51 protein-coding genes, 1 tRNA gene and 1 pseudogene are annotated in these 50,059 nt (G+C 58.3%); 26 read left to right on the top strand and 27 right to left on the bottom strand.

Annotation, left to right across the window (positions count from 1 at the left end):
- Positions 1-254 precede the first annotated feature (254 nt).
- From GRI65_RS15065 to ligK, 3 genes are read right to left on the bottom strand one after another with little or no spacing between them, the layout of a single operon-like run.
- The gene (locus GRI65_RS15065) at positions 255-1,142 is read right to left on the bottom strand and encodes an amidohydrolase family protein (protein WP_160757419.1); all 888 of its coding nucleotides are present in this window, start codon (positions 1,140-1,142) and stop codon (positions 255-257) included.
- The gene (locus GRI65_RS15060; protein WP_160757418.1) at positions 1,135-2,196 is read right to left on the bottom strand and encodes a 4-oxalomesaconate tautomerase; all 1,062 of its coding nucleotides are present in this window, start codon (positions 2,194-2,196) and stop codon (positions 1,135-1,137) included. The genes GRI65_RS15065 and GRI65_RS15060 overlap by 8 nt, the downstream gene beginning before the upstream one ends.
- The gene (ligK, locus tag GRI65_RS15055; RefSeq protein ID WP_160757417.1) at positions 2,196-2,867 is read right to left on the bottom strand and encodes a 4-carboxy-4-hydroxy-2-oxoadipate aldolase/oxaloacetate decarboxylase; all 672 of its coding nucleotides are present in this window, start codon (positions 2,865-2,867) and stop codon (positions 2,196-2,198) included. The genes GRI65_RS15060 and ligK overlap by 1 nt, the downstream gene beginning before the upstream one ends.
- A gap of 110 nt (positions 2,868-2,977) precedes the next feature.
- On the opposite strand from ligK, the gene GRI65_RS15050 reads away from it, so the two are divergent.
- The 10 genes from GRI65_RS15050 (at position 2,978) to GRI65_RS15005 (ending at position 11,051) form a co-directional block, all read left to right on the top strand.
- Positions 2,978-4,129 (top strand): LysR family transcriptional regulator, encoded by a 1,152-nt coding sequence (locus GRI65_RS15050; protein ID WP_160757416.1) that lies wholly within the window; start codon positions 2,978-2,980, stop codon positions 4,127-4,129.
- A 64-nt stretch (positions 4,130-4,193) separates the two neighbouring features.
- Positions 4,194-5,003: an NAD(P)-dependent oxidoreductase gene (locus GRI65_RS15045; RefSeq protein WP_160757415.1), complete on the top strand. Its 810-nt coding sequence runs from the start codon at positions 4,194-4,196 to the stop codon at positions 5,001-5,003.
- Positions 5,000-6,025, top strand: coding sequence for an amidohydrolase family protein (locus GRI65_RS15040; RefSeq protein WP_160757414.1), 1,026 nt, complete (start codon positions 5,000-5,002; stop codon positions 6,023-6,025). Before GRI65_RS15045 ends, GRI65_RS15040 begins: the two co-directional genes overlap by 4 nt.
- Positions 6,022-7,056, top strand: coding sequence for a Rieske 2Fe-2S domain-containing protein (locus GRI65_RS15035; protein WP_160757413.1), 1,035 nt, complete (start codon positions 6,022-6,024; stop codon positions 7,054-7,056). The genes GRI65_RS15040 and GRI65_RS15035 overlap by 4 nt, the downstream gene beginning before the upstream one ends.
- Complete coding sequence (locus GRI65_RS15030; RefSeq protein WP_160757412.1) at positions 7,053-7,211, top strand: hypothetical protein; 159 nt, start codon at positions 7,053-7,055, stop codon at positions 7,209-7,211. Before GRI65_RS15035 ends, GRI65_RS15030 begins: the two co-directional genes overlap by 4 nt.
- The gene (ligA, locus tag GRI65_RS15025) at positions 7,208-7,609 is read left to right on the top strand and encodes a protocatechuate 4,5-dioxygenase subunit alpha (RefSeq protein ID WP_160757411.1); all 402 of its coding nucleotides are present in this window, start codon (positions 7,208-7,210) and stop codon (positions 7,607-7,609) included. The genes GRI65_RS15030 and ligA overlap by 4 nt, the downstream gene beginning before the upstream one ends.
- Positions 7,609-8,514: a class III extradiol dioxygenase subunit beta gene (locus tag GRI65_RS15020; RefSeq protein ID WP_160757410.1), complete on the top strand. Its 906-nt coding sequence runs from the start codon at positions 7,609-7,611 to the stop codon at positions 8,512-8,514. The genes ligA and GRI65_RS15020 overlap by 1 nt, the downstream gene beginning before the upstream one ends.
- A gap of 19 nt (positions 8,515-8,533) precedes the next feature.
- Entirely contained in the window at positions 8,534-9,493 is a 960-nt protein-coding gene (locus GRI65_RS15015; RefSeq protein WP_160757425.1) for a Gfo/Idh/MocA family oxidoreductase, read from the top strand.
- The gene (locus GRI65_RS15010) at positions 9,493-10,476 is read left to right on the top strand and encodes an aldo/keto reductase (protein ID WP_160757409.1); all 984 of its coding nucleotides are present in this window, start codon (positions 9,493-9,495) and stop codon (positions 10,474-10,476) included. Before GRI65_RS15015 ends, GRI65_RS15010 begins: the two co-directional genes overlap by 1 nt.
- Before the next feature lie 23 nt (positions 10,477-10,499).
- Entirely contained in the window at positions 10,500-11,051 is a 552-nt protein-coding gene (locus GRI65_RS15005; RefSeq protein WP_160757408.1) for a PepSY-associated TM helix domain-containing protein, read from the top strand.
- 10 nt (positions 11,052-11,061) lie between these two features.
- Here the strand turns inward: GRI65_RS15005 and pobA are convergent, their stop codons facing one another.
- The 12 genes from pobA to GRI65_RS14945 are packed head-to-tail and all read right to left on the bottom strand — an operon-like array spanning position 11,062 to position 23,996.
- Positions 11,062-12,231 (bottom strand): 4-hydroxybenzoate 3-monooxygenase, encoded by a 1,170-nt coding sequence (gene pobA, locus GRI65_RS15000; RefSeq protein ID WP_160757407.1) that lies wholly within the window; start codon positions 12,229-12,231, stop codon positions 11,062-11,064.
- A complete protein-coding gene (locus GRI65_RS14995; protein ID WP_160757406.1) occupies positions 12,228-13,196 on the bottom strand; it encodes a fumarylacetoacetate hydrolase family protein in 969 nt (322 codons plus the stop codon). Before GRI65_RS14995 ends, pobA begins: the two co-directional genes overlap by 4 nt.
- Before the next feature lies 1 nt (position 13,197).
- Positions 13,198-13,767 carry a cupin domain-containing protein gene (locus GRI65_RS14990; protein WP_160757405.1) on the bottom strand — a complete coding sequence of 190 codons (570 nt, stop codon included), beginning with the start codon at positions 13,765-13,767 and terminating at the stop codon, positions 13,198-13,200.
- An 11-nt stretch (positions 13,768-13,778) separates the two neighbouring features.
- A complete protein-coding gene (locus GRI65_RS14985; protein WP_332872673.1) occupies positions 13,779-14,477 on the bottom strand; it encodes a glutathione S-transferase family protein in 699 nt (232 codons plus the stop codon).
- Complete coding sequence (locus tag GRI65_RS14980) at positions 14,474-15,667, bottom strand: cytochrome P450 (protein ID WP_160757403.1); 1,194 nt, start codon at positions 15,665-15,667, stop codon at positions 14,474-14,476. Before GRI65_RS14980 ends, GRI65_RS14985 begins: the two co-directional genes overlap by 4 nt.
- Positions 15,664-16,857 (bottom strand): MFS transporter, encoded by a 1,194-nt coding sequence (locus tag GRI65_RS14975; protein WP_160757402.1) that lies wholly within the window; start codon positions 16,855-16,857, stop codon positions 15,664-15,666. Before GRI65_RS14975 ends, GRI65_RS14980 begins: the two co-directional genes overlap by 4 nt.
- Positions 16,858-16,873: 16 nt before the next feature.
- On the bottom strand, positions 16,874-17,200 hold the full coding sequence (locus tag GRI65_RS14970) for a DUF2218 domain-containing protein (protein ID WP_160757401.1): 327 nt from the start codon (positions 17,198-17,200) through the stop codon (positions 16,874-16,876).
- Positions 17,197-18,354 carry an alpha/beta hydrolase family protein gene (locus GRI65_RS14965; RefSeq protein WP_160757400.1) on the bottom strand — a complete coding sequence of 386 codons (1,158 nt, stop codon included), beginning with the start codon at positions 18,352-18,354 and terminating at the stop codon, positions 17,197-17,199. Before GRI65_RS14965 ends, GRI65_RS14970 begins: the two co-directional genes overlap by 4 nt.
- Before the next feature lie 4 nt (positions 18,355-18,358).
- Positions 18,359-19,261, bottom strand: a complete 903-nt coding sequence (locus GRI65_RS14960; RefSeq protein WP_160757399.1) for a VOC family protein — start codon at positions 19,259-19,261, stop codon at positions 18,359-18,361.
- 22 nt (positions 19,262-19,283) lie between these two features.
- Entirely contained in the window at positions 19,284-20,399 is a 1,116-nt protein-coding gene (locus GRI65_RS14955) for an FAD-dependent oxidoreductase (protein ID WP_160757398.1), read from the bottom strand.
- Between the two features lie 2 nt (positions 20,400-20,401).
- A complete protein-coding gene (locus GRI65_RS14950; RefSeq protein ID WP_160757397.1) occupies positions 20,402-21,400 on the bottom strand; it encodes an MBL fold metallo-hydrolase in 999 nt (332 codons plus the stop codon).
- Between the two features lie 13 nt (positions 21,401-21,413).
- The gene (locus GRI65_RS14945) at positions 21,414-23,996 is read right to left on the bottom strand and encodes a TonB-dependent receptor (RefSeq protein WP_160757396.1); all 2,583 of its coding nucleotides are present in this window, start codon (positions 23,994-23,996) and stop codon (positions 21,414-21,416) included.
- A gap of 111 nt (positions 23,997-24,107) precedes the next feature.
- Between GRI65_RS14945 and GRI65_RS14940 the strand changes: the two genes are divergently transcribed.
- On the top strand, positions 24,108-25,007 hold the full coding sequence (locus GRI65_RS14940) for a LysR family transcriptional regulator (protein WP_160757395.1): 900 nt from the start codon (positions 24,108-24,110) through the stop codon (positions 25,005-25,007).
- A 367-nt stretch (positions 25,008-25,374) separates the two neighbouring features.
- Here the strand turns inward: GRI65_RS14940 and GRI65_RS14935 are convergent, their stop codons facing one another.
- Both GRI65_RS14935 and GRI65_RS14930 read right to left on the bottom strand, forming a co-directional pair.
- Positions 25,375-25,731, bottom strand: a complete 357-nt coding sequence (locus tag GRI65_RS14935; protein ID WP_160757394.1) for a DUF1428 domain-containing protein — start codon at positions 25,729-25,731, stop codon at positions 25,375-25,377.
- 29 nt (positions 25,732-25,760) lie between these two features.
- Complete coding sequence (locus GRI65_RS14930) at positions 25,761-26,174, bottom strand: VOC family protein (protein ID WP_160757393.1); 414 nt, start codon at positions 26,172-26,174, stop codon at positions 25,761-25,763.
- A gap of 75 nt (positions 26,175-26,249) precedes the next feature.
- Here GRI65_RS14930 and GRI65_RS14925 point away from each other — a divergent pair, with 75 nt between their 5' ends.
- Both GRI65_RS14925 and GRI65_RS14920 read left to right on the top strand, forming a co-directional pair.
- Positions 26,250-26,933: a winged helix-turn-helix transcriptional regulator gene (locus GRI65_RS14925; RefSeq protein WP_232844217.1), complete on the top strand. Its 684-nt coding sequence runs from the start codon at positions 26,250-26,252 to the stop codon at positions 26,931-26,933.
- Between the two features lie 526 nt (positions 26,934-27,459).
- A complete protein-coding gene (locus tag GRI65_RS14920; protein WP_332872672.1) occupies positions 27,460-28,884 on the top strand; it encodes a DUF1593 domain-containing protein in 1,425 nt (474 codons plus the stop codon).
- 546 nt (positions 28,885-29,430) lie between these two features.
- Here the strand turns inward: GRI65_RS14920 and GRI65_RS14915 are convergent.
- Positions 29,431-29,910, bottom strand: coding sequence for a rubrerythrin family protein (locus tag GRI65_RS14915; protein WP_232844216.1), 480 nt, complete (start codon positions 29,908-29,910; stop codon positions 29,431-29,433).
- Between the two features lie 200 nt (positions 29,911-30,110).
- On the opposite strand from GRI65_RS14915, the gene GRI65_RS14910 reads away from it, so the two are divergent.
- From GRI65_RS14910 to GRI65_RS14895, 4 genes are read left to right on the top strand one after another with little or no spacing between them, the layout of a single operon-like run.
- Positions 30,111-30,392 (top strand): PepSY domain-containing protein, encoded by a 282-nt coding sequence (locus GRI65_RS14910; protein WP_160757422.1) that lies wholly within the window; start codon positions 30,111-30,113, stop codon positions 30,390-30,392.
- A gap of 3 nt (positions 30,393-30,395) precedes the next feature.
- Positions 30,396-31,016, top strand: coding sequence for a cytochrome b/b6 domain-containing protein (locus tag GRI65_RS14905; protein WP_160757391.1), 621 nt, complete (start codon positions 30,396-30,398; stop codon positions 31,014-31,016).
- Positions 30,997-31,683 (top strand): response regulator, encoded by a 687-nt coding sequence (locus tag GRI65_RS14900; protein ID WP_160757390.1) that lies wholly within the window; start codon positions 30,997-30,999, stop codon positions 31,681-31,683. Before GRI65_RS14905 ends, GRI65_RS14900 begins: the two co-directional genes overlap by 20 nt.
- Positions 31,658-33,010: a HAMP domain-containing sensor histidine kinase gene (locus tag GRI65_RS14895; protein ID WP_232844215.1), complete on the top strand. Its 1,353-nt coding sequence runs from the start codon at positions 31,658-31,660 to the stop codon at positions 33,008-33,010. The genes GRI65_RS14900 and GRI65_RS14895 overlap by 26 nt, the downstream gene beginning before the upstream one ends.
- Before the next feature lie 250 nt (positions 33,011-33,260).
- Here the strand turns inward: GRI65_RS14895 and GRI65_RS14890 are convergent.
- Positions 33,261-33,350, bottom strand: a tRNA-Ser gene (locus tag GRI65_RS14890).
- A 115-nt stretch (positions 33,351-33,465) separates the two neighbouring features.
- Between GRI65_RS14890 and GRI65_RS14885 the strand changes: the two genes are divergently transcribed.
- The 3 genes from GRI65_RS14885 to GRI65_RS14875 are packed head-to-tail and all read left to right on the top strand — an operon-like array spanning position 33,466 to position 35,248.
- Complete coding sequence (locus GRI65_RS14885) at positions 33,466-33,870, top strand: metallopeptidase family protein (protein WP_160757389.1); 405 nt, start codon at positions 33,466-33,468, stop codon at positions 33,868-33,870.
- 38 nt (positions 33,871-33,908) lie between these two features.
- Positions 33,909-34,934, top strand: coding sequence for a peptidylprolyl isomerase (locus tag GRI65_RS14880; protein ID WP_160757388.1), 1,026 nt, complete (start codon positions 33,909-33,911; stop codon positions 34,932-34,934).
- A complete protein-coding gene (locus GRI65_RS14875) occupies positions 34,931-35,248 on the top strand; it encodes a DUF1905 domain-containing protein (protein WP_160757387.1) in 318 nt (105 codons plus the stop codon). Before GRI65_RS14880 ends, GRI65_RS14875 begins: the two co-directional genes overlap by 4 nt.
- Here the strand turns inward: GRI65_RS14875 and GRI65_RS14870 are convergent.
- The 5 genes from GRI65_RS14870 to hemF all read right to left on the bottom strand — a co-directional run bounded on the left by GRI65_RS14870 (position 35,245) and on the right by hemF (position 41,003).
- Positions 35,245-35,607 carry a VOC family protein gene (locus GRI65_RS14870; protein WP_160757386.1) on the bottom strand — a complete coding sequence of 121 codons (363 nt, stop codon included), beginning with the start codon at positions 35,605-35,607 and terminating at the stop codon, positions 35,245-35,247. The two genes, GRI65_RS14875 and GRI65_RS14870, sit on opposite strands and share 4 nt — an antisense overlap.
- 3 nt (positions 35,608-35,610) lie before the next feature.
- Positions 35,611-37,701 carry a RelA/SpoT family protein gene (locus GRI65_RS14865; RefSeq protein WP_160757385.1) on the bottom strand — a complete coding sequence of 697 codons (2,091 nt, stop codon included), beginning with the start codon at positions 37,699-37,701 and terminating at the stop codon, positions 35,611-35,613.
- Positions 37,702-37,807: 106 nt separating this feature from the next.
- Positions 37,808-39,709 (bottom strand): M1 family metallopeptidase, encoded by a 1,902-nt coding sequence (locus tag GRI65_RS14860; RefSeq protein ID WP_160757384.1) that lies wholly within the window; start codon positions 39,707-39,709, stop codon positions 37,808-37,810.
- 88 nt (positions 39,710-39,797) lie between these two features.
- Complete coding sequence (locus GRI65_RS14855; RefSeq protein WP_202391370.1) at positions 39,798-40,055, bottom strand: hypothetical protein; 258 nt, start codon at positions 40,053-40,055, stop codon at positions 39,798-39,800.
- 78 nt (positions 40,056-40,133) lie between these two features.
- A complete protein-coding gene (gene hemF, locus GRI65_RS14850) occupies positions 40,134-41,003 on the bottom strand; it encodes an oxygen-dependent coproporphyrinogen oxidase (RefSeq protein WP_160757383.1) in 870 nt (289 codons plus the stop codon).
- Positions 41,004-41,049: 46 nt separating this feature from the next.
- On the opposite strand from hemF, the gene pdeM reads away from it, so the two are divergent.
- The 5 genes from pdeM to GRI65_RS14825 all read left to right on the top strand — a co-directional run bounded on the left by pdeM (position 41,050) and on the right by GRI65_RS14825 (position 48,166).
- Positions 41,050-41,769 (top strand): ligase-associated DNA damage response endonuclease PdeM, encoded by a 720-nt coding sequence (gene pdeM, locus GRI65_RS14845; RefSeq protein WP_160757382.1) that lies wholly within the window; start codon positions 41,050-41,052, stop codon positions 41,767-41,769.
- Between the two features lie 135 nt (positions 41,770-41,904).
- Entirely contained in the window at positions 41,905-42,384 is a 480-nt protein-coding gene (infC, locus tag GRI65_RS14840) for a translation initiation factor IF-3 (RefSeq protein ID WP_232844214.1), read from the top strand.
- 158 nt (positions 42,385-42,542) lie between these two features.
- The gene (locus tag GRI65_RS14835; RefSeq protein WP_160757381.1) at positions 42,543-43,955 is read left to right on the top strand and encodes an SLC13 family permease; all 1,413 of its coding nucleotides are present in this window, start codon (positions 42,543-42,545) and stop codon (positions 43,953-43,955) included.
- A gap of 141 nt (positions 43,956-44,096) precedes the next feature.
- Positions 44,097-45,416, top strand: coding sequence for a cystathionine gamma-synthase family protein (locus GRI65_RS14830; RefSeq protein ID WP_160757380.1), 1,320 nt, complete (start codon positions 44,097-44,099; stop codon positions 45,414-45,416).
- A gap of 149 nt (positions 45,417-45,565) precedes the next feature.
- Positions 45,566-48,166 carry a TonB-dependent receptor plug domain-containing protein gene (locus GRI65_RS14825; RefSeq protein ID WP_160757379.1) on the top strand — a complete coding sequence of 867 codons (2,601 nt, stop codon included), beginning with the start codon at positions 45,566-45,568 and terminating at the stop codon, positions 48,164-48,166.
- Between the two features lie 98 nt (positions 48,167-48,264).
- On the opposite strand, the gene GRI65_RS14820 is transcribed toward GRI65_RS14825, so the two are convergent.
- On the bottom strand, positions 48,265-48,798 hold the full coding sequence (locus GRI65_RS14820; RefSeq protein ID WP_160757378.1) for a J domain-containing protein: 534 nt from the start codon (positions 48,796-48,798) through the stop codon (positions 48,265-48,267).
- Positions 48,799-48,966: 168 nt separating this feature from the next.
- Here GRI65_RS14820 and GRI65_RS14815 point away from each other — a divergent pair, with 168 nt between their 5' ends.
- Positions 48,967-49,134, top strand: a complete 168-nt coding sequence (locus tag GRI65_RS14815) for a hypothetical protein (protein WP_160757377.1) — start codon at positions 48,967-48,969, stop codon at positions 49,132-49,134.
- Here the strand turns inward: GRI65_RS14815 and pal are convergent, their stop codons facing one another.
- Both pal and GRI65_RS14805 read right to left on the bottom strand, forming a co-directional pair.
- Positions 49,135-49,653: a peptidoglycan-associated lipoprotein Pal gene (gene pal, locus GRI65_RS14810; protein WP_160757376.1), complete on the bottom strand. Its 519-nt coding sequence runs from the start codon at positions 49,651-49,653 to the stop codon at positions 49,135-49,137.
- 79 nt (positions 49,654-49,732) lie between these two features.
- Positions 49,733-50,059, bottom strand: a pseudogene (locus tag GRI65_RS14805) (PD40 domain-containing protein); the annotation flags it as partial.

Genomic DNA, 50,059 nt, shown 5'->3' with positions numbered 1-50,059 from the left:
GAGATCGAGTTCGACTATCTCGAGCGGCTTCTTCGCTTCGAAGGCAACGGCGGCGCGGGTCTTCATGGGGCAGGATTTCCTCTGTTAATGATAGAATCTTCGCTGTTTTCCGCAGTCACTTTGCGAGAGAGCCCGTCAGCTTCAAGCGTTGATCCACTTTGATAAGTTGGCGCTGCTTTCACAGAAAATTAATGGCCAAACGGCGCCCTACGACAGGCCAACTCGCGGAAGTTTTTCTCGAACTCGGCCTAATTCTACGAAACACTTTCGGATGCATCCGACCAGTACAAGCGATGCGGATTTTGGACCAACAGCTTGTGTTGCATCTCTGCGGTAGGAGCGATCCGCGGAATCATATCGACGAGATGGCCATCATCTGGAAGGATAGTTTGCTGGTTCGGATGTGGCCAGTCGGTGCCCCAAATGCAGCGATCGGGGTAGTCTGCTACCAGCGGAGAGACGGCATCCGCGAAGCGGTTCCAGGGATAGCCGCTGGCATCCAGCCTGTCCGGACAGGTCGGTTTGAAATAGATGTCCGGCCTACTGTCCAGCAACCCTCGGAAGGCCTTCATGTCAGATCCGTCCGGACCTTGTGTAACATTTGGTCTACCCATGTGATCCACAACGACTGTTACGGGGACCGCATCGATGAAACTGCGCATTTCGTCGAGAATATCTGATTCGTAATATATTACCACGTGCCAACCCAAAGGTAGTCGGCGGCTAACTTCGATAAATTTGTTCCGTGGAGCGTTGTCGACCAGCCGTTTAAGGAAATTAAACCTGATGCCGCGGATTCCGCCATCGTGGAGGTCAGCAAGTTCTGCCTCCGAGATATCTGGATCCACCACAGCAACGCCGCGAGCCCTGCCATCAGATTTCGCGATTGCATCAAGCGTCGCGGCATTATTTGTGCCGTGGCAACTCGCTTGCACAATAACATTCTTTGTAAAACCGAGGTGGTCGCGCAATGCGAAGAGTTTTTCCGGACCGGCATCCTCGGGCAGGTACTTTGCGTTTGGGCTGAACGGGAATTTCTCCATCGGACCAAATACATGACAATGCGCATCCACCGCGCCTTCTGGCGGTACAAACTCGGGCTTTGAAGGGGCAGCGTGCCAACTGATGATCCGGTCAGACATAAATGGTTCCATCCATCAGTTTGCGGGCCGTTCGAAGCACGGCGGCGCTAACAACACTGCCTTTTTCATCCACCTCAAGTACACAGCTCATTTCGCCAGTTGGATGCTCGATGCTGAGTGTTTTCTGATCGCCAACAGGTACAAAGGAGACTTCATTGGCTGGAGAACCTCTTATCAGGCAGGCCGTAGCCACGGTTACCGCCCCCAGCACCCCAATGCCAGCGTGGGCTCGGTGCGGAATGAACACCCGCACCGTGACTGCTCCGCCCTCTCTTGGCGGGGCTACCAGCGACATCTTCGGCACGCTTTTGTTGGTTACGTCGCCCAGGTTCATGCGCTCTCCTGCCGCCAGCCGGATCACCTCAATCTGCTTGCGGATCGGGGCGAAAGCATCGCTCTCCATTTCTTCACGGGTTTCATAACCCGTGGCGCCAACATCTTCTGCCTTGAAGACTATACAGGGCATGCCGTTGTCGATGAGCGTGCAGCGAACTCCTTCGATTACGTCCACCGCGTTGCCTGTAGGAAGAAGTGCGCCGCAACTCGAACCCGCAGTATCCCGAAACGCTATAGGGATAGCTGCATGTGTTCCGGGCACGCCATCAATGGTCGCATCCCCGGAGTAATTGACTACCCCACTAGGCGTTTCAATGTGAGCCACAGCCACCTGCCCGGTGTTTTCCATGTAAATACTAACCGGCGTCTTTTCGCCTTCCGGCTCTACCAACCCGCGTTCAATTGCGAAGGGGCCGACACCAGCTAGAATATTTCCGCAATTTTGCTGATCGGACACCAGCGCTTTATCGACGAAGACCTGCAAGAAAAGGTAATCAACATCGATACCTTCGCGCTCCGACTTGCGGACGACCGCCACCTTGCTGGTCAGCGGATCGCCTCCACCCATACCGTCAACCTGACGCTCATCCGGGCTGCCCATGATCCGTAGGAGGAAGGCATCGCGTTCCGAAGGATCGGCAGGTAGATCTTCAGCGAGAAAATAGCCGCCCTTGGACGTTCCGCCCCGCATCCACATCACTGGCGCGCTGTTTCGCATTAAATGTACTTCAATCCCTCAGCCTCAAGCCGCTCGCGCATGTTGTACATGTCGAGGCCAAGGATGCCCGAAGCTAGGGAATCGCGCTTTTTCTGCTCCATGGCCTCGCGGACCTGCGCGGCTTCCAGCACCAGATCGGCATCGGCCCGCTTCACCACGCAAACCCCATCATCGTCCGCTACGAGCACATCGCCCGCTTCAATATATGCGCCGCCGCACACTACCGGCACGTTGACACTGCCGAGCGTGTTCTTGACGGTGCCTTGAGCGAATACGGCCTTCGACCAGACCGGAAATTGCATTTCGGTAAGGTCGCGTACATCGCGAACACCGGCATCGATAATGAGTCCTCTGCATCCGCGGGCCTGGGCACTGGTGGCAAGGAGGTCACCGAAATAGCCATCCTCGCAAGGCGACGTGGGAGCAAGAAGGAGGACGTCTCCCTCGCGCAATTGCTCGATCGCAACATGGATCATCCAATTGTCACCTGGAGCGGCACTGATCGTCAACGCACTCCCGGCAATGCGAGCGCCGGGATAAATCGGGCGCATGTAGCTCGCTAACAAGCCGATACGCCCCTGCGCTTCGTGGACTGTTGCCACCCCGCATTTGGCCAAACCATCGATGACTGCCGCATCAGCACGCTCGATATTCTGAACGACGACTGGCATGCGGGGTCTCCTAGGTTAGTTGGATTGTTATGAACCGGTCATGCAGACGTCGCTTGAATTGCTCAAATCCGAAGCTTTGCCGAGCCATAAATAATTGCTAATCCATAATCATGGATGACCTTATTCCCAATATCCGCCATCTGGCCGCATTTGCTGCCACGGTGGAGCATGGTTCAGTCACGCGCGCGGCCGAGGCCGTCAATCTTACACAGCCGGCTCTGACACAAGCTATTGCGGGCCTCGAACGCGAGCTTGACTGCCAGCTGTTCGAGCGCGAGCCGACAGGGATGCGTCCAACACAGCCTGCCATTCTTCTCGTCCCGCGGGTAAAATCGGCAATCGAAAAGATTGGCTCGTCTCGCGCAACGGCGACACAGTTGCGCGCATTCCTGGCTTTGGCCCGCGCCGGATCCTATGCGTCCGCAGCGGAAACAACCGGCCTTAGCCCTGCATCACTACACCGCGCGGTAGCCGATCTTTCGTATGCAGTGGGAGAGCGACTGGTTGAGCGGCGCGGACGCCACCTGACATTAACCCGCAAGGGTGAAGCCCGTGCGCGCGGCCTCGGTCTCGCCATAGCAGATCTTCGTAGCGGCTTTGCCGAGGTTGCTGCGTGGCTCGGCAAGGCTGGCGGCAGGATCGTAATAGGGGCAATGCCTCTCTCTCGGGCGCGCTGGCTACCGCGCGCGATCTTAAGATTTAGAGCCCAATTTCCTTCGATTGACTTGGCAGTTGTGGAGGGAAGCCATGCAGAATTGGCACATCCGCTACGCAATGGAGAGATCGACTTCTTGCTTGGCGCACTTCGGTCTGAGGAAGAGCTCGACGATCTCGAACAAGAGCCAATTTTTGAAGATCGTCCGCAAATCATTATGCGCGCCGGCCACGCGCTTTCCCGGGGCACCACACTAACCGCGGCCCAACTTACGCAATACCAATGGATAATGCCTTCTTCGCTGACGCCGCTGCGCAGCTATTGGGAAGAAATGTTGGCCTACGCGGGTTGCTCGCCGCCAAGAGTGGCAATCGAATGCGGCTCTGTTTTGACCATCAGAGAAATCCTGCTCGAAACAGATATGCTTACTCTGCTCTCGCCAGATCAGCTTCGGGTGGAAATAGAGGCAGGCCTATTGACCGTACTTAAGCCCCCCGCCCCGGTTAAGCGTGTGATCGGTATCACTACCCGGCGGGACTGGCATCCGACAGCGCAGCAACGTGCAATATTGACCATCCTGCGCGAGACCGCTCCACAGATTTCGTAAAAAGTTATGGTATAGTCACGCTATTCATTTGAGCGCTCACCGTCCTTCCGCCAACTTCCCATCGATGGACAGACGTATAGCCTTGATCGGATTTGGGGAAGCCGCAGCGGCATTCGCAGTGGCCGGCCATTGGCTTGAGCTGGCATCGGCTTTCGATATCGACCCTCTACGAAAGCCAGCGATGGTGGAGGCCGGAGTAAAAGTTTCGGATCACGCCCAGGCTGCCCTTGCGGACGCCGAGTTGATCTTATCGCTTGTTACGGCTGATCAGGCCCTCGCTGCAGCGAAGGCATACGCCCCTCTACTCGAAAAAGGCGCGATTTGGTGCGATATGAATTCTGTCGCGCCAACAACGAAGCGTGACGCAGCTCATGCAATTGATGCGGCAGGCGGCCGATATGTCGATGTGGCCGTACTCGCACCGGTCTACCCATCCGGCATGAAAGTCCCTCTGCTGCTCTCTGGTGCGGCATCATTTGATGCGTGCACCGCGCTGGTGGATTGCGGCTTCGAGCATGTCAGGATGGTTGGCGACGATGTCGGAAAGGCGTCATCTATCAAGATGATCCGCTCTGTTATGGTGAAGGGTGTCGAAGCACTGACGGACGAAATGATCGCTGCCGCTGATGCAGCCGGGGTAAGAGACGAGGTACTCGGCTCACTTGATCGCAGCGATCCAAGCCAACTCTGGGCTGAACGTGCTGCATACAACATCGAGCGAATGAAAACTCACGGAACGCGCCGCGCCTCTGAGATGGAAGAATCTGTCAAGACGCTGGCCGCTCTTGGCGTTGATCCGATCATGACACGCGGAACTGTGGTGCGGCAGCGTGGCGCCGCCGAAAGCAGCAAAGAACCAAGAGATATAGCATGAGCATGATCATCGATTGCCACGGTCATTATACCGTCCTGCCGAAAGCGCATGACGCATGGCGCGAGGCCCAGATAGCAGCATTCGAGCATGGCGGGACGCCCCCACTCTATCCCGACATCAGCGATGAAGAAATACGTCAGACTATCGAGGACAACCAGCTCAAACTGATTAAAGAACGCGGGGCCGATCTGACGATCTTCAGCCCGCGTGCTTCGGCGATGGCTCACCACATCGGCGATCAAGCAGTCAGCGCCGAATGGGCGCGCCATTGCAACAATCTGATCTACCGGGTGACCAAACTTTATCCTGAGGTCTTTGTGGGCGTCTGCATGCTACCGCAAAGCCCCGAGGCGGACCTAACCGAGAGCATCGCCGAACTGCGTCGCTGTGCAGGCGAATTGGGCTTCATAGGCTGCAATCTCAATCCAGACCCAGGGGGAGGTCATTTTCAGCATCCCCCACTGACCGACGAGTTCTGGTTCCCACTTTATGAGGCAATGTGCGAACTAGACGTACCTGCCATGATCCACGTGTCGGGCAGCTGCAATCCGGCGATGCATGCAACCGGCGGATTTTACCTCGCAGCAGATACTGTCGCATTCATGCAATTGCTGCAGGGCGATCTGTTTGCCAAATTCCCAAGGTTGCGCTTCATCATCCCGCATGGCGGGGGTGCGGTTCCCTATCATTGGGGACGTTATCGGGGCTTGGCCGATATGCTCAAGCAGCCCGATATCGAAACGCACCTGATGAACAATGTGTTCTTCGACACTTGCGTCTATCACCAACCTGGTATCGATCTATTGGCCGATGTTATTGCCAATAAGAACATCCTGTTTGGGAGCGAGATGGTCGGCGCAGTGCGCGGCATAGATCCGGAGACCGGGCACTATTTTGACGACACCAAACGGTATGTCGACGCTCTCGATATCTCCGATGCCGACCGAAAAGCGATTTTTGAAAGCAATGCACGGCGGGTGTTTCCACGCCTCGATGCGCAGCTGAAGAAGCGCGGGCTATGAAAACCTGGGTCGAAAATGCCTGGTATGTCGCTGGCTGGGATGCAGAGATCGACGCCACTCCAATGGCGCGGACAATCTGCGGCGTACCGATGATGTTCTATCGCAAGCTGGACCGTACCGTGGTGGCGATGCGGGACGCCTGCCCTCATCGCATGTTGCCGTTGTCGATGGGGATCAAGGAAGGTGATTCCATCCGCTGCAAATACCACGGTCTGAAACTCGGGCCCGACGGCGTGGCGCAAGAAATGCCATTGAAGAGCGACAAGGTGAATACCCGTGTCTGTGCCGAAACCTTTGTCGTGTATGAACGCCACCGGTTCATCTGGGTATGGATCGGTGAGAAGGCAAAGGCCGACCCGACGCTTATTCCGGACCTTTGGCCGTGCTCGGAAGTTAGCTGGACGTTTGATGGCGGATATTATCACGTCGAATGCGATTACCGATTGATGATCGACAATCTTATGGACCTTACGCACGAGACCTATGTCCATTCAGGTTCGATCGGCCAACCCGAACTCATGGAAGCACCGCTTGAATGTGAGGTCGAAGGCGATACGGTTCGCCTGTGGCGCTGGATGCCGGGCATCGACGCGCCGCCATTCTGGCGGAGCGCCTTGAAAAAGGACGGACCAGTGGACCGCTGGCAGGTTTGCCAGTTCCTGCTGCCCTCCAGCGTGATGATCGATGTCGGCGTCGCCCCGGTCGATGCGGGAGCCACTCTTGAAGATCACGATCAGGGGGTGCGGGGAATGGTCATCGACTGCATGACACCGGAAGACGAACACAACCATCACTACTTTTGGGGCATGGCGCGCAATTTTGATATCGACGATCCCGGCTTCACGGCTCGCTTTAAGACACAGCAGGGCGGAGTGTTTGCGGAAGACAAGGTTATTTTAGAGGCTCAGCAGCAAGCGATAGCGGCCAATCCGGGGCTGAAGCTAAATGCGTATTCGATTGATCAGGGCGGCGTACGGGCGCGTCAGATCATCAACCGGAAGATGACGGCGCAAGGAGGAAATCCAGAATGACGGAAGCAGGCTTGAAATTTGCAAAGCAAACGAAGGCGTTCCAGGTCGGCTATGCCTTGATCTACGTGGAAACAGTAGATTCTTGCCCCAAAACCAAGGGAAAAGATCTGGTTACCCAACTCCGCGATCTGGTAAAGTGGGGTTCGACGGAATGAGCGACATCCACGACTATCTGGCCGAATTTGACGATATTCCCGGCACCCGCGTATTTACTGCGGCACGAGCGCGGCAGGGTTATCATCTGAATCAGTTCGCCATGGGCCTGATGAAAGCCGACAATCGCGAGCGGTTCCGCGCCGATGAAAAAGCCTATCTGGACGACTGGAAGCTCTCCGATCAAGCGAAGAGCGCTGTGCTCGCACGCGACTACAACGCGCTGCTGGATCTTGGCGGCAACATCTACTTCCTTTCGAAGATATTTTCCACTGACGGAATCAGCTTTGCCGAAGCCGTTTCGACGATGACCGACATGGATTTTCCTACCTATCGCGAGATGATGAACCAGGGTGGCCGCTCTCCCGAAGGTCAACGCTCGATCAAGGAGAAACGCTGATGGCGCGCATCACCGCCGGCATTGCGACCAGCCACGTACCCCTGCTCGGTGTAGCTGCCGACCAGAACAAATCGGGCGACGATTATTTTGCACCGATCTTTTCAGGGTACGAATGGTCGCGCAAGTGGCTGGCCGATACCCTGCCCGACGTGATTGTGCTGGTCTACAATGACCATGCTTCCGCCTTCGACATGAAGATTATCCCAACCTTCGCAATAGGGTGCGGCGAAAGCTACGCTCCTGCCGACGAGGGGTGGGGCCCGCGCGAAGTGCCAGACGTGGAGGGACACCCCGACCTTGCCTGGCATATTGCGCAAAGCCTGATCCTCGACGAGTTCGACATGACCATTATCAACGAAATGGATGTCGATCATGGACTGACGGTTCCGCTGACGATGCTGTTCGGTGCTCCAGACAAGTGGCCGTGCAAGGTTATCCCGCTGGCAGTCAACGTCGTCACGTACCCGCCACCATCCGGTAATCGGTGCTGGGCGCTTGGTGAGGCGATTGCACGGGCTGTGAATAGTTTTAATGACGATCTAGATGTCCAAGTTTGGGGCACGGGCGGGATGAGCCACCAGCTGCAGGGCCCGCGTGCAGGACTGATCAATCGCGAATGGGACAACATGTTTCTCGATGGGCTGGTCGGCACGACCGACAAGCTCCGCCACATCCCGCATATCGAATACCTTCGCGAGACAGGCAGCGAAGGCATTGAGATGGTCATGTGGCTGATCATGCGCGGCGCACTGGGTCGCGAAACCAAGGCGCTGCATCGCCACTACCACGTGCCATGCTCCAACACCGCAATCGGTCACATGGTGCTCGAACCGGTTGATGGGACGGTGCCACCGTCGCCGACCATCGAAGGAAAGAATGCGGCCGCACAGGCCATGATCGATTGATTTTCAGGAGAATTCCATGATCCGTATCGCCCTTGTGGGCGCTGGCGCTTTTGGTGAAAAGCATCTCGTCGGCCTCAAGAACATTTCTGATGCCGAAGTGGTCACGGTGGTGAGCGCTTCGGAAGAAGAGTCGCGAAAGCTTGCCGAATCTCACGGTGTTTCCGATGTCTCGGACAGCTATGAAGCGACCCTTCTACGTGACGATATCGATGCTGTTATCCTGTCGACGCCAACGCCCATGCATGCTGCACAGGCGATCCAGGCGATGGAGGCCGGAAAGCACGTCGAGGTCGAAATTCCGGTGGCGGACAGTTGGGCCGGTGCGCAAGCAGTTTACGCCAAGCAGCAAGAGACAGGCCTCACTTGCATGGTCGGGCATACCCGCCGCTTCAATCCAAGCCACCAGTGGGTGAAGAACCGGATCGATGCAGGCGAACTCACTATTCAGGCGATGGATGTCGAGACCTTTTTCTTCCGGCGCACGAACACCAATGCGAACGGCGAGCCGCGCAGCTGGACCGACCACCTCCTGTGGCACCATTCGGCTCACACGATCGACATCTTCCAGTATATGACGGGCGCCAACGTGGTGCAGGCAAACATTCTGCAAGGCCCAAGGCATCCCGAGCTTGGCATCGCCATGGACCAGTCGATCCAGATGAAGACCGATCAGGGCCAAATCCTCACGCTCGCGCTGTCATTCAACAACGATGGCCCGTTTGGCACGTTCTTCCGCTACATTGGTGACACCGGCACCTATATCGCGCGCTACGACGATCTGATGAACGGACGTGAAGAACCAATCGATGTGTCCAAGGTGGACGTTTGCATGAATGGCATCGAGTTGCAGGACCGCGAGTTCGTCTCCGCAATCAAGGAAGGCCGCGAGCCGAACTCCTCGATCGCATCCGTGCTCGATTGCTACCGCGTCATCGGACAATTAGCCGAGAGCCTTAAAACGCAGGACGGCTGGAGCTGATGCAGCGAGAGCTTTGCGGGAAATTGGTCCGGCCGATCGGCCTGGGCTGCATGAACCTGTCCTGGGCTTACGGCGATCCCCCGCCGCATGACGAAAAGGTACGCCTGCTCAACGAAGCGCTTGATCTTGGCTATAACCATCTCGACACCGCGAACATCTATGGCAATGGAGCGAATGAGGAGTTGCTGGGCGAAGCGGTGATGCACCGCCGCGACGAGTTCCTGCTGGCGAGCAAGACAGGCATCATCGTCGATGGGCCGAAACGCGGCATCGACAGCTCGCCAAGCGCAATCACGGCTTCGCTTGATGCGAGTCTGGAACGTCTCGGAACCGATCATATCGATTTGTTCTACATGCATCGCTTCGACCCAAAGGTGCCGATCGCGGACAGTGTCGGCGCGATGGTGCTTGCCATCGAAACGGGCAAAATCGGGGCTTATGGCGTGTCCGAATGGTCGTCAGAGCATATCCGCGAAGCCCATGCCGTTCAACCGATGGCGGCCGTGCAAACCGAGTTTTCGCTTTGGACCCGCAATGTCGAGCTGGGCGTATTGGACACAACGCGGGAGCTTGGCATCGCGCTCGTCGCTTTCTCCCCTGTCGCACGCGGGGCGCTCGGCGGCGTTTTGAAGGACATTGCTGCTTTGAGCGAGAAGGATTTACGACGCTCTCATCCACGTTTCAGTGAGGAAAACTGGCCGCGCAATCTGGAAATGATCGATCAGTTCGACGAACTGGCAAAGGAAAATGGCGTCGCACCGGCACAGCTCGCTCTGGCCTGGCTACTCGCACAGAGCGATCACGTTCATACAATCCCGGGAACAACCAGCATCGCGCACCTACACGAGAACATCGCTGCAGCCGATCTCGCAATTGCCAACGAAGTGCTCGACACCGCAGGACAGCTTATCAATCAGCTGACCGTGGCCGGTCATCGCTATCCCGAGGTAATGCGAGGCACGATCGACACCGAAGACTACTGATCCGTCCAAGTAGAGAAATTATCATGTTCCGCAAACTCCACCGTTGGTTCAGCCTGCCGCTGTGCCTTTTTGTCGTATTGGTCCTCTTGTCTGGCGTTGCCCTGCAGGTCGAGGAAACCATTGGAATCTTTGAGGGGGGAGAGGAGAGTTCGCCGGTTGCCTCTCAAACCGCTCCGCCTGTCGAACGCCTGACCGATGCTGAAATACGAACTATGGTTGGCGAAGCTCTTTCCAAGAGCAAGGAGCAACAACCAGATTTTCGTGCTACTCGCATTGAACTCGACATCACGCCGGGGCGAGAATTTACGCGTCTTGCAGTGCAACCACGTGGTGGCCCATACGTGACTGTAGATCGCGCATCTGGAGAAACGGACGCTAATATGAACCCGGCGGTCCCAATGCACGTCTGGTTTATCCGCCTCCATACCGGCACGCTGGCCGGTCCGCTCGGAATCTTGATCATGCTGGTCACCAGCCTCGCACTGATGTTTCTCGCGGTATCTGGACTGGTGCTGTACTATCAGATGTGGGCCAACCGTAAGAACCGTGGCCGTCGCAAGCTGTTCTGGCACTGATTTTGTGATTCTAGACGGGAAGCCCGACGTAATTCTCAGCGATGGCGGTTTGTGCGGCACGGCTGGTCGCAATGTAATCGAGTTCGGCCATCTGCATCGCCCGCTCGAAAGGGCCGTCATCGAGGAAACGGTGCATCAGGCGGGTAAGTGACCAGCTGAATCGTTCAGCCTTCCACACTCGTGCAAGCGCTCTGTCCGAATATCCGGCAATTGCGTCGGGCTCACTTTGGTTGAAGTAGCGGATCAATGCATCTGCCGCGTAATGTACGTCACTGGCTGCCAAGTTTAGCCCTTTCGCTCCTGTCGGCGGGACGATATGCGCTGCGTCCCCACAAAGCATAAGCGAGCCATGGCGCATTGGCGCGAACACGTAGGACCGCAGCGGGACAATGCTTTTTTCAAGCGATGGTCCTCGCGTGATATTTGCCGCTGCCTCCGGACCTAGGCGAAGAGACAGCTCATCCCAAACACGCTCATCGATCCAATCCTCGACCTTATCGTTAACCGGTACGTCGACATAGTAACGGCTGCGCGTATTCGAACGCATCGAGGCAAGCGCGAAGCCGCGCTCGTGATTGGCGTAAATAAGTTCATGATTACACGGCGGAACATCGGCTAGGATTCCGAGCCAGCCGAATGGGTATATGCGTTCATATTCCTTGCCGGCATCAGAGGGGATCGCTTTCCGGCTTGGCCCGTGGAATCCGTCGCATCCAACGATAATACGACAATCGATCCGGTGCTCGATCCCACCTTTTTTGTAGGTCACCGATGGCCTATCGCTTTCGATATCGTGGAGCGTGACATCGCCGACCTCGTACAAAACTTGTAGGGCGCGCTCTTCACACGCCTCCATCAGATCCCGTGTGACCTCGGTCTGGCCATAGACCATGACTTCTTGACCGGTCAGTTCCTTTATGTCGATCCGGATCAGCCGCTCGCCATCGGCAAGGTTGAAGCCATCATGCGGCAGGCCTTCGCCCTTCATCCGCGCATCTAGCCCGAGGCGCTCCAGCAAACCGACGGTGATATTTTCTAGGACGCCGGCGCGGATGCGTCCACGCACGTACTCGGGCGACTGCCGCTCAAGCACAACAGATTCGATGCCCTCAGCACTCAGCAGGTGCCCGAGAAACAATCCGGCGGGGCCTGCACCGATAATGCAGACCGGAACCCTCAAGCCTCGACGACCCGCTGTTCGATGACGCCGAACGGTGATCCGCCGTTCAGCCCGCGCCCTTCCATGCGGATGGTATCTCCGAATACCATAAACGGAGTGCTGGCGGGTCCCTTGTCGCGGATCATTTCGATCGCGCGAATCTCCGAGATACAGCTGGAGCCGACTTCGGCATAATTGGCGTTGGAGACGGTCCCAGAGCCGATCACCGTCCCGGCGACGAGGTCGCGTGTATAGGCTGCATGGGCCACGAGATCATGAAAACCGACGTCCATCTGCCGGCCATTGGCTGCGCCGAAGCGGTCGCCATTCCAGTCGATCTCCAGATCGAGACAGACACGTCCATTTTTCCATCCTTCGCCGAGCTCATCAGGCGTCACTGCAAAGGGCGCCATCGAACAGGCGGGTTTTGCCTGCACCCAACCAAAGCCCGTCTTCATTTCGACCGGAGCGATGGCACGCAGTGACCAGTCGTTGATCTGTACGATCAACTTGATGTGCTTCATGGCGTCTGCGGCGCTGGTGCCCATGGGAACATGATCGACAATCACGCCGAACTCGCCCTCAAAATCTATTCCGTGCTCCATGCTGGGCAAGGGCACATTGTCGGTCGGACCGTGGAAGCGATCCGACATCCCTTGATACATCAGTGGCTTCTCCGACTCGATCGGGTCGAGACCGAAAGCGATCTGCATCAATTCGCCATGTGTAGAAAAAGCGGACCCGTCGAGCCATTGCCAGCTACGCGGCAGCGGCGCGGCGCAATTCGATGCGTCAAACGGCTCTCCCTCGCCCTGATCGAGGCGATCCCCCAACTGAGCAAGAACCGACCCGATCGAGTCCCACCGCTCGATTGCCGCCAGCATATTGGGGGTGTCGTGGCCAATTGCCAAATAGCGTGAGCCGTCACGAGATACCGCCACCAACTGCCCGTCAGCTGAGCTCGATTTCAAAGTTGCCAGCCGCATATCAACCCTTCAATTCTTGGCTGAATTCACCGTCGATCAGAATGAACGCGATGCGGCAATTCTTATCCGTCCGGTTGGCCCAGCCGTGGTTGGTGCCTCGCTGGACGACGATGTCACCTGCTCGCACAGTCGTCTCCCCTTCATCCATGATCAGAACGATCTCGCCTTCTAGGACGATGCCGTAGTCAATGGTTTCAGTGCGATGCATATGAGCATGGCGGGATTCCTTGCCCTCGAAGGATGAAGCGTCTGCTGCTCCGATCTCGGCAAAGTGCGCCCGGGCTTCCTCCGGGGTCATTTCGGCCAAAGACGGATCATCGGGCGGGATGTCGAGAACGCGGATGCGTGTGCCGTTCTTCGGCGGGGCCAAAATTATGCCCTCTTCCGGCGGCTCCCCCGAAGCCGGATCGATAGGGGCAGGCGTCGCTCGGGTGTTCCAGACCTCGTAGAACAGCGGCCCTGTATCACCTCCGATGCGCTGGATACGCGGGACAATCCCGTCGTCCTGTATGATTGCTTTCCCTGACGAATCGTGACCAGTAACCACCCTGCGGATTGGATTTTTTGACATGGCTTCCTCTTTTAGTTCTCAGTTTTCAGGCGCGGTGGAGTAAATGACAGACCGCGCCGTACGAGTTCTGCCATCGCGCGTTTCTCATGCGCCAGCGCGGCTCTCGCCGAAGGCCGCTCGCCTGCGCGTTCGTAATGGGTTGCGATTGCCGGAAAAATGCCGTGATCGAAACCTGCGCCGGTGATGCGAAACCAAATCCAAGCCAGATAGCTGTCGAGGATCGACCAATTTCCCCCGAGTACCCACGGCTGAGCGTCCAGTTGCGCGTCAATCGGATGCAACTGCTGCAAAAGCAGTTCCTCGGCCTTTTCGCGCACCTGGGGCGCAGCATCGTTTGAACACAGCATCATGCCCGGGAGTACGAAGCGCGTGACGAGCGGATGCAGATCACTCGAAAAACGAAAAAGAGCAGAAACAATTGCCGATTCCTGCAATGGCTCGCCAGTCAGCGGAAGCAACCCGGCATCCGGCCTTGTCCGCGCAAGGTATAACAGGATTGACCCGTTCTGCGTGACCACCCCGCTGCCAGTGTCGAGAGCTGGGACCTTGCCCGAAGGGTTAACTGCGAGATAAGCGGGCCGGCGATGTTCACCCGCCATGAAGGCGATAAGTCGCGTTTCGAATGGCTCCCCAATCTCCTCAAGCGCTGTCAACGTCACTCGCGCGCAGGTGGATGGGGCAAAATAGAGTATTGGCGGTGACTGGGTCACGCGGCCTCAAGCTCAATTGGCAGTGATCCCAAAGCATGCAATGTGTTATTCAGCCTCCGCACCGGTTCCCCAGTCAGCCGAATTGATGCGACCTGATTGGCTAACGCTGTTCCAATCAACTCGCCTTCAAGGCGTGCGACCATTTGGCCGAGACATTGATGTATTCCAAAGCCGAAACCCACATGCCCGCTGACATTCCGATCAACTTGGAAATCGTCTGCATCGTCCCATTTCCGCGGATCGCGATTAGCCGACGCGAGGAATAACAGAACCTTGGATCCTTCCGGGATCGTGCCACCTTCGACCTCCACATCTCCGGTCGTCGTCCTGAAGAAGGTTTGCACCGTTGAATCCCAGCGCAGGCTTTCCTCAAAGGCGCGCGGGGCAAGTTTCGGATTCTCGCGTAGCTTGGCGAACTGCGCCGGATGCTTCGCAAGGGCCAGGACCATGTGGCCGATACCGTTCACCGTCGTGTCGACACCGGCTGAGAGAAAGGAGCGAACCATACGCGCCGCTTCGTCCGACGTGCATTCACCGCGATCGGCCGCTTCATAAAGCGCCATTCCCCAACCACCTGGCTTAAGGTTTTCCCGCTCGCAGGCCCAGGCCACCCATTCGATGGCAGCTTCTTTGCCAGCATTGCCCTCTTCAAACACCCGGTTGCGCGGGCCAAAGGCGTTGAACACGATGGTCGCATAGTCGATGAGATGCTCGCGCCCTTCGTCGGCCAGTCCGATCGTGTCTGGGAAGATTATCATCGGAAACGCCTCTGAAAGCTCAGGCACAGCGTCGAAGCTGCCTTTTTCGACAAGGCTTTCGATCAAGCGCTCCGCCTTCACCTGCCATTGCGGGCGCAACTGCTTGAGGGCTTTCAAAGAAACAATTTTGTTCATCAAGCCGCGCGTGCGGTCGTGCAGCGGAGGATCCGCTTCCAGCAACAGAGATGGCGGACGGAATGGTTCTTCCTTGGAAAAATCTGCCAGTCCAACACCGCGACCTGAGCAATACGTCCCATGATCACGAAGCGCGCTTTGAACCTCTTCAAAGCGCGCCATCCCGTAGGCGCCAATCGCGTCCAGCCAGACCACCGGCGCCGCGTCGCGCAGCGCGGCATGATGCGTATAGGGATCGCACAGGAATGCCTCGTCGAAGGGGTCGATATCGAGGACCGGAAATTGGTTCGATGTCATGCAGTGTGCCGCGTATGCGATTTTCGTGAAAAGAATGTCATCGTGGCGATCGCACCAACCCCGATGACTGCCGCATAGGCGAGCAGCGCATTCGCAAGGCCCGAGGTCGCTCCAATGACGGCGGCGGTAACCAGCGGTGCCAGAAACTGTCCGAGGAAAAATGCGCCGGTCCACATTCCTGTACCGCGCCCACGCATTTCTGAAGGCAGGCGGCGCATGACCCATGCAAGCATATTGGGAAGCATGACGCCGTTACCGACACAGGCCAGGCATGCGAACATGGCGATGGGAGCAAGGCCTGTCGAAAGTGCCATGCCTGCATAACCGATGGTTGCGATGAACAAACCAAGTGAGAGCAGTGGCCACCCCGCGTTCGATTTGAGGCGACTAAAGATGAGCGTTCCCAGGCCAACGCAAATATTCGCTGCGGCTCCGATCGCCCCGATCATCCCGGGCGAAACGGCCCCCGACAGCCCGAGGATAGGGCCGAGTTGCACGATCACGGTGTAAAACACGATTCCGACGCCAAGGGTAATGGCAACCAGAGGAAGGACCGCGCGATAAGGAAAAGCGGTGCTGCTATCAGTTTGCGCTTTGCTGACTTGCGGCTCGAACAAGACCGCCACTGCGACAAAAGCGACGGGGATAGCAAGCAGGTAAAGCAGGAATGGACCGCGCGATCCGAACGCCTCTCCAAGCCCTCCGCCAATGGCAATGAGGACGATGGCCGCGAGACTGACTATTGCGACCTGAAGGGCGATCCATTTCTCACGGCGTTCACCTTCGAAATAGTCCCCGATAAGTGTTGTCGCCACGGTCATAATGATTGCTTCGGTTGCCCCCAAGGCAACACGCGCGCCGATGATCTGAAACAGATCTTCGAGGAACCAAGGGATGATACCAAAAGCTGCATAGAAAATGAGCGCGGTGACCAATAAGACTTTGCGACCGATGCGGTCCGATAGCCACCCGGCGGCCGGGGAAAGCAATGCCACGCACAAGGCCGGAATCGTGAGCGCCATCGGCACCAGGAACTCGGCCCCGCCAACATCGCCAAACTCGCGCATCAACAGCGGCAGAACCGGAACAAGCGAAATGATCGCCATCATTGGCATGACCGAAACAAGGAGAAGCACAATCCCTTGCCTCGTGCCTGCTATTCGGCCTGTTTCAGCAGTACTTGCGGTCATCTGCGTCGTCCTGTTGTTAGTTAACGCTATCCTGCCACGCGTAATTCAACGCCCCTTCGCGAAACGCGAAACGGTCAACATGACGCTCAACAGCGCCTTTGAGGCCGTCTCGCTGTCCTTCGGCACTGGCTTCAATTCTGCAGCGCAATGCACCCTCCTGCGGTGCCAGCACGACAAGAGCATCGCCGGGCCAGTCAGCTCCGCGCGCGTTCTTTGGGAAGACGATATGGACGTCTTCGCCGTGCTCGCTGACTTTCAGATTGTGCGACCAGTGCTTTCCTAGCTGGGTGGCGTACTTTTGCGCGTTCTCTGTCTGGACAATGGCCTCGGCAGCATAAGTCATCCGGCGTGCCCTCCCAACGTTTCGGCAAACCAGTCCGACAGCAGATCAAGGCCATAGGCCATGTTGTCCGCCCCAACGTGTTCGACACCGCCTTCGCGGGGCGTAAACACGACCTTCTCACGGCGCGGCGAATTGATCAGCTGATCATAAAGATCGTCAGCGTAGCTCGGGCTGATCTGCCGATCGTTGGCACCGTGCGTGACCAAGAAAGGCACCTTGATCCGATCCATGTGCCCGTTGAGGTTCATGTCCTCTGACTTCTTGAGGAAGTCTTCTTGGTCCTCGGCCCCAAACGCCCAATGAACATGCGCCCAATAATGCGGAATCGGATTCTGCCCCTCGCGGGCCATCCGCTGATCCTGAACTTCGCGCCAATTGTGGTTTGCTCCCCAAACTGCACCACTTGCAAAACGCGGTTCATAGGCGACTGCTCGCGGAGCAAAATGACCGCCAAGCGAAATACCGGTCATGCCAATCTTGCTGGCATCGACATTCTCCTGAGTCTCCAACCAGTCGACTGCCTTGGAGGCCCAACTTTCGCTATGCGGGTCGACGGGCAGATTTTGCAGACGCAAGGCCTCTCCCGAGCCCGGCTGATCCACACACAGCGTCGAAATACCGCGCCGCGCCAGTTCTTCAGGCAGCCGCGTCCAATAGAGAAGCTCCTTATTGCTATCGAGGCCGTTGCAGAACACGACCGCCGGCTTGGGGCCATCGCCCGGTGCCTTGGTCCAGATTGCGGGCATGGTACCGTTGTCCAGCGGGATTTCCATTCTCTCGCGGTTAATTTGTCCGAGCTGCGTTGATCGATCAAAAGCGTCGCGGGCTTTTGCGAAAGTTTCCGTGCGCCCCGGATGGCCATGGCCCTGCATGCGCTCGCCAGTAAACATATAGAGCGAAGCACGCTCAAGCTTGTTCGAAGCGGAGAAATTCCGTCCCTTGGCCTCATCTTCAGCTGCCAGCTCGATCAGCTTGTCGGCCATAGCAACCCACTGCTTCATATATTGCGGAGTGCCGGCATCGGCGCCGTCATCAGCGGCATCCTTGATCGGCTGGCATATATCGATGATCTCACCGATCTTGCCGCCGCTTTCCATCGCGATCGCGACCGAGAGATTCCAGATATAGTTTGGAAAGAATTCAAATAGGGCCATGGTCTCAGACCTCCGCAGGCTGGAATAGGCAGGGATCGGGCGCAGGTTTTGGCATGGTCTGCGGACCGCCGGCGCCGACACCCCATTGGTCCATGACCTGCGGACCGGGTTCGTGCACTTTTGCCTCGTGAAAGTCGAAATCCACCTCGTCCAGTTCGGAAGTATATTCGACTGCAAAACCAGATGGCGTGCAGAAATAACTGAAAGTGTTGTTGCCCGCCGTATGGCGACCCGGACCCCAACGGATATCGCAATCGCGCTTCTTGAGGCGGCTCGCCCCGCGCATCATGTCATCCACTGTCAGCATATCGTAGGCAACGTGGTTCAGGCACGGCGGCCCCGGTAGCAGTGCAATTCGATGGTGCGCCTCGTTGCAGCGCAGGAAGCACATGAAGTCACCCAGCCAGTCGCTAACCTTGAAACCAAGCACATCGGTAAAGAACTTCACCGCCTCTTGGTGGTCCGGCGAATGCAGAACGATATGGCTGATCTTGAGTGGCATCCCTTCCCAGCGCTCCATCGCGCGATGATCGCCGCGCTCTACGTCCGAAGAAATTTCGAACGGCAGACCATCGGGCGAAAAAAAGCGGAAACCATATCCACCGCCCGGTGCATCAAGTTCGCGAGGCTCGTGGATGATCTTGCATCCTGCATCGCCAACCTTGGTTCGCAACGCTTCGACATCTTCGCGGCTTTCCGCCGCTAGCGCGATCACCTCGACACAGTTGCTGTCACGCTTGTGGAGGCGGACGACGTGGTGCTCATCGTGGCCGTGAGTCTTGAACCAGGCCATATCCTCTGTTGCGTCGACTTCGACCAGTCCCCAATCGTCAGCGTAAAACTTGCGCTCGGTATCGAAGTCTTCGACGCCGTATCCGACATAGCGAATTTCGGTCACTCGGTTCATTTGTAAATCCTTGAACTTGAATCTAAATAGGCATCGCGACGATCGCGAACATTTCATGGGTGGCGGCAGCATTGTCGACTGGAGGCCCCTTGCCGAGCTGACCGTTGCAAATCGCCAGCGACTTTTCGACGATATATTTGCAGCGCTCGAATCTGCGGTCGCGGTATGCTTCGAAGGCAGCCTCTGGCGTGTCGTGCTTCTTTATCTCGTCCGCGAGCACGAGGCTGTCCTCAATGGCCATGCCAGCGCCCTGACCCAGATGCGGGGTTGTGGCATGGACGGCGTCGCCCAGCAGGACTACCCTGCCCTTGTGCCAATCGCCGTAAAGCATCATCTGCTCGAGCGGGCGGTAGACGACACCATCGTCATCGGTGATTTCTTGCGCCAGTTTCTGGATTTGTGGAGGTGCCTTGGCCAGCTTCTTGCGCATGGCTTCGGCACATCCTTCTCTGGGATAGTGCGGTTTGTCTGGCTCCGGCGTCGTCACATACATGTACATCAGCTCTTCGCTGATAGGTACGAGGCCGATGCCGGTCGGGCCATTGTAGACGTGCAGGGCATTAAGGTCGGAAGGCCGCTTAAAATTGTAGCGCCAGACCGACTGCCCCGTGAATTCCGGTTGCTCTGCACCGGGCATGATCTTCTGCCGGGTATCCGAATAGACGCCGTCTGCGCCCACGACGAAGTCATATTCCTCGGCCTTCCCGTTCGAAAATTCGACGTGCACACTATCACCGTGATCATTAATCGTTTGCGCGGTTACACCCAGTCTGACCTCGGCGCCCGATGCGATCGTGCGGTCGCCCAGCACCTTGTGTAAGGCTGGCCGACCAATCCCGACATTGGCCGGGTAGTTTTCGGTCAGGCGAGGTGCGGGAATCTCTGCGACCTTTGTCCCATCGGGAGTGTGGATTGCAATATTGTCAAACGTCACACCCGCCGCGAGGTAATCGTCGAGTAAATCCAGTTCCGCCATTGCCCGTATGACATTGGATTGCTGGATGATGCCAACGCCGTAAACCGACCAGTCGGGATCTTTTTCGATGACGGTAACGTCATGACCGTGGCGACTCAGGGAAATCGCCGAGGTGAGTCCGCCAATACCGCCACCGATTATGAGGATGCGCTGCTTGTCCATGATCAGAATACATCCAAGTCGTCGGCGATAACCACCGGACCATCGTAATTCGTGGCGATCTCGCGCAAATACTCGAGGTGTGCCGGATCGCCGACTTCACGACCGGCGAAATGGGTCACGACAACCGCACCGACTTTTGCGCGAGCGGCCAGCTCGCCCACGTCTTTCGGGAGCAGATGGTGTTCGCGAAGATGACGTTCCATACCTGCCGCCACTTGTGGCGGCATATTCGGATTATTGCGCCGGACCATTGCGATGGTGTCGTCGACGTCCATCATTTCAGCCACGAGCAGGTCAGCGCCTTTGGCGAGATCTTCGACCGCTGCACTCGGCCCAGTGTCGCCAGTATAGACGATCGAGCGCCCCGGCAGATCGAACCGGAAAGAAAGCGATTCGAAACGTCTGGCAAGATCACTGTCTGCAGCAAAGCTGTAATGGGTATTGTTGCGAACCGTCACCGTCATGCCGGCGAGTTCCACGCTGGCATTATCGCGAAGTTCCACGACTTCTGTCATCTGCTGTATATCTGCGCGCGGAGCGCCGGGCACTCCATAACCGGCCGTGGCGCCCGGAACCATTGAGGCGAGCAATCCGGAAACCAATTCCGCCGTGCCGGGAGGGCCGTATATCTTCAGACGTGGCGGTGCATTAGTCTGTGCACGAAGTCCGAGGATTGCGGCCAATCCTCCGGTATGGTCCCAGTGCAAATGACTGATAAATACAGCATCGATGCCCGCAGTCTGTATTCCAAGATGCGCAAGCTGACCTGCAGTTCCGTCTCCCACGTCGACCAGAATGTTCTGGTCCCCGGCCACCAGCAGGTTTGCTGGCTGCGACCGGGTCGCGCTTGTCACCGGACCGGCGCGGGTACCCAAAGTTACCCAACGGCCCGCATCAAGGTGTTCAGCCTGCTGACTGGACGCTTCCTGGTGATGGTCTGCCTGGGCGGGCACGCTGGCCAGTGCCAAGGCACTCAGCAGGCCCAGTTGAAAAACACGCATTCTACCCCTCCAATCAGAAGTTGAACCGTGCACGAACACCATAGGTCCGCGGCGGCTGAAATGTCCCCCCGACAATATTACCTGAGCCCAGTTGTACGGTCGTGGGAACGGCTTCATCCGTGATATTACGGACGAAGGCAGTCAGCGACCATTTATCATCAAATTCGGCCAGAGTGAGTGAGGCATCAAGCGTCAGATCGCTCCCCACCCGACTCTGCGGGATATAATTGAATCCCACTTCGCGGCTACCGCGATAGCGGCCATCGAAGGTGCCTACTAGTTTCAGGTCTCCTAATTCGATCGTCTGCTCGATCCCCGCATTGGCCGACCATTTCGGAGAATTGAGGGCCTGCTTGCCGGAACAGTCAACGATATAGGATCCCTTGCCGGTCGCTGGATCAATTGGCTGCTGCGTCGTTTCGCAAGACGTGACTGGACGCAAGAAGTTGGGCGGATCACCAGGATCAGCGAGATCGACCTGATCAAACGAGTAATTGTCATATTTGGCATCAAGGAATTGCACGCCGCCACGAAGGCGGGTCGTTTCTGTGGCAAGGAACTGGAAGTCGATATCGACGCCCTTGATCGAGGATTTCCCGACGTTGCGGGTGTAAAACGCATTGTTGCCATCGATATCTACGCCAAGCGCAGCGAGCTGCTGTCCTTTGTATTTCCAGTAGAAAAGCTCCGCATTCAGCTCGAAGCGGTTGTCGAAGAACCGGTTTTTCGAGCCAATAGTGAAAGCATCGATGAATTCAGGTTCGTAGGTTTCCCGGCCGCGTGCCAGATTGAACCCGCCTGCGCGGAAGCCGTTTTCGAAACTGGCATAGAGCAAATTGTCGGGAGTGATATCAAACTCGACAGCCGCACGATAAGTGAGCTGGTTGTCGCTATCCGAACGCTGGATGGTGTTCGGCGTAATGATCAACAGAGCGCCCGGCCCGAATTGCGCCGGTGCGAAGAAGTTGATTGGCCCATATGGAAACACTTGGCCCACGCCATCCATTCCGTTGGGATTGAAGGCAGTTTGCGGGTTCCTGCCGGGCACCGGAAACAGGGCGGGATTTAGGCCGCCTAACACATCCTGAAGTGTGAGGCCGACCGGCAAGGTTGGCACCTGGGGGCAGAAAGGTGCCCGACCGACAGGATCTTCCAAGCAAACGCCGGCTGTCGCGGTAGCGAATGCATCAATCGACCGCTTTTCGTCAGTGTAACGTAGGCCGCCCACAAGGCGAAGGCTGTCCGAAATATTGAATGTCGCACGGCCAAAGAATGCCAGTGATTCCGACTTTGAATCGAATGCATTGTTAGAGACAGTACCGAATTGATTAAAGGCGTTCACCCCCTCGACGCGCTCGTCGAAATAATAAGTGCCCGCGATCCAGTCGATTGGCCCAGAAGATCCTGAAAGACGCGCCTCGATACTCCACTGTTCCGCTGTATCCTGATTGATTGCAGCTTTAAACGGAGGCCCGTTGAATACATTGTCTAATTCGGAACGACGATAGGCGGGGATTATGACTAGATCGATATCTCCGAGCTCTAGGTTAACTTCCGCGTTCACCCCGAGATATTCATCGTCGCGCGACGGATAGGCGAAGCCCTGGAATGGCGAAAACAAGGGTGCAGTCGAAATGGTGCCCAGATATGCCAGCGCTTCCGGTGTATGAAGTCCGGTAAAGGGTTCTGCCACTGCCGGAGGAGCCGGTTGAAATTCCCATCCAGGAACCGGGAGATCGTTCCGGCCAGGCACGAATGGGGGCACCAGTTGATAGGCACCGAAAACGTCCGTCCCGGGCCCGACACCCTTCTGGGTCGAGTAGTCGACGGAGAAACGGATATCGAACCCGTTGGTCGGCTCGGCGTAGAATTGCCCCCGAAATGCAAAATCCTTGGCGTCGAATGTTCCATCAAGATTGTAGCCATCGTGATCATTGATCGCTGCGGAGAGCCGGATCGCACCATCCTCGCCTACAGCCAGATTCAAGGCGCCTTCGACGCCGATAGCATCATAATTCCCATAGGAACCGGAGACAAAGCCGCTGGTCTCGCCTGGTACCGGTTTGGTCGGGATCACGTTGATGGCGCCGCCGGTTGCGTTCCGCCCGTACAAGGTTCCCTGCGGCCCCTTCAGCACCTCCACTACCGCAACGTCTAGAAACGATGCGATGGTTGACGACGGGCGGCCGATATATACCCCGTCAACATTGAAGGCCACTGCTGGGCTGGTATAGCCATTATTGGTGAAATTACCCACGCCGCGGACAAAATATCCGGCGTTGGCCCCGCCACCTGCTGTCACATAAAGTGCCGGCGCTATGGCGTTGAGAGTAGTTGCATCGGCTACGCCTGCACGAGCGAGATCTTCGCCGGTGGCAGCGTTTATAGGAATTGCTGCGTCCTGCAAGGATTCGGACTTGCGCTGAGCGGTAACGATGATTTCGTTCAGGCCGCCCGAGACGCCGGCGGTTTCGGTGAGCGCAGCATCGCGTTCGCTTTCCGTCCGCGTTTCACTATCCTGCGCCATCGCATGGCTGCTAGCGGTCATCGCTACAATCGCGCTTACGGCGCTTCCGATCAGAAAATTCTTACGCATCCCCAAATCTCCCAAAAAGGTTGTTCTTATCTTGGGAGGAAAATGCGCCTATCACATCCAGTAGTCCAATTTTTTGTTTTTCTGATTTACCACAAATGCTATCGATACATAATGCGGCTGGATAATTTCGACCTTAACCTGTTAGTTGCCTTCGAAGTTTTGCTCGAAGAGCGCAGTGTGACGCGCGCTGCCCAACGACTAAACGTTACGCAATCAGCGATGAGCGCTTCGCTCAAGCGATTACGTGGGAGCTTTCAGGACGAAATCCTGATCCTCCATGGCAAGAAGATGATCCCGACCCAGCACGCACTCACTCTGGCGCCCGAAGTCAGTATAACACTGATGCGGCTAAAGACTCTCATTGCCACTGGCACTGGGTTCGATCCGGCAACTTCCAAAAGGCGGTTCCAGATCAATGCCTCGGACTACATTACCACTGTTTTGCTAGTGCCGCTGATCGAGCATCTGCAGGTCGAGGCACCCGGGGTGCGGCTCAATCTGTCTCTACCAAGCAGCCAGAGCGCCGCAAGATTGGAGGCTGGGGAGACCGACCTGCTCTTAACTCCGGACGAATTTCTTGATTCTGATCACCCGACGGAATTGCTGTTCGAAGAGAAGCATGTCGTGGTGGGTTCGAAGGGAAACCCCGCCCTTAGCGGTCCGATGTCTATCGAAAGGTTCCTCAAATGTGGTCACGTTGCCGTGCGGATTTCAAATCAGGATACCTTCGTCGAAACTATTTTGAAAAAGCTAGCACCCGAACGGCGCATCGAAGTAGCAGCTCAATCGTTTATTCAGGTCCCATGGCTCCTTCGCGGAACAAACAGGCTGGCAGTGATGCATGAGCGCCTCGCCAAAGTCACCCAACCAATCTTCGATCTTGCGGTCGTTGAAGTTCCCTATGAACTGCCATTGATGCGTGAGATGATGCAGCACCACATTTCCAAGACGCGTGACACCGGACTTAGCTGGCTTCGAGAGAAGATTGTTCGCCTAGCGCAACAGAGTTGATTTCTAAGTTTCTGACTCCAGCAACTTGTCGAGTCAGTTATTGTGAGTGAGCATCTCAGAAGAAGTCAGTCCGCTCCCAGACCCAAAAGCGAAGTCCGTATGTGGATGATTTGACGCCCGCTTTGAACTCATATTGGTCATTCATTCATTCGCTAAACGTCCTGATCATCTAGACCTCCACCACGTCCGCCTTCCAGTCACCGGTATCGTAATTAGAGCCATGGTCGTTACCAACCGGATCAGCTTGATTGTCCAACTGAACAACAACCCTTCATGCCAAGCTGCACCAATACGCTGCTCAACCAGGTGCAGCCCGCCGGATGGTCCGCGACTCCGATCGAAACGAAGACGTTGGCGACCCCCAACGTCAGGCCCCCTTGTGAACTACGGGCTCGAAGCCGCCGTAGATCATTCGCTTGCCGTCGAACGGCATTTCGCCGAACTCCTCCCTGCGCGGATCTTCCATCATCTTCTTCTCGGCCGCCTCGGCAGTTTCCTTGTCGGGCCAAGTGACCCAGCTAAAGACGATCTTCTCGCCCTCCTGTGCTTTCGTTGCCCTACGGAAATCGGTGGTGTGGCCGTCCTTCACGTCGGCCTCCCAGCACTCCACCTGGCTGAGCGCGCCGAATTCGCTGGCTAGGGTCCAGAACTTCTCGGCAGTCTCGATGTAAGCCTGCTTGCTGTCTTCCGGCACAGCCAGAACAAATCCGTTTACATAGGTCATGGGTCTTCTCCTCTCTTTCAGCTGATCGATCATGTGTCCGTGGGCGGCGTCCAGTCCTGATCCATCCACATCGTTTCCCAAGTGTGACCGTCCGGGTCCTCGATCGCGCCGCCGTACATGAAGCCCTGGTCCTCGATCGCGCGCGGTTCGCTGCCGCCGGCGCTCTTCGCGGAAGCGTGGAAGGCATCGACCGCCGGTTTGTCGTCGAACGACAGGCAGTTGAGCACGGCGCTGGTAGCGCGGGTGTCGGCAATAGGCTTTTCGGTGAAGGTCGAATAAAACGCATGATCCAGCAGCATAACGCTGATGGCGTCGGACCAGACCATCGCGCTCGCCTGCTCGTTCGAAAAGGCATCGTTCTTCGCGAAGCCGAGCGCTTCGTAGAAAGCGGACGATTTGGCGACGTCGGCGACAGGCAGGTTCACGAAGATCGTTTTGGTCATGGCACTCTCCAATTCAGGGTCGATCCAACGAGTCGACCTTGCCAAGACTGACTTATCTAGTTACTTAATGCAACTATGAACTTTCTAAAGGTAACCAACCCGCCGCGTGCAACTCACGGCAGGTGGTATGGCGATGCCTGCGGAACCGCCTTCGCGATGGAATTGCTGGGCGAGCGTTGGGCGCTGCTAATTGTGCGCGAGCTTATCTTCGGGCCGCGCCGCTTTTCCGACCTGTTCGCCAGCCTGCCCGGCATTTCGGCGAAAGTGCTGACCGAGCGGCTGGCGGGCCTCGCCGAGGCGGGCGTGCTGGTGCGGCGTAAGTTGCCCCCGCCCGGCGCCGTGCAGGTCTACGAACTGACGCGGTGGGGCTACCGGACGGAGCCGCTGATCCAGGAACTAGGGCGCTGGGCCGCGATGTCGGAGGGGCACGATCCCAAGCTGCCGCTGTCGCCGGTGAGTTTCATGTTGTCGCTGCGAACCATGTTCGACCCTGCGAAGGCGGGCGACTGGCGCGCGCGCATCGGCGTCCGCTTTCCAGACACATTCTTCACCGGCACGGTGGCGGACGGGGCATTCAGCGTGACTCTGGGGGAATTGGAGGAATGCGACGCAACGTTCGGCGCGCCGCAAGCCTCACCGCTCGCCGCCATGGTCTATCTCAGCTTGCCCGCGGCGGACATGGGCGTGGAGGTGACGGGCGACCACGAGGTCGCTCGGCGGTTCACGACACTTTTCGATCTGCCAGAACGGATCGGCTAAAGACAGGCACGAAGCTGAGAAGCTGTGATGACTTGAATGTCAATAGAATGGCCGCATTCGTTTAGCAGGCGCAGGTTCGCTAATAGCGAGAGTTAGGGTTCGTTTGCGCCCGGCAGCTCCTTAGCTGGCAGCTGACCGGCAAGCTTTAGAGGAAGTTGGCGATAAGCTGCCTATAGGCCCGGCCGAGGGCAGCGCGACGGCTTCGGCCGACATAGCTGCCGTTCCCAGGCTAATTTGCCTCCTCTGAAAGCTGTCCTTCGTTCAGGTTTCGTTGAGGGCCCCAACCGGCAGCTTTTAGGGTTACACAAATCGGTTTTGCATGGCCGAAATGTAGTGGCTTTCTGCCGGTCCGCTTTTAGGTGCGGCTTTAGACGGCTGGAAAGGCAAGAACTAAGGTGGAACGCGGACATTCGTTGGCCGTCAACGACGATTGACCTCACCTTCCCAAATCGCGATACTGTTAGCGCTAACAGGAGGGACGGCGATGGGTTTTTGGCTTAGGCCAGCTTTAGTGGCCGCGTTGATAGTGAGCATCCCGGCAGCGGCAGCGGGTCAGGTTGCGGCACCTGTCTCCTCGGTCACGAAGCCAAGGCTCTTCATACTAACAGACATTGAGGCCGATCCGGACGACACACAGTCGCTGATCCGGCTCCTGCTATATGCAAACGAGATCGATCTTGAAGGTCTCGTCGCTACCACGTCTGTGCACCAGAAGAACAGGATCGCCCCAGAGTCTATCCGACGGGTGATCGCCGAATATGCGAAAGTGCGCGGCAATCTTGCGCGCCACGACACCGCCTTTCCTCAGGCTGCTGCGCTCTACCGGCTCGTCGGGTCCGGACAGCCGGTCTATGGCACGGCTGGCGTCGGCTCAGGTAAGTCCACGGATGGGTCGCGGCGGCTCATCGCAGCGCTGGAGCGGCCTGATCCTCGGCCCCTTTGGGTAGCTGGCTGGGGTGGTCCTAACACCCTTGCGCAAGCACTCCACGACATTCGCGCGACCCGCAGTCCGGAGGCAGCGAAGCGGCTGATCTCGAAGCTACGGGTCTATACCATCTCGGATCAGGACGACAGCGGACCGTGGATGCGTAAGGAGTTTCCGCAGCTTTTCTACGTCGTCAGTCCGGGCGGCTATGGTGCCGCGACTTGGACGGCAATCAACTCTGTGGTCGAGGGCATCGACAACACGGCAATCTCAAACGGATGGTTCGCTGAGCACATTCAGCAGGGACACGGCCCGCTCGGCGCTGCCTATCCAGACACCGCCTACGGTGTTGAAGGCGACACACCTTCTTTCCTTGGCCTTATTCCCAACGGCCTCAACGTGCCTGAGCGCCCAGACTGGGGCGGCTGGGGTGGACGCTATGAACTTCGCACGCCTGAACGCTCGACCACAAATCCCGATGGATTCAATGGCGGCGTTCCTGTTCCTGCGGAAACACGGCCAATCTGGACCAATGCGGTGGATAGCTTCAAGCCTTATGTCGCCAAGCCTTATGGACGCGCGATAGGGCAATTGGACCGCACATTCACCGGCTTCCGCGAGACACTTTGGCGCTGGCGCGACGAGTTCCAAAACGACTTTGCAGCCCGCATGGATTGGACGGTCAAGACCCCCGCCGACGCCAATCATCCGCCCGTCGTCCGACTTGCTCACCCTGACAGAGTAACCGTTCGATCCGGCGACACGGTTCCGCTCAGCGCTCTTGGCACTACCGATCCGGATGGGGACAGCCTTAGCTATCAATGGTTCCAGTATCCAGAGGCCGGAACCTACCCGAAGACCATCGAGATGTGGGGCGCAGAGAACCTCTATGCGCGGGGCTTCACCGCTCCAGTCGTTGACCGACCCTCCGAGGCTCACTTCATCCTCAAGGTGACGGATAAGGGTACCCCGGCCCTTACACGCTATCGGCGCGTGGTGGTGACAATCCTGCCTAAAGGCTCTTGAGGAAGATGATGTGGAGAGTAGGCTCCCAGCGCCTCTGAATGTCCGCGATGGGTCGTCTTCAGAACAGCAGGTTTTGTTCGAAAGTGGGGAATAGCTGCCGTCAGACCTGGTCGCTGGCACTATGACTACATCCGCCGACATAGCTGCCGTTTCGGAGGTCATTCTTTTTCCCTGAAAGCCGCCCTACGTTCAGGTTTCGTCTAGGGCCTCAAACCGGCAGCTTTTAGGGCTGCAAATGGACGATCGAAGGCAGGAGTGACGTGGATTGCTTCGAGCCCGCTTATGGAATGGAAAGTATAAATAGCTGACGGGCGCACATTCAGCATTGGGCGTATGTTGAGCGAAATCCCTTGTTGCGGAGATTTACAAAATGTGTGGCAGATCTTGGCACGGAATAAGGCTCGATGGGCCACAATCGTGATGCCTATTCTTCATGATTTGGCAGAGAATTTCAGCGTCTGTAAGACTGATAAGCTCAAAGCGCGACAGTCGCGCTTTATACCGGCCAGACGCAGGGGGAACACCTGGCCGGTACGGGCGCTGGTCCTATGACTTAATTTTTGAAAGCGCTGCCTTGTATGCGTCGTAGTGCACACCTTCATCCACTGCGATCTGACGGAACATAGCGGCGACTTTCGGGTCGCCCGCTGCTTCCGCCTGGTCCGCAAATTCAACGTAAATCTTGGTGTTTTCATAATGCTCGCCGGCCATTGCATCTTCGAGATTGGTCGCGTTTGAGCTTCCCAACCGAAGCGCTTCTGCTTCACGGTCGAAATGCTCATTTGCCTCAATATTCGCTGACTCTCGAAACAATTGCGCGAGTTCCTTTTTGCCCGCCGCATCGGCTTGCTCGGCGTAACGAAGATATTTGAGATTGGCGAAGGCCTCTCCATGCATGGCTGCTTCGAGATTTGCCTTTGTCTGAGGGGCCAGATCCTTGACTGGGCCGCCTTGAGCGGCAAGCGCAGCGGCACCTGCAATGGTTAGAGTAAAAACGGCGGCGCCAACTGTAAAAATCTTCTTCATGGGGTTTCTCCAAACTGGTTTTGCGCATCTCTGCTGCCCCACTCAGATCAGCCGAAAAACTGACGGCGGCCTGACGGGGTTCAAAAGTATAATTCATAGCACAACAGAATTCTGACGAGGGCGTCAGCAGTTCGTCAGCATTCTCCATCAGATCGCAGTGACCGGCCCGATCCCGTGGCCATGGAACTGGAGTGACGATTATGAAGAACAGACTATTGATTTCAGTTGCTGCCGCGATTGCCAAGATGACGTTCTCACCTGCTGCCTTTGCCAGCCCGGTTTGCACTGCGCAGCCGCAAAGCAAATGGATGTCCCCTGCAAAGATGAAAGCGAAAATCGCGAAGATGGGTTTTAAATCCATCAAGGTGTTTCAGACGTCTGGAAGCTGCTATGAAATCTACGCCATCAACAAAGATGGCCGGCGTGCTGAAGTCTACTTCAACCCTGTTACGGGCGCCGTCGTCCAAAACAACATCGATTGATCGATGGATCATCCGAAACATTCGAGCGGCGGACCTCAGGCCATTGAGTTCGGAACGGCCGACAAAGCGCACCAGCGGATCAAGGTATGGGATCCGTTGGTGCGCATCTTTCACTGGACGATTGCGCTTGGCACGATCGCCAACCTTACGGTGCTGCGTCATGTTGAGGATCCGCACATCTATCTGGGGTATGCCATGGTCGGCGCGCTGACCGTTCGCCTCATCTGGGGTTTCGTCGGCAAGGGACATGCGCGCTTTTCTGCGTTCGTTCCCGGTCCAAAGACCCTCGTTCAGTACGCATCTGCGCTCGTCCGCCGGCAAGAGCCGCGCTATGTCGGCCACAATCCGGCAGGTGCCGTGATGATGGTCATTCTGATGATCCTCATTGCTGGCTTGGGCATTACCGGCTGGATGATGGGGAGCGATCAGTTCTGGGGCGAACCCTGGGTCGAGGAGCTACACGAAACTCTGGCCAACATCATCATTGGCGCAGCTGTTCTCCATGTTCTGGCGGCCGTGGTCGAAAGTGTCCGCCACAAGGAAAACATGCCATGGTCCATGGTTACAGGCTATAAGCGGACTGCTTCTGGATCGGATGTTGATAATGCGCCTGCTACTCGTTGAAGATAATGCCCGGCTGGCATCCCTGATACGTGACGGCCTACAGCGGCAGGGCTTCGCGATTGACTGGTACGAGACAATTGAGGGCGCCCAGGACGCGGTCAAGATGAACCACTACGACTTGGTACTTCTCGATCTCGGTTTGCCTGACGGAGATGGTCTGGAACTGGTCGCCCAACTTAAACGTAAGAAGGACCACACGCCAATCCTGGTCATGACAGCCAGGGGCGGTTTAGACGACAGGGTTCTTGGGCTGGATGCTGGAGCCGATGATTATGTGGTCAAGCCGCTTGAAATTCCTGAGCTGGCAGCGCGGTGCAGGGCACTCTTACGCCGCCCCGGAAATGCGCTCGAAGCGGTGTTGCAGGCAGGCAATGTATCCTTGAACCTTGCCGAACGAACCGTGCATATAGCGGGTAATCCAACCGAAACCGCGCCGCGCGAAGTGGATTTGCTTGAGGTATTGCTACGCAGAACCGGCCATGTCGTGGCAAAACAGTCAATTGAAAATGCGATATATTCGATGGATGCCGAGATCACCCCCAATGCCATGGAGGCTTCAATCTCGCGACTCAGGAAGCGCTTGTTCTCTGCATCAGCCAATATCGAAATCAAGACGGTCCATGGGGTTGGCTATGCGCTCTATGAACCCAAATCTGTTGCAAAATGAAATGAGGCCTCTGGAAACGAGACAAAGTCCGACGCTTTTTCGCCAGATCGCTTCGCGCCTCGCTATTTTTACTTTGTTTTTTGCCCTGCTCGACATTGGGATTGTCATCTTCACCTACAGTCAGCAGCCGCAATCCCTCGCAGAGGAATTGCTGACGATGGAAGCGGAGAAGATCGAGAGCAGGCAAGTTGCTGAAGCAGAGCAATTTGCGGGTCCTCCGGGCGCTAGTCGATGGTTTGCAAGTTACGTCGATGGCGATGCGTCCAGTTCCGAGAACGGAACGTTGCGGCAACCATCGCCCAACGCGGGCACCTTGATGGACTGGACGCGGCGCGAGGAACTGGCGCAAGGGTTTCGTATCTCCGGCGTGCGATCGGTCGTGGTCGGAGGCGATCGCCGGTGGCTGTTCATGCAATTTGAAGGGAGAGGCATCCGGCCATATGTGCCGGTGATCGCGAATGAACTCCTGCAACACGTTGCATTGCCATTGGTACCGCTTTCGGTTTTGATGCTGCTCTTCAATATTCTTGCTGTCAGGCGCGTCCTCAATCCGCTCCGGCGAGCCGAGGCTGACGTTGACCGGCTTGACCCGGAAAACATGGCGCTGCGAATATCCGAGCCGACCGAACCCAGAGAGGTTGCCACCCTGGTGCGGGCCGTCAACCGCGCACTCGAGCGACTTGAAGAATCGATGGGCATCTTACGCTCGTTTACTGCCAATGCTGCCCATGAACTGCGGACGCCGTTATCAATCATGCAACTCGCGCTCGACGAACTGCCTAGCGGCCGGCAGCGCGAGGAGCTTCTGGCCGATAACCGACAGATGACGCGGCTGGTGAATCAGATGCTCGATCTGGCACAAGCCGATGCCAAGGCGTTTGAGACCGGTGCGAGGGTCGATCTTGCAGACGTAGGCCGCAAGGCAGTGGCGCAGCTAGCATCTGTTGCTTTTAATGCTGGCTCAGAGCTTTCTTTCGCAGATTTTGGCGAGGCAGTGACGAAGGGCCATGAAGAAGCAATTTTTCGCATCTATCGTAACCTGATCGATAACGCGCTGGTCCATGCTCCAGATGGAACGCTGGTTGAAGTCTCTGCAGGTCCAGGACCGCAATTATGTGTTCGGGATCATGGCCCAGGCATAGCAGCAGAAGACATTCCCCAAATATTCGATCGTTTCTGGCGCAAGAACCGGCAAGATTCTGTAGGAGCTGGATTAGGTCTCGGCATCGTCCAGCGACTCGCCCAGGCACATGGCGGCACTGTCATTGCGGAAAACGCTCCTGACGGCGGTGCCATTTTTACGGTGAGCTTTCCCCAATTTACCTGACGCGACTTAGCGAGTTCGTCAGGTTTCCGTCAGAAGTTGTCGCGACGGTATCCTCGAACTGGTGTCGCACGAATGCAATGAAGCATTCGGGCTTACCCAAGAAAACCCGGGGTGACGTTGTCATGCGCAATACCCCGATGTTGAGCTGGCTAGGTATGGTCACGGTTAGACACGGATCGAGACTTGGGACTTGAAAAGTCAATATTTCCCAGGGCTTGTGGACAGGTTTAATTAGGGTTGGACGGGTAGGTGGCGGAGACGGTGGGATTCGAACCCACGATAGAGTTACCCCTATACACACTTTCCAGGCGTGCGCCTTCGACCACTCGGCCACGTCTCCGCATGCGATGCTCGCTCGGAGCGTCCGCAAGAGGGGCGCCCTAGCTTTTGCGCGAGGGCTTGGCAAGCGGATGCGCTCCATTGTTTGCACCTGCTCCCGTTCCTAGATTGTCAACATGAACTGGCGAAACATTACCGGCGCGAGTGCCGCGGAAATCGAGGCGATTGCGCGCAGGACCCTAGACGGGTTGCCGCTCCATTTTGCGGAGCATCTGGGCGACATCCTGCTGCAGATCGAGGATTTTGCCGACGACGAGACTTTGGCAGCAGTCGACCTCGACCATCCGACCGAACTTTCGGGGATATACGAAGGCATTCCCCTGCATCTCAAGAGCATCGACCAATCGGGCACCATGCCCGACCGCATCCGGCTTTTTCGCGGGCCGATCCTGATGGAATGGCGCGAACGCGGCGATATTTCGCTGGAACGGCTAGTCGCCCATGTGACCATCCACGAGGTCGGTCATCATTTCGGTCTATCGGATGACGACATGCACGGGCTGGAAGACGCTGCGGAATAAGATTTGACGCTGGCCGCAGCGGTGGCAGGATAGCGGGCATGAACCGGACCCTGTTTGGCGCCCTCGCCGCGCTGTCGCTCATCACCCCCGTCTTCGCCCAGGAGGAACCGCAGGGAGCGCCCTCGCCCGGCGAGATCGTTGCGGAGGCTGCGGCCGGCGACTGGGTGCCGATCCCGTCTGAGAACGTGCTGGTAATGACTCTCGCCCCTGATGTCGATGGCGCCGCGCGGCAGGTGGTGATCCAACTGATGCCGCCGCCGTTTTCCCAAGGCTGGGTCGAGAACATCCGCACCTTCGCCCGCGCCGGGTGGTATGACAATATCAGCGTCAACCGGGTGCAGGACAATTACGTGGTCCAGTGGGGCGACCCCAATTACGACAATCCGGAAGCGAAGGGTAAGCCCAAGCCGCTTCCGCAAGGGCTGAAGGTTATGACGGAAGAGTGCTTTGCCGTCAGCCAAGTCCCCACCCAATGCAACCCCTCACGTTTCGACCCGATGGAGGGACTTTCTGCCGTCGCTGAAGATTTGGATGACGACGTAGCAAACGGGCGCGACCCTTATGCGGTGTGGACATTCCACTGGAGTGGCTGGCAGTTAGCCATGTCGCAGCGATCGAACGACCGAGAGTGGGAGGCTTGGCCCACCCACTGCTACGGCATGGTCGGCGTGGGGCGGAACTACTCTCCCGACACCGGCTCTGGCGCCGAACTCTACACCGTGATCGGCCATGCGCCGCGCCATCTGGACCGTAATATTGCGCTGGTCGGCCGGGTGATCGAGGGGATGGAGCATTTCTCCAGCTTACCGCGCGGCAAGGGTGAACTGGGCTTCTATGCGGCCGACGAAATTGACAAGCGCACCCCGATCCTGTCGGTCCGTGTCGCTACCGACCTGCCCGCCGCCCAGCAGCCGGGCTTTGAATATTTGTCTACCGAGAGCGAGACCTTCGCCGAATACGCGGACGCTCGCGCCAACCGCCGCGATCCGTTCTTCATCGTCCCGGCCGGCGGCGCGGATATCTGCAACATACCCGTGCCGGTGCGGCGCGCGGCGGCCGATTGAACGAGACGCTCACCTTCACCGCGCCGCTGACCCGCTGGCAGGGGGATCGCGGCACCTATCATCTGGTCGTAATCTCTGGCGAAGCGGCGAAGCAGATCGCGATGCATGCACGGCTTCACCGGCTTGAGTTCGGCAAGCGGCGCGGTTTCGGTTCGGTCAAGGTCACGGCGCGGATCGGCGGCACCAGTTGGAGCAGCTCGGTATTTCCGCAGCAGAAGCAGTCGGAATGGGTCCTGTTGATAGCCAAGAAAGTGATGCGGGCCGAGGACCTGTACGAAGGCGACCCAATAGCCGCAGAACTGGAGCTGCTCTAGACCCGCTGCATCAATTCGATCCGGTTTCCGAACGGATCGACGATATCGCCGCGCTTGTATCCGGCGAGCGGCTTGCCCGGCGTGATGTCGCAGCCATGCTTTGCCAGCCGCTCTGCGAAAGCGTCGAAGTCCTCCACCAGCAGGGCCGGATGCGCTTTGCTCGCTGGGCTGAAATCCTGTTCTGCCCCCAGATGGATATGTGCGTTCCCGCCGACGAACCAGCATCCCCCCCGCTGCGCTAGGTCGGCAGGCTTCGCGGTCTCTGCCAGCCCAAGCACCCCGTGATAGAACTCCCGCGCGGTATCCTCAGCCCCCACCGGCATTGCCAGTTGCACGTGATCGATCCCGAGAATGGTCATGTCTTAAATCCTGTCTACCTGCGCGACGGCGTCGCTGGCGCGCAGCGCGCTGATGATCCGCGTCAGGTGCGCAAGGTCCTGCACTTCCAGATCGACTTCATATGTGTGAAACGGAGTGTCGCGCTGCGTCTGTTCCAGCGTCACCACATTGGCGACATTCTTGGCGAACGTTCCCGCCATTTCCGCCAGAGTTCCGGGCCGGTCGTAAAGGATCGCCCGCAGACGCCCAACGGCCCCCTGCGAATGCTGGCCCCATGACAGGTCGAGCCAATCGGCATCGATCCCGCTCGCGAGCGTGAGGCAGGAAATAGAGTGCACCTCCACCCCCTCGCCCATCTTGCGCAGGCCGACAATCCGGTCGCCGGGAACCGGGTGGCAGCATTCGGCGAGCTGGAACGCGACCCCGGGGGTGAGGCCGCGTACGGAAATCGCCTTTTCCTGCCGCGGCCAGGATTCCTCGTCCGGCAGGGCGGAGGTGCTTCCGGGGACGAGCGCCTCCATCAGGTCGCGGTCGGTCAACTTGGCCGCACCGACGGCGTACATCAGCGCTTCCTCGTCCTCCAACTCAAGCCGCTTGACCGCCTCGCGGATGGCCTTCTTGCCGATCTTGGCAGGCAGGCGGGAGGCAACTTCCTCAAACATCTTGCGGCCGATCATCGCCACTTCGGAACGTTCCTTGAGCCGTACGGCGCGCCGTATCGCTGCCCGCGCCTTGCCGGTGACGACAAATCCGAGCCATGACAGCTGAGGTTCCGCCGTCTTGCCCTTGATCAGTTCGACCACGTCACCGTTTTCCAGCGGCGTACGCAGCGGCATGTGACGTCCGTTGATCTTGGCGCCGACGGTCTGCGCACCGAGATCCGTGTGAACCGCGAATGCAAAGTCCACCGGGGTCGAACCCTTGGGCAGCTGGTGCAGCGCGCCCTTGGGGGTGAAGGCGAAAATGCGGTCCTGATAAATCGCCAGCCTGGTATGTTCGAGCAATTCTTCCGGATCATGGCTGGCATCGACGATTTCGATCAGGTCGCGCAGCCAGCCAACTGCTCCGTCGGGCCGGTCGCCTTGCTTGTAGGCCCAATGCGCAGCGAGCCCGAATTCGTTGGTTCTGTGCATTTCGCGAGTGCGTATCTGCACCTCGACCCGCATCGAGTTCTCGTAAATCAGCGAGGTGTGCAGGGACCGGTAACCGTTGTTCTTGGGAGTGGAGATGTAATCCTTGAACTTGCCCGGGATGCATTGCCAGGTGGTGTGGAGGATCCCCATCGCCTGGTAACATTCCGCTTCGTTTTCCACGATCACGCGGAACGCCATGATGTCGGTCACCTGTTCGAAGCTGACATGGCGTTCGGCCATCTTCTTCCAGATCGAATAAGGGTGCTTTTCGCGGCCCCAGACTTTCACCGCAAGGCCCGCTTCGGCCAGCGCCTGCTTGATCCCCAAGGCGATCGCATCGACCTGCCCCCCGTCCTGTTTGCGGATCTGTTCCAGCCGCCCGGTGATTGTCTGATAAGCTTCAGGCTCGACCTGTTCAAAAGCCAGCAGCTGCATTTCGCGCATGTATTCGTACATGCCGACCCGCTCGGCGAGCGGGGCGTAGATATCCATGGTTTCGCGGGCGATCCGGGCCCGCTTTTCCGGAGATTTGATGAAATGCAGCGTGCGCATGTTGTGCAGCCGGTCGGCCAGTTTGACCAACAGGACGCGAATGTCTTCCGACATGGCGAGGAAGAACTTGCGGAGGTTTTCCGCCGCCCGCTCGTCCTCGGGCATGGCTTCGATCTTGCTGAGCTTGGTCACGCCGTCGACCAGCCGCGCCACTTCCGGCCCGAAATTCGCCTCGATATCCTCGATCGTAGCCAGCGTGTCTTCCACCGTATCGTGGAGCAGCGCGGTCATGATCGTTTCCTGATCGAGTTTCAGGTCGGTCATCAGCCCCGCCACTTCTACCGGATGGCTGAAGTAGGGGTCTCCGCTTGCACGCTTCTGGGTGCCATGTTTCTGTACAGTATAGACGTAGGCGCGGTTCAGCAGCGCCTCGTCGGCGTCCGGATCGTAGGCTTTGACCCGTTCCACAAGTTCATACTGGCGCAGCATAGGGATCAGATGTGCGGTGTGCGTCTGCGAAGGGCAAGCGGAAAGGACAGGCTGCCGGATTTTGCCCGTGAGATACGGGCGTGGTTCCACTCGGAGCCTGCTCCCGTCACTGCATTAGTTTGTCGACCGTCCCCTGCGTTATCGCATGATAGGTCGGCCGGGTTTTGGCGTATATCCTTCTCGCGATCGGCTGGCCCCAGTTGCCTTGCTCCATCAGCGCTTCGAACAGGGGCGAAACGAACTTGCGCCGACCCACTGTTGCGAGGAATTTCTCCGCTGCCGGGACCGCAGGATCGTAACGGTTCTCGAGCGCCAGTTCGAGCCACAGGAACAGCACTTCGTTGTTCCCGGTTCCGGACAGTCCAAGATCACGGTCGAGCGCGGCCAGCTGGGCATCGCTGAGTTCGCGAGGAAGTTTGCCAAGGAACCGCTGTCGTTCGGCGGCGGTCCATTTCTCCCAGGCTGCAGAATCGACCTTGCGGGCATCCGCATAGGTTTTCGCCGCTGCATCGACTTCGGCAAACGCGGCAGGATCGGGCCGCACCGCATTGCTTGGCAGACCCGGCTGATAGACCCATTCGTCCAGCATCAGCTTAGCTTCCAGTTCCGCATCGCCCCTGACCAGATTTTCGCGCATATCGGCAAGGAACATCGCCGAGGTCGCCGGTTCGAAGGCGTGCCGGTCGAACCAGCTTTCCAGCCAGGTGTCGAACTTCTCGCGCCCGGCGATGGTTTCGACTGTCCGCAGGAATACAGCGCCCTTGTCATAGATCACCCCGGTCGCGCCGCCATCCGGAACGGCCTCGGCATCGGCCAGATGCAGCGTGGTAATGGGCGCATCCATCCCGTTTTCAGCCAGCGCTTCCTCCATGTCGGCAAAGCTCAACGCAGCTTCCTGGTTCGCGCGGCGGGTGCCGTAAAGCTCCTCGATGATGCGGTTTTCGAAATAGCTGGTGGTGCCTTCGTTAAGCCAGCTGTCTGCCCAGTTGGCGTTGGTCACCAGATTGCCCGACCAGCTGTGCGCCAGTTCATGCGCGACGAGCCCCGTCAGGCTCTTGTCACCGGCAATGAAGGTCGGCGTCAGGAAGGTCATTACCGGGTTTTCCATCCCGCCGTAGGGAAAAGCGGGCGGCAGCACGATCATGTCGTACCGGCCCCAGCGATAAGGGCCGTAGAGCTTCTCTGCCGCGTCGATCATCTTTTCCGTGTCGGCGAGTTCCGCAGCGGCACGCTCGAGCATGACCGGTTCCGTCCACACGCCCGAACGGGGCCCCAATTCCTGGAACACGATATCCCCCGCCGCGATCGCGATCAGATACGGGGCGACAGGTTTATCCATGGTGAAAGTGAAGGCGCGCTTGCCCTCGCCGGCGGGTTCCGGCTCGCCGCTGGTGAGGCCGGACATCACCACCGTCAGCGGTTCCGGCGCCACAATCCGCGCTTCCCATGTCTGCCGGATACCCGGGCTGTCCTGCGTCGGGATCCAAGTGCGATTCAGGGTCGGCTGCCCTTGGCTCAGAAGATAAGGATGCTCGCCGCCAGCGGTTTGCTCCGGAGACAGCCACTGCAGCGCTTCGGCGTCAGCGGCAGAATAGATGACTGTGATCTGCCGGGAATCGCCGATGGTGACCGTGACCGGTGCGCCCATGTCGGCAACAGTTTCGCCTACCGTGAACGGCAGTGGTTCGCCGGTCTCGTCGATGACGCTCGAAATTTCCAGGCCCTTGCTATCGAGGACCACGGTATCCGCACCGTCCGCCGCCTGGATATCAAGGGTTGCGGATCCGGCGACAGACTTGGCATCGAAATCCAGCGCAAGATTAAGCGCGACATGGGTTACACGCGCCATTTCGGGCTGGGCGAAGGAAAACCGGTCCTTCGCGTCGTCGGTAGTCAAAATTGGGGAAACCATCGGCACCGCAGCACCGCCAGTCGGCCCGTCCGGCACCGAACAGGCGCCAAGCGCGGCCAAGCCAAAGACAAGGGAAATTTTGGCCAGCAAATGCATCAGTTACTCCGCGAATTCAAAAAGACGCGGTAACACTGCAAGGCTGTACCGGCCACAACGATCTGGTCAGGACTTCCTGTCGAAAATACTATTCCGGTACTTCAAGTGGAGCCGGGCTAGGCTGATCTTCGGGAACATTGGTCATGGGCGCATCGGGGAGCTCGACAGGCACGCCGCCATCGGGAGCAGTTGTCAGCATCGCATCGGGAGCGGCCGTTTCGGTACCGGTGGGTTCGATGAAATCATCGTCAGTCGCGGGTGACAGGAACCAGATCACTACCAGGACACCCAACAGGGCGATCACCAGGATCCAGAGCAAGTTCGTCTTTTTTTGCGGCTCGGCCATTTTACAGTCTCCCTTGATCCGAATTCTTGAAAGGTATTAACATCATACGATTGCCGCCGGACAATGGTTCCGACCTGTTCACGTCCAGACGGCTTCGGGCGGCAAGCTCATGAGGATAGCATCGATATTGCCGCCGGTCTTGAGGCCGAACAGGGTACCGCGATCATAAACCAGGTTGAATTCCGCGTAGCGACCGCGCCATTCAAGCTGCTGTAATTTGTCAGCATCGGTGAACTCCGCATTCATTCGGCGGCGAACCAGCCTGGGGTAGATGTCGAGGAAGGTCTCACCCACATCCCTCGTGAACGAGAAGTTACGGTCGAACGCGCCCTCTTCGGCCACTTCCATGTGGTCGTAGAAAATTCCCCCTACGCCGCGGTGGCATTGGCGGTGCGGGATGTAGAAATAGTCGTCCGCCCACTTTTTGAACCGGTCGTAATAGGTCGGATTGTGCCGCGAACAGGTGGCGCGGAAACAAGCATGGAATTCTGCCGTGTCCTCGTCATACGGGATCGGCGGGTTGAGATCGGCACCGCCGCCGAACCATGCCTTGCCGGTAGTCAGGAAGCGGGTGTTCATGTGCACCGCGGGGACATGCGGATTGGCCATATGTGCGACCAGGCTGATGCCCGTCGCCGAAAAGCCGGGGTTGTCGGCGCTCGCTCCGTTAACACTGGCGGCGAATTCGGGCGAAAAATTGCCCCGCACGGTCGACACATTGACGCCGACCTTTTCGAACACCTTGCCCTTCATCAGGCCCTGCACACCGCCGCCGGGGTCTGGATTGCCTTCTTCCTCGCGTTCCCAGGGGGTAAACACGAAAGCAGCATCGCTGCCAGCTTCGCGTTCAATCGCCTCGAATTCTCCGCAAATACGGGTGCGCAGGTCCTCGAACCAATCCTTGGCAAGAGCAGTGCGGTCGGCAGGGGACAGAGTCGTTTCGGTCATCGCGAACAGGCTTGCCATCCCGCGAGCGCTGGGGCAAGGGCAAGCAATGGTTCCCCTTTCGTTCGCCAACCAGGAATTCTTCCTGACCGACAGCGGCGCGCTGTTCTGGCCGCGTGAGAACGCGCTGTTGGTGGCCGACCTGCATCTCGAAAAAGCGAGCTTTTTCGCAAAGCACGGTCAGATGCTGCCACCGTATGACAGCCGCGAGACGCTGGAACGGCTGGCAGTGGCGATTCGCGAGACCGGCGCACGGCGGGTGTTCACGCTGGGAGATAATTTCCACGACGCAGGCGGTGCCGCGCGGCTCGAGCCTCATGCGGCGGGCATGCTGGCAGCGCTGACGCGGGCGACGGACTGGGTCTGGATCACCGGGAACCATGATGCGCCCAAGCGGAACGAACGTGCGCAGACACCGGCCGGCGGGACCATCGCGGAAGAACTGGAAGTGGCGGGGATGATCCTGCGGCATCAGGCAATGCCCGGGGAAATCCGGCCCGAGTTTTCCGGCCATTACCACCCGCGCCTGCAGATTACGGTGCGGCAACGGCGCATCCGCCGTCCCTGTGCCGTGGTCAGCCGCGATGCCGCCGGGTCAGGCCGGATGATCCTTCCCGCGTTCGGCGCCCTGACCGGGGGCATGAACGCCGCCGATCCGGTGATCCTGTCCGCGATGCAGCCCGCGCACTCAATCCATGCCCTGTTGCCCGCTGGTGGCAGGTTGGTGAAATTCGCGCTGTGGCAGGCCGGGAATCCAACACACCCCTAGCAACTTGCCGCATTCCGCATTAAGTAGGCCGCGTAAAACTTTGACCCGAAGCAATCTCAAGGAGACCAACCCATAACTCGTCCACCCCGGCGCACGAATAGCCCGCCCATCAAGAGCGGCCCGCGCTACGACAACATGATCCAATCGGACAAGGTCCGCGTCATTGACGAAACCGGCGAGAATGTCGGTGTCATGTATACCAAGGAAGCGATCGAAGCGGCAGCCTTGCTCGGCCTGAATCTGGTCGAAGTATCGCCGAACGCCGATCCACCTGTGTGTAAATATCTCGACGTCGGCAAGCATCGCTTCGAAGCGCAGAAAAAAGCCAACGCCGCGCGCAAGACGCAGAAGACGCAGGACATTAAAGAAGTCAAAATGCGTCCGAATATCGACACGCATGATTATGACGTGAAGATGCGCAACGTGAACAAATTCATCGAACATGGCGACAAGGTGAAGATCACCCTCCGTTTCCGCGGGCGCGAAATGGCCCACCAGGAACTGGGCATGAACCTGCTCAAGCGGGTCCAGGATGACACTGCCGAAGTCGCCAAGATCGAGGCCTTCCCCCGTCTTGAAGGCCGGCAGATGCTCATGGTGCTGTCGCCGAAGTAAGTTGTCAGGCGTTGGCCGGTAATCGAACAGGGCGCGCCGCAAGGCGCGCCCTTTTTCGTGGTGGACCGCGCATCATCCGCCCCCCTTGCCGCGTTTCGGTGCTTGGCCGCGATTCTTCAGCCTGTTAGGCGCAGGACGGGTTTGGGGAGAGGCACGACATGACTGCGCAACGCATCGGCTTTGTCGTCGGGCTAACCGCCTTCGCCCTGACAGCATTACTACCCGCCCCCGCGGGGATGCCGCGCGAGGCCTGGCTGGTCGCCGGGCTGGTGGTGTGGATGGCCGCATGGTGGATGACCGAAGCCATTCCGCTGACCGCCACCGCCCTGCTCCCCTTCCTGGTGCTGCCCTTCGCCGGAGTCCTGAATGCGAAGGATACAGCCAGCGCCTATTACGAACCGATCCTGTTCCTGATCCTTGGCGGCGCCTTCCTAGCCCTTGCTATCGAGCGGACCGGTCTTCACCGCCGGTTGTCGCTTGCGATACTCAAATCGATCGGTGACGCGGGCGGCCCTTCGCGCTTGCTGCTGGCGTTCATGGTATCCGCAGCGATCCTGTCGATGCTGATCTCCAACACCTCCACCGCCTTGATCATGATGCCGATGGCGCTAGCCGTGCTGGCGGGCGGCGGGGTTGATGCGGAACAGCAGGAAGGGCTGGCTGGCGCCCTGCCGATGGGCATCGCGTTCGCCGCGACCATCGGCGGTCTGGGGACCATCGTCGGCTCGCCGACCAACGGAATCGCGGTCGCGCTGCTGGACAGCATGATCGGATTGAAGATCAGTTTCGCCCAGTGGACAGCCTTCGGCTTGCCCATCGTTATCGCCGGAGTGCCCGCGGCAGCGCTGATCATCGCGCGGGTGCAGAAAGTGTCGCGGCACCCGTTCGACGTCGCCGCCGCGCGCGCTGCCATCGACAGCCATGCCGCGTGGACCCTGCCGGAAAAGCGCCTGGTGCCGATCATCGCGGTTACCTTCTTGCTGTGGATGCTGGTGCCGCTGCTTCAGGATTACGTTCCGCAGGGGTCACTGACCGACGGGACCATCGCCGTGGCTGCTGGGCTCGCGCTGTTTATCCTGCCCGATGGCACCGGGCGGCCGCTGCTGGTCTGGAAGGAAGCTGACCGGGCGCCGTGGGGCGTTATCCTGATGTTTGGCGGCGGGTTGGCGCTGGCTGCTGGGATGGGCGCTTCCGGACTGGCGGACTGGCTTGGCTCCGCGCTGCTGCCGCTGAGCGCAGTGCCGCTCATCCTGGTCGCGATCGCGCTTGTCGGGATGGTCGTGCTGATCACCGAATTCGCCAGCAATGTCGCTACCGCCAGCGCCATCATCCCCGTTGTCGCCAGCCTGACGGTGGCAATGGGCGTCGATCCGGTGCTGCTCGCCATGCCAGCCGCGCTGGCAGCTAGCTGGGGCTTCATGCTGCCCGCCGGAACCGGGCCGAACGCGATCGCCTGGTCGACGGGACGTATCAGGCTGCCGAGAATGGTCGGCGCTGGTTTGCTACTCGATTTGCTCGGGATCGTCATGATCGTGGTGATCGTTTGGACCATTGCGGCAATCGCCGGTTGATCGATTTCGTTTCAGTTGTTACCATTCCCGAACATTTTGACATCGAGCGAAGATGCGTTCCTGCGGAGGTTAGGGGCCCTGGTCGCCGATATCCGAGCAGCTCCTGCCTTCCTGGGAGCGTTTGATTAGGAAGAACGCGTCATGACCGATGCCACCGATGCCGTCACCACCCCCACCCCTCGCCGCAAGCCTAAGCCGGAGATTACCACTATCGGTGGTCGGCCGCTGAAGCCGTCCACCCTGATGATGGGCCATGGATATGATCCGGCCTTGTCCGAAGGTTCGCTCAAGGCGCCGATTTTCCTCACCAGCACCTTCGCGTTCGAAAATGCCGCCGCAGGCAAGCGCCATTTCGAAGGGATTACCGGCAAGCGCCCCGGCGGCGCGGAAGGCCTTGTCTATTCCCGCTTCAACGGGCCGAACCAGGAAATCCTCGAAGACCGGCTGAGCATCTGGGACGGGGCGGAAGACGCGCTGTCATTCTCAAGCGGCATGACCGCGATTACCGTGATGATGCTGGCCTATTGCAACGCCGGCGATGTCATCGTGCACTCCGGACCGCTATACGCCGCGACGGAAGGCTTCGTGGCCAAGGTGCTGTCGAAATTCGGGATCACCTATGTCGATTTTCCCGCCGGTGCGACCCGCGAGGAAATGGATGCGGTGCTGGCCAAGGCCAAGAGCCAGGCGGATGAACACGGCGGAAAGGTGGCAATGATCTACCTCGAGAGCCCGGCAAATCCAACCAATGCTCTGGTGGACGTTGAAGCGATGTCTGCCGCCCGCGACGCCGCGTTCGATGCCGACGGTCCGCCGATCGCCATCGACAACACATTCCTCGGCCCCCTGTGGCAGCGCCCGCTGGACCAGGGCGCGGACATCGTTGTCTATTCGCTGACCAAATATGTCGGCGGCCATTCGGACCTCGTTGCAGGCAGTATTGCCGGGGCGAAGAAGTGGATGGATCCGGTGCGTGCGTTGCGCAACACCATGGGCGGCATCTGCGATCCGAACACCGCCTGGATGCTGCTGCGCAGTCTGGAAACGGTCGAATTGCGGATGCAGCGCGCGGGCGAGAACGCAGCAAAGGTCTGCGCCTTCCTCCGCGATCACCCGAAGGTGGAGGGGCTCGGCTATCTTGGTTTCATCAGCGACCCGCGTCAGCAGGATATCTACAACCGGCACTGCCTGGGTGCGGGCAGCACGTTCAGCCTGTTCATCAAGGGCGGTGAGGCGGAAGCCTTCCGCTTCCTCGACAGCATGACCATTGCCAAGCTGGCAGTAAGTCTCGGCGGTACCGAAACACTCGCCAGCCTGCCGGCTGCGATGACCCATTTGTCGGTCCCCGACGAGCGCAAGGCACAGCTTGGAATCACCGACAACCTGGTTCGCATCTCCATCGGTATCGAGGATCCGGATGACCTGATTGCCGACTTCGACCAAGCGCTGGCGAAAGTTTGACGTCCGGAAACAACCGAAAATCGAGAAAAATGTGATAATAGTGCAACCAATGATTGCATTACTGCAATAATATTACAGTAATCGGATAATCTGAGTTTGCATGTTACGGAGCTGGGTTAAGCATGATGCTTCCAAAGGGGGAACGCATCATGCTCCAGTCTCATCTATTCCGCACTTTCGCCGTGTCGGCCTCTGTCGGCAGTCTGGCATGGGCTTCCTGCGCCAGCGCTCAGGACAGTTCTGCCGGCGCGGAACTGCCACCGGTCGAGGCGGTCGAGGTCGATTACGCCGACACCATAATCGTGCTTGGTTCGCGCCGCCCGGACCGGACGATTGCCGACAGCCCCATCCCGATCGACGTCATCGGCAGCGAAGCCTTGCAGAACAGCGGCGCGACAGAGACCAACCGGTTGCTCAACAATCTGGTGCCATCGTTCAACTTCCCCCAGCCGTCGCTGACCGACGGAACGGATTCGCTGCGCCCAGCAACCTTGCGCGGCCTTTCGCCGGACCAGGTGTTGGTGCTGGTGAACGGCAAGCGCCGCCACATGTCCTCCCTGCTCAACTTAAACGGTTCGATCGGCCGCGGTTCGGCGGCGGTCGATCTCAACACGCTGCCATCCATCGCTATCGAACAGATCGAAGTGCTGCGGGACGGTGCCTCGTCGCTGTATGGTTCGGACGCCATAGCCGGCGTGATCAACGTGCAGCTCAAGAAGCGCCAGGGCGGCCGTGCGGTGGCGAGCTACGGCAAATACATCACTACTTTGCGCGGAGTCGACCAGGTCGCCAGCGTTGCTCCGACTACCGGCGCATCGGACAGCCCGGTGATTACCTTCACCGGTGAAGATCGCGAACGCAACGACGGCGAGACTTATACTATCGCCACCAATATCGGACTGCCCGTAGGCGATAGCGGCTATCTCAACTTCACCGCCGAATACAAGGACCGTTCGCCGACCAACCGTTCCGGCCCTGATCCTCGGCGGCAATACAGCGGCCTTGGCGATCCCCGTGAAACCACCCTTACCCGCTATAATCACCGGTTTGGTGACGGCGAGTCCAAGGATTTCAACTTCGTTGTCAACGCCGGAACCGACATCGGTGATTTCGAACTCTATTACTTCGGGACTTACGGCGTCCGTGATGCCAACGGAGCGGGGTTCTATCGCCGCTCGCTGGACGCTCGCAACGCCGATTACGCGAATGGAGGCCAGCCGTTCTATCCCGACGGGTTCCTGCCGATCATCGTCAGCGAAATTCGCGATATTTCCGGCGCGGTCGGCGTACGGGGCGATGTTGCCGGGTTCAACACCGACCTGTCGGTGGTGTATGGTACCAACCGCCTCAACTACGATGTCGAAAACAGCTTCAACACCTCGCTCGGCGGACTAGTGAGCCAACGCAGGTTCGACGCGGGCGGTCTCCGGTCCGGCCAAACGTCCATCAATCTCGACCTGCAAAAGAACATCGAGCTAGGCTTTGCCCAAAGTGTTTCGCTCGCGTTTGGCGGGGAATACCGGGATGAAAACTACAAGATCATCCCGGGCGAGGTTCAAAGCTACATCAACGGGCCGTTTTCCTTCACCAATGGCGCCCCCGGCGGCGCGCAGGTGTTCCCCGGCTTCCGGCCGAACAACGCTATCGATGCCTCGCGTGACAGCATCGCCGGCTATGTCGAACTTGACGTGGACATCTCCGATGCACTGAACCTGCAGGCCGCTGGCCGTTATGAAAGTTTCTCCGATTTTGGGGATACAGTAAACGGCAAGCTCGCTGCCCGGTTTGAACCGATCGAGGGGATTGCGCTTCGCGGCTCGGTGTCTACCGGCTTCCGAGCGCCGGGCCTGGCGCAGCAGTTCTTCTCGACCACGTCGACCAACAACGTAGGGGGGCAACTAATCGAGGTCGGCACCTTCCCGGTTGCGTCTCCGGTAGCCGTAGCGCTTGGCTCGCAGCCACTCGATGCCGAAAAATCCCTCAACTTCGGCGGCGGCATCGCGATCAATCTGATCGAGGGCCTCAGCCTGACCGCGGACTACTACAACATCAAGATCAGGGACCGCATCACGCTGACGGAAAACCTCCAGGGCGGCGACGTGGTTACCATCCTGACCACTGCCGGGATCACCGGGGTGACTTCGGCCCGCTTCTTCATCAACGGGATCGACACCAAAACCCAGGGCCTGGACATTGTCGGCAGTTACCGCGTTCCGGATTTCGGGATGGGCGACATCCGCCTGACGGTTGGTTACAACATTTCGGACACCGAGATTACGGACCGCAGAGTCTTTTCGGGTTTCACGGCCCAGCGCCTATTTGCGCGGCAGGAATCCTTCCGCCTGACGGACGGACAGCCGAAGAACAAACTGAACATCGGGCTCGACTGGGATTACGGTATATTCGGCCTTACGGCCCGGACCAACCGTTTCGGCGAAGTGTTTCTGCCCTCGGGCGTATCCTCGCCGCAACGCGACGACATTACCGTAGCGCCCGGCGATGCGCCCGGCGATATCTTCCTGTCGCCGAAGTGGGTCACCGACCTGGAATTGAGGATAAAGCCGTCCGAGGCGCTGGAACTGGCATTCGGGGCGAACAATTTGTTCGATGTATATCCCGACCGTCTGCCGTTCGGCACGGTGGACGGCGTCAATTTCGGTTTGAACAACTCGTTCCTGCCGTATTCCTCGCAGTCCCCCTTCGGGTTCAGCGGACGCTTCCTCTACGGACGGGTGGCAGTGAACTTCTGATCGGTATCGGCATATCGTAACGCTGGCATAAACAGAAGCGGCGCGGTCCCGGGACCGCGCCGCTTCTGTTTATCGGTCGCAAAGGGTCGGCGCGCGCCTCAACCCTTCCATTCTCGCCGTTCCTCGGCCTGTTTGAGGACCTCGTAGGCGACCTGGATCTTCTGGAATTCCTGCGCGGCGGCGGCGTCTCCCGGCTTTACATCGGGGTGCACTTCCTTGGCCTTGGCGCGGAAGCTCTTCTTGATCGCGTCGAAATCCGCGTCGGCTTCCAGTTCGAGGGCTTCCAGCGCGCGCATTTCGTCACCGCTGCGGGTACCGTCACCCGAACCTGCCCAACCGTAATGCGCGGCTTCGGCATAACCGGCGTTATCGCGGTTCTCGTTCTTGACCCGCTCCTCTGCCTCGGCCTTGTCGAGCCCCTCAAAGTAATCCCATTTGGAATTGTATTCCGCAGCGTGCTTCTGGCAGAAATACCACCGGTCCGGGCTGTTAGACGCCTTCGGTGCGGGGCACAGGCCCGGTTCGTCGCACAGGTGGCGGTCGCAGGTTCGCTGGGCGGTCGCCGCCTGGTCGCTGCCATAGCTGCGCCAGCGAGGAAAACCCCAATCGTTCGATCGGCGCGCACCGACCATCAGTTCATCTCTCGTGTCATATGTCCCTCCATATAGAGCGTTCGACGAAAAATCGCCACCGCTGGTTTATGAAGGGGATACAAAGGTCCTGTTAAGCATTATGCTGCAATGCAACATTGATCGCCGCGCTATTGAGCCGGGCGTAAACACCCATCGGAGTTCGTGACCTTGAGCAAGCAACTGGCCCTGTCGATCGCCTTCTCGGTCATGACCATGTCGGCGTTCGCGCTGTCGATGTCTGACCGTAGCGGCGTCCAGAATCCGTCCCCTGAATACAGCAACGGCGCAGTTGCCGAAGCAGCCGCGCCGTCCCTGTTCAAAGTATTGGCTAACTGATCAACTGATCACCACAGTTACCGCGCGCCGGTTCTGCGCCCATGCACTGGCGTCCGAACCCATCGCTACCGGGCGTTCCTTGCCATAGCTGACGGTGGCAATCCGGTTCGCAGGAACACCTAGGCCGACGAGGTAATTCTTCGCCGCATTGGCCCGGCGCTCGCCGAGCGCGAGGTTATAGTCACGCGTGCCGCGTTCGTCGGCATGGCCTTCGACGGTCACGGTAAGGTTGGGATACTGCATCAGATACTGCGCCTGCGTCTGCAGCGCCGCGGCGTCCGCACTATCGATGTTATAACGGTCCGTGTCGAAATAGACGACGTTCTGTCCGTTAACGGCACCAACGAAATGCTGCTGCGTACCCGGACCGGATCCGGCTTGCGACGTCGCCGGGGCCGGAGTCTCCGACGGAATTACAGTTGACTGCTGCGGCGGCAATTCTTCCGGCGCGGCAGTCTTGCAGCCCGCCAGAGCGATGGTCCCGGTAAGTAATGCGGTGATGAGGATTTTACGCGTCATAGGACATCTCCTTGTCTGATTGTAATTCTAATGCCGAATAGCTGTCAGCGCGGCCCGCTCTCCCGGTAACACTACGCCTCTAGGGCAAAATGGGTCCCCATGAGGGGTCCGAAGCATCAACCGGAGTTTCGAGGCGGCGTTCGTTTCGGCCGGTCAGGTCGACTTGCCACAAGGATGTCCGGCCCGAGTTGCGTTCCGTACGGAAAAACTGGATGATCCGCCCGTTCGGTGCCCATGTCGGCGCCTCGTCTTGCCAAGAATCGGTCAGGAACCGAAGGCCGCCTCCACCCGGGTTCATCACTGCGATCCGGAAATCGCCGGCGATATGGGTGAAGGCAATCTGGTCACCGCGCGGGCTCCATTCGGGTGTCGCTGCGCGGCCACCGAAGAAACTGACCCGCTTCTG

The sequence above is a fragment of the Allopontixanthobacter sediminis genome (genome assembly GCF_009828115.1).
Taxonomy (GTDB): Bacteria; Pseudomonadota; Alphaproteobacteria; order Sphingomonadales; family Sphingomonadaceae; genus Allopontixanthobacter; species Allopontixanthobacter sediminis.
The sequence above is the reverse complement of the archived record's forward strand: the minus strand, read 5'-3'. Positions and strand labels throughout refer to the sequence as shown.

Bases quoted from the DNA above. Each gene is read 5' to 3' on its own strand.
- GRI65_RS14945 (WP_160757396.1), bottom strand. From the start codon at position 23,996: ATGCGTAAGAATTTTCTGATCGGAAGCGCCGTAAGCGCGATTGTAGCG.
- GRI65_RS14835 (WP_160757381.1), top strand. From the start codon at position 42,543: ATGACTGCGCAACGCATCGGCTTTGTCGTCGGGCTAACCGCCTTCGCC.
- infC (WP_232844214.1), top strand. From the start codon at position 41,905: ATGATCCAATCGGACAAGGTCCGCGTCATTGACGAAACCGGCGAGAAT.
- GRI65_RS14950 (WP_160757397.1), bottom strand. From the start codon at position 21,400: ATGCGTGTTTTTCAACTGGGCCTGCTGAGTGCCTTGGCACTGGCCAGC.
- GRI65_RS14900 (WP_160757390.1), top strand. From the start codon at position 30,997: ATGCGCCTGCTACTCGTTGAAGATAATGCCCGGCTGGCATCCCTGATA.
- GRI65_RS15050 (WP_160757416.1), top strand. From the start codon at position 2,978: ATGGATGACCTTATTCCCAATATCCGCCATCTGGCCGCATTTGCTGCC.
- GRI65_RS14910 (WP_160757422.1), top strand. From the start codon at position 30,111: ATGAAGAACAGACTATTGATTTCAGTTGCTGCCGCGATTGCCAAGATG.
- hemF (WP_160757383.1), bottom strand. From the start codon at position 41,003: ATGACCGAAACGACTCTGTCCCCTGCCGACCGCACTGCTCTTGCCAAG.
- GRI65_RS14885 (WP_160757389.1), top strand. From the start codon at position 33,466: ATGAACTGGCGAAACATTACCGGCGCGAGTGCCGCGGAAATCGAGGCG.
- ligK (WP_160757417.1), bottom strand. From the start codon at position 2,867: ATGCCAGTCGTCGTTCAGAATATCGAGCGTGCTGATGCGGCAGTCATC.
- GRI65_RS14955 (WP_160757398.1), bottom strand. From the start codon at position 20,399: ATGGACAAGCAGCGCATCCTCATAATCGGTGGCGGTATTGGCGGACTC.
- GRI65_RS14830 (WP_160757380.1), top strand. From the start codon at position 44,097: ATGACCGATGCCACCGATGCCGTCACCACCCCCACCCCTCGCCGCAAG.
- GRI65_RS14990 (WP_160757405.1), bottom strand. From the start codon at position 13,767: ATGTCAAAAAATCCAATCCGCAGGGTGGTTACTGGTCACGATTCGTCA.
- GRI65_RS14825 (WP_160757379.1), top strand. From the start codon at position 45,566: ATGCTCCAGTCTCATCTATTCCGCACTTTCGCCGTGTCGGCCTCTGTC.
- pdeM (WP_160757382.1), top strand. From the start codon at position 41,050: ATGGTTCCCCTTTCGTTCGCCAACCAGGAATTCTTCCTGACCGACAGC.
- GRI65_RS15005 (WP_160757408.1), top strand. From the start codon at position 10,500: ATGTTCCGCAAACTCCACCGTTGGTTCAGCCTGCCGCTGTGCCTTTTT.
- GRI65_RS14860 (WP_160757384.1), bottom strand. From the start codon at position 39,709: ATGCATTTGCTGGCCAAAATTTCCCTTGTCTTTGGCTTGGCCGCGCTT.
- GRI65_RS15020 (WP_160757410.1), top strand. From the start codon at position 7,609: ATGGCGCGCATCACCGCCGGCATTGCGACCAGCCACGTACCCCTGCTC.
- GRI65_RS15010 (WP_160757409.1), top strand. From the start codon at position 9,493: ATGCAGCGAGAGCTTTGCGGGAAATTGGTCCGGCCGATCGGCCTGGGC.
- GRI65_RS14930 (WP_160757393.1), bottom strand. From the start codon at position 26,174: ATGACCAAAACGATCTTCGTGAACCTGCCTGTCGCCGACGTCGCCAAA.
- GRI65_RS15030 (WP_160757412.1), top strand. From the start codon at position 7,053: ATGACGGAAGCAGGCTTGAAATTTGCAAAGCAAACGAAGGCGTTCCAG.
- GRI65_RS15060 (WP_160757418.1), bottom strand. From the start codon at position 2,196: ATGCGAAACAGCGCGCCAGTGATGTGGATGCGGGGCGGAACGTCCAAG.
- GRI65_RS15035 (WP_160757413.1), top strand. From the start codon at position 6,022: ATGAAAACCTGGGTCGAAAATGCCTGGTATGTCGCTGGCTGGGATGCA.
- GRI65_RS14870 (WP_160757386.1), bottom strand. From the start codon at position 35,607: ATGACCATTCTCGGGATCGATCACGTGCAACTGGCAATGCCGGTGGGG.
- GRI65_RS14970 (WP_160757401.1), bottom strand. From the start codon at position 17,200: ATGACTTATGCTGCCGAGGCCATTGTCCAGACAGAGAACGCGCAAAAG.
- GRI65_RS14915 (WP_232844216.1), bottom strand. From the start codon at position 29,910: ATGAAGAAGATTTTTACAGTTGGCGCCGCCGTTTTTACTCTAACCATT.
- GRI65_RS14975 (WP_160757402.1), bottom strand. From the start codon at position 16,857: ATGACCGCAAGTACTGCTGAAACAGGCCGAATAGCAGGCACGAGGCAA.
- GRI65_RS14940 (WP_160757395.1), top strand. From the start codon at position 24,108: ATGCGGCTGGATAATTTCGACCTTAACCTGTTAGTTGCCTTCGAAGTT.
- GRI65_RS14820 (WP_160757378.1), bottom strand. From the start codon at position 48,798: ATGGTCGGTGCGCGCCGATCGAACGATTGGGGTTTTCCTCGCTGGCGC.
- GRI65_RS14880 (WP_160757388.1), top strand. From the start codon at position 33,909: ATGAACCGGACCCTGTTTGGCGCCCTCGCCGCGCTGTCGCTCATCACC.
- GRI65_RS15065 (WP_160757419.1), bottom strand. From the start codon at position 1,142: ATGTCTGACCGGATCATCAGTTGGCACGCTGCCCCTTCAAAGCCCGAG.
- GRI65_RS14960 (WP_160757399.1), bottom strand. From the start codon at position 19,261: ATGAACCGAGTGACCGAAATTCGCTATGTCGGATACGGCGTCGAAGAC.
- GRI65_RS14965 (WP_160757400.1), bottom strand. From the start codon at position 18,354: ATGGCCCTATTTGAATTCTTTCCAAACTATATCTGGAATCTCTCGGTC.
- GRI65_RS14925 (WP_232844217.1), top strand. From the start codon at position 26,250: ATGAACTTTCTAAAGGTAACCAACCCGCCGCGTGCAACTCACGGCAGG.
- GRI65_RS14980 (WP_160757403.1), bottom strand. From the start codon at position 15,667: ATGACATCGAACCAATTTCCGGTCCTCGATATCGACCCCTTCGACGAG.
- GRI65_RS15040 (WP_160757414.1), top strand. From the start codon at position 5,000: ATGAGCATGATCATCGATTGCCACGGTCATTATACCGTCCTGCCGAAA.
- GRI65_RS14855 (WP_202391370.1), bottom strand. From the start codon at position 40,055: ATGGCCGAGCCGCAAAAAAAGACGAACTTGCTCTGGATCCTGGTGATC.
- GRI65_RS15045 (WP_160757415.1), top strand. From the start codon at position 4,194: ATGGACAGACGTATAGCCTTGATCGGATTTGGGGAAGCCGCAGCGGCA.
- GRI65_RS14895 (WP_232844215.1), top strand. From the start codon at position 31,658: ATGAACCCAAATCTGTTGCAAAATGAAATGAGGCCTCTGGAAACGAGA.
- GRI65_RS14865 (WP_160757385.1), bottom strand. From the start codon at position 37,701: ATGCTGCGCCAGTATGAACTTGTGGAACGGGTCAAAGCCTACGATCCG.
- pal (WP_160757376.1), bottom strand. From the start codon at position 49,653: ATGACGCGTAAAATCCTCATCACCGCATTACTTACCGGGACCATCGCT.
- GRI65_RS14935 (WP_160757394.1), bottom strand. From the start codon at position 25,731: ATGACCTATGTAAACGGATTTGTTCTGGCTGTGCCGGAAGACAGCAAG.
- ligA (WP_160757411.1), top strand. From the start codon at position 7,208: ATGAGCGACATCCACGACTATCTGGCCGAATTTGACGATATTCCCGGC.
- GRI65_RS14905 (WP_160757391.1), top strand. From the start codon at position 30,396: ATGGATCATCCGAAACATTCGAGCGGCGGACCTCAGGCCATTGAGTTC.
- GRI65_RS14995 (WP_160757406.1), bottom strand. From the start codon at position 13,196: ATGCGGCTGGCAACTTTGAAATCGAGCTCAGCTGACGGGCAGTTGGTG.